Annotated in this window: 44 protein-coding genes, 1 tRNA gene and 1 pseudogene (1 of these 46 only partly in view); 26 read left to right on the top strand and 20 right to left on the bottom strand. The window is 42.9% G+C overall.

Annotated features, from left to right (window positions below; all coding sequences use genetic code 11):
* From F6J99_RS08835 to F6J99_RS08855, 5 genes are all read right to left on the bottom strand, one after another.
* Positions 1-2,585, bottom strand: a 2,585-nt coding sequence (locus F6J99_RS08835; RefSeq protein ID WP_293112602.1) for a hypothetical protein, incomplete at its 3' end; no start/stop codon positions are given.
* Positions 2,542-2,703 (bottom strand): hypothetical protein, encoded by a 162-nt coding sequence (locus F6J99_RS08840; RefSeq protein ID WP_293112603.1) that lies wholly within the window; start codon positions 2,701-2,703, stop codon positions 2,542-2,544. The genes F6J99_RS08840 and F6J99_RS08835, both read right to left, overlap by 44 nt.
* 5 nt (positions 2,704-2,708) lie before the next feature.
* Complete coding sequence (locus tag F6J99_RS08845; protein WP_293112604.1) at positions 2,709-3,050, bottom strand: hypothetical protein; 342 nt, start codon at positions 3,048-3,050, stop codon at positions 2,709-2,711.
* Between the two features lie 380 nt (positions 3,051-3,430).
* Positions 3,431-3,937, bottom strand: a complete 507-nt coding sequence (locus F6J99_RS08850) for a hypothetical protein (protein WP_293112605.1) — start codon at positions 3,935-3,937, stop codon at positions 3,431-3,433.
* A 248-nt stretch (positions 3,938-4,185) separates the two neighbouring features.
* Positions 4,186-5,286 carry a DUF2586 family protein gene (locus F6J99_RS08855; RefSeq protein ID WP_293112606.1) on the bottom strand — a complete coding sequence of 367 codons (1,101 nt, stop codon included), beginning with the start codon at positions 5,284-5,286 and terminating at the stop codon, positions 4,186-4,188.
* Positions 5,287-5,741: 455 nt separating this feature from the next.
* On the opposite strand from F6J99_RS08855, the gene rlmN reads away from it, so the two are divergent.
* On the top strand, positions 5,742-6,797 hold the full coding sequence (gene rlmN, locus F6J99_RS08860; RefSeq protein ID WP_293112639.1) for a 23S rRNA (adenine(2503)-C(2))-methyltransferase RlmN: 1,056 nt from the start codon (positions 5,742-5,744) through the stop codon (positions 6,795-6,797).
* Between the two features lie 292 nt (positions 6,798-7,089).
* Here rlmN and F6J99_RS08865 read toward each other — a convergent pair whose 3' ends face one another.
* From F6J99_RS08865 to F6J99_RS08875, 3 genes are all read right to left on the bottom strand, one after another.
* Positions 7,090-7,272, bottom strand: coding sequence for a replication restart DNA helicase PriA (locus tag F6J99_RS08865; RefSeq protein ID WP_075899919.1), 183 nt, complete (start codon positions 7,270-7,272; stop codon positions 7,090-7,092).
* A gap of 21 nt (positions 7,273-7,293) precedes the next feature.
* Entirely contained in the window at positions 7,294-7,431 is a 138-nt protein-coding gene (locus F6J99_RS08870) for a hypothetical protein (protein WP_293112607.1), read from the bottom strand.
* An 818-nt stretch (positions 7,432-8,249) separates the two neighbouring features.
* On the bottom strand, positions 8,250-9,548 hold the full coding sequence (locus F6J99_RS08875) for a transposase (RefSeq protein ID WP_293112608.1): 1,299 nt from the start codon (positions 9,546-9,548) through the stop codon (positions 8,250-8,252).
* Positions 9,549-9,610: 62 nt separating this feature from the next.
* On the opposite strand from F6J99_RS08875, the gene F6J99_RS08880 reads away from it, so the two are divergent.
* The 6 genes from F6J99_RS08880 to F6J99_RS08905 all read left to right on the top strand — a co-directional run bounded on the left by F6J99_RS08880 (position 9,611) and on the right by F6J99_RS08905 (position 16,094).
* Complete coding sequence (locus F6J99_RS08880) at positions 9,611-9,793, top strand: hypothetical protein (protein ID WP_083305168.1); 183 nt, start codon at positions 9,611-9,613, stop codon at positions 9,791-9,793.
* A gap of 403 nt (positions 9,794-10,196) precedes the next feature.
* On the top strand, positions 10,197-11,396 hold the full coding sequence (locus F6J99_RS08885) for a glycosyltransferase (RefSeq protein ID WP_293112609.1): 1,200 nt from the start codon (positions 10,197-10,199) through the stop codon (positions 11,394-11,396).
* A gap of 570 nt (positions 11,397-11,966) precedes the next feature.
* A complete protein-coding gene (locus F6J99_RS08890) occupies positions 11,967-12,872 on the top strand; it encodes a sulfotransferase (protein ID WP_293112610.1) in 906 nt (301 codons plus the stop codon).
* Positions 12,873-13,171: 299 nt separating this feature from the next.
* On the top strand, positions 13,172-14,149 hold the full coding sequence (locus F6J99_RS08895; protein ID WP_293112640.1) for a glycosyltransferase family 10: 978 nt from the start codon (positions 13,172-13,174) through the stop codon (positions 14,147-14,149).
* A gap of 6 nt (positions 14,150-14,155) precedes the next feature.
* The gene (locus tag F6J99_RS08900; RefSeq protein WP_293112611.1) at positions 14,156-15,163 is read left to right on the top strand and encodes an Npun_R2821/Npun_R2822 family protein; all 1,008 of its coding nucleotides are present in this window, start codon (positions 14,156-14,158) and stop codon (positions 15,161-15,163) included.
* A 10-nt stretch (positions 15,164-15,173) separates the two neighbouring features.
* Positions 15,174-16,094, top strand: a complete 921-nt coding sequence (locus F6J99_RS08905; protein WP_293112612.1) for an Npun_R2821/Npun_R2822 family protein — start codon at positions 15,174-15,176, stop codon at positions 16,092-16,094.
* A gap of 55 nt (positions 16,095-16,149) precedes the next feature.
* On the opposite strand, the gene F6J99_RS08910 is transcribed toward F6J99_RS08905, so the two are convergent.
* From F6J99_RS08910 to F6J99_RS08920, 3 genes are all read right to left on the bottom strand, one after another.
* On the bottom strand, positions 16,150-16,326 hold the full coding sequence (locus F6J99_RS08910; RefSeq protein ID WP_158069591.1) for a hypothetical protein: 177 nt from the start codon (positions 16,324-16,326) through the stop codon (positions 16,150-16,152).
* Positions 16,327-16,821: 495 nt separating this feature from the next.
* Complete coding sequence (locus F6J99_RS08915) at positions 16,822-17,100, bottom strand: hypothetical protein (RefSeq protein WP_293112641.1); 279 nt, start codon at positions 17,098-17,100, stop codon at positions 16,822-16,824.
* Positions 16,988-17,473, bottom strand: a complete 486-nt coding sequence (locus F6J99_RS08920; protein WP_293112642.1) for a hypothetical protein — start codon at positions 17,471-17,473, stop codon at positions 16,988-16,990. The genes F6J99_RS08915 and F6J99_RS08920 overlap by 113 nt, the downstream gene beginning before the upstream one ends.
* Here F6J99_RS08920 and F6J99_RS08925 point away from each other — a divergent pair.
* Both F6J99_RS08925 and F6J99_RS08930 read left to right on the top strand, forming a co-directional pair.
* Entirely contained in the window at positions 17,460-17,618 is a 159-nt protein-coding gene (locus F6J99_RS08925) for a hypothetical protein (RefSeq protein WP_293054651.1), read from the top strand. The two genes, F6J99_RS08920 and F6J99_RS08925, sit on opposite strands and share 14 nt — an antisense overlap.
* Positions 17,619-17,624: 6 nt before the next feature.
* On the top strand, positions 17,625-18,311 hold the full coding sequence (locus tag F6J99_RS08930; RefSeq protein WP_293112613.1) for an FAD-dependent oxidoreductase: 687 nt from the start codon (positions 17,625-17,627) through the stop codon (positions 18,309-18,311).
* A gap of 54 nt (positions 18,312-18,365) precedes the next feature.
* Here the strand turns inward: F6J99_RS08930 and F6J99_RS08935 are convergent.
* Positions 18,366-18,437: transfer RNA gene (locus F6J99_RS08935), tRNA-Asn, on the bottom strand.
* Positions 18,438-18,668: 231 nt separating this feature from the next.
* Entirely contained in the window at positions 18,669-20,846 is a 2,178-nt protein-coding gene (locus F6J99_RS08940) for a serine/threonine-protein kinase (RefSeq protein WP_293112614.1), read from the bottom strand.
* 417 nt (positions 20,847-21,263) lie between these two features.
* Between F6J99_RS08940 and F6J99_RS08945 the strand changes: the two genes are divergently transcribed.
* Positions 21,264-22,532: a serine/threonine-protein kinase gene (locus F6J99_RS08945; RefSeq protein ID WP_293112615.1), complete on the top strand. Its 1,269-nt coding sequence runs from the start codon at positions 21,264-21,266 to the stop codon at positions 22,530-22,532.
* 795 nt (positions 22,533-23,327) lie between these two features.
* Positions 23,328-24,653, top strand: coding sequence for a transposase (locus F6J99_RS08950; protein WP_293112616.1), 1,326 nt, complete (start codon positions 23,328-23,330; stop codon positions 24,651-24,653).
* 74 nt (positions 24,654-24,727) lie between these two features.
* On the opposite strand, the gene F6J99_RS08955 is transcribed toward F6J99_RS08950, so the two are convergent.
* Complete coding sequence (locus F6J99_RS08955; RefSeq protein ID WP_293112617.1) at positions 24,728-26,065, bottom strand: endoribonuclease; 1,338 nt, start codon at positions 26,063-26,065, stop codon at positions 24,728-24,730.
* A 646-nt stretch (positions 26,066-26,711) separates the two neighbouring features.
* On the opposite strand from F6J99_RS08955, the gene F6J99_RS08960 reads away from it, so the two are divergent.
* The 3 genes from F6J99_RS08960 to F6J99_RS08970 all read left to right on the top strand — a co-directional run bounded on the left by F6J99_RS08960 (position 26,712) and on the right by F6J99_RS08970 (position 27,757).
* Positions 26,712-26,861: a hypothetical protein gene (locus F6J99_RS08960; protein ID WP_293112618.1), complete on the top strand. Its 150-nt coding sequence runs from the start codon at positions 26,712-26,714 to the stop codon at positions 26,859-26,861.
* Between the two features lie 127 nt (positions 26,862-26,988).
* On the top strand, positions 26,989-27,405 hold the full coding sequence (locus tag F6J99_RS08965; protein ID WP_070393243.1) for a helix-turn-helix domain-containing protein: 417 nt from the start codon (positions 26,989-26,991) through the stop codon (positions 27,403-27,405).
* Between the two features lie 166 nt (positions 27,406-27,571).
* Positions 27,572-27,757, top strand: a complete 186-nt coding sequence (locus tag F6J99_RS08970) for a hypothetical protein (protein ID WP_293112619.1) — start codon at positions 27,572-27,574, stop codon at positions 27,755-27,757.
* On the opposite strand, the gene F6J99_RS08975 is transcribed toward F6J99_RS08970, so the two are convergent.
* Positions 27,754-28,029: an HNH endonuclease gene (locus tag F6J99_RS08975; RefSeq protein WP_293112620.1), complete on the bottom strand. Its 276-nt coding sequence runs from the start codon at positions 28,027-28,029 to the stop codon at positions 27,754-27,756. The two genes, F6J99_RS08970 and F6J99_RS08975, sit on opposite strands and share 4 nt — an antisense overlap.
* Before the next feature lie 173 nt (positions 28,030-28,202).
* On the opposite strand from F6J99_RS08975, the gene F6J99_RS08980 reads away from it, so the two are divergent.
* Positions 28,203-29,108, top strand: coding sequence for a sialate O-acetylesterase (locus F6J99_RS08980; RefSeq protein WP_293112621.1), 906 nt, complete (start codon positions 28,203-28,205; stop codon positions 29,106-29,108).
* Between the two features lie 74 nt (positions 29,109-29,182).
* Entirely contained in the window at positions 29,183-30,907 is a 1,725-nt protein-coding gene (locus tag F6J99_RS08985; protein ID WP_293112622.1) for a trypsin-like peptidase domain-containing protein, read from the top strand.
* Between the two features lie 17 nt (positions 30,908-30,924).
* On the opposite strand, the gene F6J99_RS08990 is transcribed toward F6J99_RS08985, so the two are convergent.
* Together F6J99_RS08990 and F6J99_RS08995 are read right to left on the bottom strand one after the other, a co-directional pair.
* Positions 30,925-31,065, bottom strand: coding sequence for a hypothetical protein (locus tag F6J99_RS08990; protein ID WP_293112623.1), 141 nt, complete (start codon positions 31,063-31,065; stop codon positions 30,925-30,927).
* A gap of 88 nt (positions 31,066-31,153) precedes the next feature.
* Entirely contained in the window at positions 31,154-32,716 is a 1,563-nt protein-coding gene (locus tag F6J99_RS08995; RefSeq protein ID WP_293112624.1) for a pentapeptide repeat-containing protein, read from the bottom strand.
* 58 nt (positions 32,717-32,774) lie between these two features.
* Between F6J99_RS08995 and F6J99_RS09000 the strand changes: the two genes are divergently transcribed.
* The 9 genes from F6J99_RS09000 to F6J99_RS09040 all read left to right on the top strand — a co-directional run bounded on the left by F6J99_RS09000 (position 32,775) and on the right by F6J99_RS09040 (position 53,997).
* Complete coding sequence (locus tag F6J99_RS09000; RefSeq protein ID WP_293112625.1) at positions 32,775-33,614, top strand: prephenate/arogenate dehydrogenase; 840 nt, start codon at positions 32,775-32,777, stop codon at positions 33,612-33,614.
* A 393-nt stretch (positions 33,615-34,007) separates the two neighbouring features.
* Positions 34,008-42,545 (top strand): non-ribosomal peptide synthetase, encoded by an 8,538-nt coding sequence (locus F6J99_RS09005; protein ID WP_293112626.1) that lies wholly within the window; start codon positions 34,008-34,010, stop codon positions 42,543-42,545.
* 192 nt (positions 42,546-42,737) lie between these two features.
* Positions 42,738-43,571: a hypothetical protein gene (locus F6J99_RS09010; RefSeq protein WP_070393236.1), complete on the top strand. Its 834-nt coding sequence runs from the start codon at positions 42,738-42,740 to the stop codon at positions 43,569-43,571.
* 141 nt (positions 43,572-43,712) lie between these two features.
* Complete coding sequence (locus F6J99_RS09015) at positions 43,713-45,965, top strand: Rieske 2Fe-2S domain-containing protein (protein ID WP_293112627.1); 2,253 nt, start codon at positions 43,713-43,715, stop codon at positions 45,963-45,965.
* Positions 45,966-46,062: 97 nt separating this feature from the next.
* Positions 46,063-46,653, top strand: coding sequence for a hypothetical protein (locus F6J99_RS09020; protein ID WP_293112628.1), 591 nt, complete (start codon positions 46,063-46,065; stop codon positions 46,651-46,653).
* A 72-nt stretch (positions 46,654-46,725) separates the two neighbouring features.
* Positions 46,726-47,376, top strand: a complete 651-nt coding sequence (locus F6J99_RS09025; RefSeq protein WP_293112629.1) for a cupin domain-containing protein — start codon at positions 46,726-46,728, stop codon at positions 47,374-47,376.
* A 15-nt stretch (positions 47,377-47,391) separates the two neighbouring features.
* Positions 47,392-48,186 carry an SDR family oxidoreductase gene (locus F6J99_RS09030; RefSeq protein WP_293112630.1) on the top strand — a complete coding sequence of 265 codons (795 nt, stop codon included), beginning with the start codon at positions 47,392-47,394 and terminating at the stop codon, positions 48,184-48,186.
* Between the two features lie 24 nt (positions 48,187-48,210).
* Positions 48,211-53,085: a non-ribosomal peptide synthetase gene (locus F6J99_RS09035; RefSeq protein ID WP_293112631.1), complete on the top strand. Its 4,875-nt coding sequence runs from the start codon at positions 48,211-48,213 to the stop codon at positions 53,083-53,085.
* Between the two features lie 408 nt (positions 53,086-53,493).
* Positions 53,494-53,997 carry a hypothetical protein gene (locus tag F6J99_RS09040; protein WP_293112632.1) on the top strand — a complete coding sequence of 168 codons (504 nt, stop codon included), beginning with the start codon at positions 53,494-53,496 and terminating at the stop codon, positions 53,995-53,997.
* 433 nt (positions 53,998-54,430) lie between these two features.
* Here the strand turns inward: F6J99_RS09040 and F6J99_RS09045 are convergent, their stop codons facing one another.
* From F6J99_RS09045 to F6J99_RS09055, 3 genes and pseudogenes are all read right to left on the bottom strand, one after another.
* A complete protein-coding gene (locus tag F6J99_RS09045) occupies positions 54,431-54,886 on the bottom strand; it encodes a hypothetical protein (RefSeq protein WP_293112633.1) in 456 nt (151 codons plus the stop codon).
* Between the two features lie 504 nt (positions 54,887-55,390).
* Positions 55,391-55,636, bottom strand: a complete 246-nt coding sequence (locus tag F6J99_RS09050) for a DUF5798 family protein (RefSeq protein WP_293112634.1) — start codon at positions 55,634-55,636, stop codon at positions 55,391-55,393.
* Positions 55,637-55,884: 248 nt separating this feature from the next.
* Positions 55,885-56,869 (bottom strand): annotated as a pseudogene (locus F6J99_RS09055) (IS4 family transposase).
* 134 nt (positions 56,870-57,003) lie between these two features.
* Between F6J99_RS09055 and F6J99_RS09060 the strand changes: the two are divergent.
* Positions 57,004-57,671, top strand: the start of a protein-coding gene (locus tag F6J99_RS09060) for an ABC transporter substrate-binding protein (RefSeq protein ID WP_293112635.1). Its footprint extends 1,129 nt past the window's final position; only the first 668 of its 1,797 coding nucleotides appear in the window; its start codon is at positions 57,004-57,006; its stop codon lies beyond the right edge, outside the window.

The following is a 57,671-nucleotide window of genomic DNA, read 5'->3' on the forward strand; positions in this document are numbered from 1 at the left end:
TCCAAGTCCTCCCGATCTACTAGGTTTGAGTGCAACATGGGATCAGAGGCACTAACCAGATTAGGGTTTGCTAAATCTAGCTGTTCCTGGGAAGCTAATAATTCGGCCAGTTCCTTTAAACCCTGAACATTACTTGAATGTTTTGGTAAGAGTGCTTCATTCCTGTCCAGAGTCGGTTTTTTAGATAGAGGTTGGGTTGACGGAGCTTTGGAGGCAGGAGGTGATGCAATATCAGTATCCGCACCCAAGGGAAACCTCTGCAAGGTTTCGGGACTCGGATCATTGATTTCCTCACCACTCCCATAGCCATCAATCAGTTGATCGGGAGTTGCATGTGTAAATAGTACTTGATCTCCCGTGTGCTCCAAGTCCTCCCGATCTACTAGGTTTGAGTGCAACATGGGATCAGAGGCACTAACCAGATTAGGGTTTGCTAAATCTAGCTGTTCCTGGGAAGCTAATAATTCGGCCAGTTCCTTTAAACCCTGAACATTACTTGAATGTTTTGGTAAGAGTGCTTCATTCCTGTCCAGAGTCGGTTTTTTAGATAGAGGTTGGGTTGACGGAGCTTTGGAGGCAGGAGGTGGTGTAACATCAGTATCCGCACCCAAGGGAAACCTCTGCAAGCTTTCGGGACTCGCACCACTAATTTCCTGGGGTTGCTTAATCATGGCATGATTTGAAGAGTGAGGTGGAATGGGCATCTTGCCTTGTGGAATGGGCATCTTGCCTTGTGGAATGGGCATCTTGCCTTGTGGAATGGGCATCTTGCCTTGTGGAATGGGCATCTTGCCCGTTTCCTGCCTGGGGCTGGCAGGATGCCCACCCCACTGATATTCATCCGAAGATTCAGCCATGCCGATTTCCTCACCACTCCCATCGGAATCAATCAGTTGATCGGGAGTTGCGTTCGTAAATAGTACTTGATCTCCGTTGTCCTGCTTGTCCTCAGGTACTACTAGGTTTGAGTGCAACTTCGGATCAGAGGCACTAACCAGATTAGGGTTTGCTAAATCTAGCTGTTCTTGGGAAGGTAATAATTCGGCCAGTTCTTTTAAACCCTGAATATTACTCGAATGCTTTGGTAAGACTACTTCATTCCTCTCCAGAGTCGGTTGTTTAGATAGAGGTTGGATTGAGGGAGCTTTGGAGGCAGGAGGTGATGCAATATCAGTATCCGCACCCAAGGGAAACCTCTGCAAGGTTTCGGGACTCGGATCACTGATTTCCTCACCACTCCCATAGTCATCAATCAGTTGATCGGGAGTTGCGTTCGTAAATAGTACTTGATCTCCGTTGTCCTGCTTGTCCTCCGGTACTACTAGGTTTGAGTGCAACTTCGGATCAGAGGCACTAACCAGATTAGGGTTTGCTAAATCTAGCTGTTCCTGGGAAGCTAATAATTCGGCCAGTTCTTTCAAACCCTGAACATTACTCGAATGCTTTGGTAAGACTGCTTCATTCCTCTCCAGAGTCGGTTGTTTAGATAGAGGTTGGGTTGAGGGAGCTTTGGAGGCAGGAGGTGATGTAACATCAGTATCCGCACCCAAGGGAAACCTCTGCAAGGTTTCGGGACTCGGATCACTGATTTCCTTACCACTCCCATAGTCATCAATCAGTTGATCGGGAGTTGCATTTGTAAATAGTACTTGATCTCCGTTGTCCTGCTTGTCCTCCGGATCTACTACGTTTGAGTGCAACTTCGGATCAGAGGCACTAACCAGATTAGGGTTTGCTAAATCTAGCTGTTCTTGGGAAGGTAATAATTCGGCAAGTTCTTTTAAACCCTGAATATTACTCGAATGCTTTGGTAATACTGCTTCATTCCTCTCCAGAGTCGGTTGTTTAGATAGAGGTTGGGTTGAGGGAGCTTTGGAGGAAGAAGGGGAGAGTTTTTCATCTAGGGTCAGCTCCTGGGCAGGAGTAGTTGTGGGCAGCTTCTGCCCTGTGCCCTCTGGCTTCTGCCTTCTTGTAGCCCCTGATTCCACCCTAGACAATTGTACATCCCCTGAATTAACGAAAACGTCGCTATTATTTTCCTTGCTTACCTGATCTCTACCGACTGGTGTTGACCAACTATCCTCCATACTTGGATTAGGAGTTGGGTGTTGCTCAATTGAAGTATGAATGGGCGATGGTCTGGTTTTGGAAAAGCCCCCATTATCCCCCGAGCGAGCAATCCCTCGCTCGGGGGACTTTGAGTATGGCTCCCCCCTTATTAAGGGGGGCTGGGGGGGATCATAATCTTGCAGAAAACTTTGAAAACACGCCCTAGGGGGGGCGCAATCATACCCAGAATCAGCATCAAAAGGAGTTGCTAAACCTTTTGGGATAAACCCTGAAGTCAGCCAGGTCTCCAAAGCTGTGAATTCCTCACCTAGCTGTCCAACCTGAGATACAACTTTCTCTAAACAGCGGAGTTCCGAGCAATCCTCACTGGTCAAATAATTCCCAGCTAATCCCCCTGCGGTGTATTCACCAATCAAGGCTTGAAACTCACTACGTAGGGCTTCCCCAAGAGCCACGAGAGCCTGATTGATATTAGGAGAGCTTTCCCCAGGAATCGCCATCACTAATTTCCTCATCTAACATTTGTAAGTAGATCGAGACTTGCCCCATGGTCATTGCTTGCACTTGTTGGGGAGTCCAGCCAAATGCACGGGCTAAACGGTAGCTGGCTTTTACCAATGGGGAAGCACTCAAGCCATTTAGGTTTTTTTTTCGGTCAGCCCACTGATTTGTCTAATTTGAGCGATCAAAAAGTTAACCAACCCCAGATGCATCTTTTTGACTTGTTCTAAGGAAAGCGCTGGCTTTACCAGTGATTCTTTTATCATCAACAAGGGAATTAAGCTTGGATCATTTTTCCCTGCTTTCATAATTAGCCCAAACGTACCAATAGTCAAAGGACGTAGCTGCACAACCACATCAGCCTCTGACTGCTCATTGCTTTGAGTAGGTTGCAAGATATGTGGAGGCACTACAACATTAAAGATAACGGTAGAACCAGCTAGGAGTTCTTCTGGTGTTGGTTCCATTTGAGCATTCATTAGTTATAGCAGTTCTCATACTCATGAGGACAAAGTTTATCCCTTTAAGGCAAAAGGCAAAAGGCAAAAGGCAATATTAAATAGGGTTTTCAGGTAATCACTGTTAAACAATATTGTACCTCATATATGCGATAAAAGCTATATTTTTCATTAGTTATTTGTCATTGGGAGCAAGTCTATGTTGCAGAACAAAAGTACTATGTACCATATGAGCAAGCAAATACCCATGAGGGGGCTATAGATAATGTACAAATATTCGGCAAAAGTGACATGCTCCCCCTATTACCTATTACCTATTACCTATTACCTATTACCTATTACCCATTACCTATTACCCAGATAAGGTACAAATGTTCTGCATAAGTGACATGCTCCCATTGTCAACCCTTTTCCTCTGCACTAATTCGTAAAGCCCTAAAACTAACTCCTTCCATCACAAAATCATCTTCAGGTAAGTCAAAACTCCAGCTTTCAAACTTAACACCAAACACAGTAAGGGTACTACTTTTGTCAGGAAAGGCTGGATTTTTCAGCGCAATAACGATATTAAAGGAAGGTTGAGGAATTGCGGCAACTGGTGGAGGACTTGTTGCTCCATCACCCAGCAGCAGCCGAATTAAAGCCCCATTAACATGAGCTCGTTGCACGAAGCCAGAAACATTGATATTTCCTGGACGCAACTCCGTTGGGAAACGCTTACCAATTTCGTGGTAAGGTCGTAACTCATTTTCTACCTTGACCGTTACGTTCTGTAAGCGTCCAACTATACTCGAAAAATCGTACTCACCAATTAAACTATCCGCAAGTTTACCTTCTACTGACTCACTGTCATCGACAGCTAGAACTAACGAGGCATCAGAACCGCGAAAGACATTAACATTGGGCATACTAGTCTCCTAACTATTTCCGAAATTTAAGGATTTTCATCCTACTTTGTGAGGGCAGCTGATGGTGCGTGACCCCTTTGGGGAATTAAAAATTAAAAATTAAAAATTAAAAATTTAACAAATTTTGCAATTTTTTAATTCCGGGTACAAGCCCCCACTGATTGTCATTTTGAATTAATAATTTTGAATTTTGAATTGGAGCGTTCGCGTAGCGTGACCTGCATGTCAAGCGACTTGACTGTCTTTTTTTATTCGAGATACATCGTCACCTGGATAAAGTCGATGCTAAAGGTTGGCATCAGAGTCATGGTAACCATCACCTTCCCTTCTTTTTCTTGAGCGGGGGTTGCTGATACATCAAGTTGATAACTTACCAAGGCTTCATTATCTACCATGCGCGTCAAGAAAGCATTCAGGGTAGCTTTCATAGCTCCCCGCACTCGTTCATTATTCAACTTACCTATGTAGGGATTGCAACTGCTACGAACTCCGTAGATGGCATAGTCTACAATCCGTCTGGTAGTGATTTGCTTCCAGGCTCCATTATCACTGGTTATTCCCTTAACGATGCGAAATCCATCCCGTTTTTCTACTGTTAAAACACGGTTTGTGACCAGTTTTTCCAGTTGTGTACTGTTAAATTCCGTAGTTAGACCTTCAATTGTTAGGGTTTTGTTAGTGGGACTGGTTTGTACAGGCAACGAAGAAAGCATCCCAGCCACAGCAGCAGCTAGGTAACTACCGGGTAGCTTGTTTTGCTTTCCTTGAGATGAAACCAAAATTCCCGGTGCTGTAAAAATGATGCGGTCATTTTTGACGGTGTGGTTAGAAATATCGTCTAAGCTATCTTTACCATCGGTAAAGCCACTACCAATGATGCCAATCCGCTCTCGCTTGATTCCTGCTGTCGTCTTCAGGTGTCCCTCTAGAGCGGTTAACATCCCTGTTTTGGTAACATCTTGCCCAGCTAGTAACACAATGTTAACGATTTCGTTTTCTAGGAGAGCTAAACTTCTTGTGTAATCGTCACTGCTGGCCTCAGGAAGATATTTGTCTGCGTCAATCTTAGCTGTCCGCACGGCATAAACTGTTTGCCCTCCATTTTGATAAATCAGCTCTAGAGCACGAATTAATGTAAGTTCATTTTTAGTATCGTCTTGCCACTCGTCACTTTTACCAAAAATTTCCTTAGCTTCAGACAAGCTACCGAGCAATTGCACCTCGTCTACAGGTCCTTTTTCCGCTGTGCCGACAATTCCAATGTTGCCTGTAACTACGCCGCCAGGACTAATCAAGCCCTCATCACGCACCTCAATATAAGTGCCTGGTAAAACCATCGTCTGAGTCATGAAAACCTCCACAGGAATTGAACCATCATACCAATTCTCCTGCGCACTTTAAAATTTTACTAGTGCATCACTACCATCGGATTCCAGAAGATAATTCCCCTGAAAACTTAGTTGAACTTTGTACTGGGTCTGACCTAGCCTATCATCAGGGGGTTTTATCCAGGGCAAACCCATCTAATTTTTTTGGACAAATGACCAAAATTATGTACTGATAATTTAACAGGAGGATCGCTGTCTAAATAAGTAGCGATCGCCAACTTGCTTATTTAGTTACAATAATTAAATAAAGTTAATAAAAATTAAAAATAAGTGAGAAAAATTTTTAACAAAACTCTTTGTTAAAATCATTGACTCTGATTAGATCCTTATATCCTATTTCCCCTAAAGCCCTTATGTGCCCAGATGTTTCTATCCCTCAACCAGACCTCAGTAGCAATGGTTCAAACTCCCAAACCATGACTAATGTGAGTGGGTCAGTCTCACCACTGGTAAACTCAATTCCGCCATTGTTAGGAGGTTCTTTAATAGAGTTAACCAGCTGGATACAACAACAGGGACAACCGGCTTATCGAGGGCGTCAGTTACATGGATGGATTTATGAAAAAGGAGTGCGATCGCTTTCTGAAATTTCTGTCTTTCCTAAACAGTGGCGTAACACCGTAGCCGATGTCTCCATTGGTCGCTCAACCTTACACTACCGCTTAGAAGCAAAGGATGGTACGGTAAAATACCTGCTCCAGTTATCAGATGGTCAAATTATTGAAACTGTAGGTATTCCCACACCAAAGCGTCTGACCGTGTGTGTGTCTTCCCAGGTCGGTTGTCCCATGGCTTGTGACTTCTGTGCTACCGGTAAAGGCGGATTCACTCGCAATCTGGCTCGCCATGAAATTGTCGATCAGGTGTTAACAGTGAGGGAAGATTTTCAACAACGAGTCAGCAATGTGGTGTTTATGGGTATGGGAGAGCCCTTGCTGAATACCGAAGCTGTGGTAGGTGCAGTCAAGTCTCTTAATCAAGACCTGGGGATTGGAGCGCGATCGCTTACAATCTCAACAGTTGGTATTCCCGGTCGTATCCGCCAACTCGCTCAGCATCAACTGCAAGTCACCCTTGCTGTCAGTCTACACGCCTCAAATCAGCAGCTACGGGAGCAACTGATTCCTAGTGCCAAGCACTATCCACTCAAAGCACTACTAGATGAATGTCGAGACTATGTAAACTTAACAAGTCGCCGAGTCACCTTTGAATATATCCTTTTGGGTGGACTGAATGACTCTCAAAAACATGCTGTTGAGTTAGCTAAGAACCTGAGGGGGTTTCAGAGTCATGTCAATTTGATTCCCTACAATCCCATTAGTGAAGTAGATTACCAGCGTCCTAATTACCGCAGGATTCAAGGCTTTGTTGAAGCTCTTAAGCAGCAACACATTGCTGTCAGTGTACGCCATTCCCGTGGTCTTGACAAAGATGCCGCTTGTGGACAACTTAGAGCATCTAGGAGTACTTAGAGGTAATGTTTTGTGGAAGTGAAAAAAAAACACAAGGGATGTTTTCCTGACCCTTGTGTTAAAAACCTACCCTTGTGAGTTCGGCGTTGCTGAATCTTCGAATGAATAGGAGTAGAGTGGGCATCCTGCCTGCCTTCGAATGAATAGGAGTAGAGTGGGCATCCTGCCCGCCCGAAAATATATTGAAACTGGCAAGATGCCAGTTCCACGCAAGATGCCCATTCTACAAAACTCTTAAAATCATTCCCTTATTAAGCAATGCCGTGAGTTCGCCCCCTCACCCCCTCATTGTTTAAGCACTAGGAGCATAGATGCCAGGGGCATAAGCCTCAACCACCCTGCCAGTGCGAGTGCAGTTAATCATTAAATAATCACAGACGGGGCATTGAGTCTGGGTTAGGTGAGTGTTTTGATAATAAATCCTTTGAGCACTACTGCCACAATTAGGACAGTAAACTTTCTGTGTTATCTGCATGTTAAACCTTGTTTTATTCAGTCAGTTATTAAAAAGCGATGCAGAGGTGCGACCCGTGGCGAATTTAATTCGCCAACGGAAAGCGCACCTAAGCGGTCTTGGGGAGGCAGCGCGGTCTTGGGGGTCTCCCCCATGAGCGACTGCCGTGGTTTCCCCCATGAGCGACTGCATCAAGAAATGACTGCCTCTAACAAGCACCGACCCTGGTTCAACCATCTACTAGTAGCGCACCGCAAGCTGATGATGTAAGCTTTTCGTTGGTTTTGAATGGTAGCTTTACTTTATTTGTGCCGTCTTGTACTAGTTAGATATGAGCATTCAACTGATTAATCTGGAGGCAGCAATCGTTAATCTTTCCTTAACTATTGTATTTAAGTCTTAGTTTTTTGGAAATTAATTTAACAATACTTAGCAATATTGTTTGCATTTTTTAATATTCTCAAGATATTGGCACTCCAAGACTAGGTTTTTTGATTAAAAATAAGCTTCTATCCTATGGGTTTATAATTGATCCCTAATTGATCCCTGATTGATTACTGATGAAGTTATGTTATTTTTTATACAATCGAATTATAATATTGGCCGTAGACAAAACTAGTTTTCTGACAACAGATGTTAAATATGATACGGTATTCGTTTAATTACTTATCCTATCGAAGATCAGGTAATTGGATCGGGTAATTGGTAATTGGTAATTGACGATTCTCGATTCATATGTTAAGTGGGTTAACCAATCCCTTGCCCAATCTTCAATTATGTGTAGCGAGCTTGAACCTCCCCACCCTGTAGAGGGATGGGGATTCCCAGGCACAACAACGTTCGTTGCTGTTATTTCCATGGGCGTGACTTTCCCCCGCACCGGAGGTAGCTGAGTTTAAAGTTACCGTAAGAACAAGGCAGCCTTTATAGTTAAAGGGTTATGCGTAAAAGGTTCTAGGTTGTTGTAATAAGGCTGCCTTGTTCTAAGGCGCGCGTCTCTAGGGGTCAATTCCCAGTTTTTTGAGACCCCTAAGTTTTATATTTACTGCCCCATTAATGTCAGCATCATCGTAATGACCACAGTTAGTACAGACAAACTTTTCCTTTTTTCTGTTTTCTTTACTAGTGTGATGACATTTTGGGCATTTTTGAGACGTGTGCTTGGGATTTATTTTTACGACCGGAACGCCTGACTTTGCGGCCACGACTTCGATCTTTTTGACCAGTTCCCCCCAAGCTGCATTAGAAATTGAGCGATTTAAACCTCTTTTTGCTGACTGTCCATTGCGGTCATAACCACCATTTTCATTGGGTCTAGGTTTGCAACGAGATTTCATTGCCTTAATATTCAAGTTCTCGAACACCAAGGCATCTGTCCCATCAACTAATTGATTGGCAACATCCCAGTGATAAGCACTACGCTTATTTGTGATACGTTCATGGAGTGAAGCTACTCTGGCGTAAGATTTCCCTCTATTCTTAGACCCTTTTCTTTTTCGACTAGCTGCTTTTTGCCTCAGTTTTAAGCGTCTTTCTCTACGCCTAAAAGATTTTTGTTTGGCTGGATTGGCTATTGTTCTCCCATTAGAAAGACTTATTAATTTGTTGATACCTAAATCACAGCCTTTAACCCTCTGAGGCTTAATCTCGCTTTTGTCTTTTACTGGAGTAGCTGGCACTGACTTATCTTCAACTTGAAGACTTACAAACCATCCGCGAGCTTTTCTGCGAACAGTAACAGATTTTAGAGCGAATCCTCCAGGAATAGGGCGAGAGTTATAAAAGCTCATCCAGCCAATTCCTGGAAAGTATATTCTGTCACCGTTTAATTTAACTTGACCAGGTGCATATTTAAAGCTTCTAAACCGCGACCTTCTCTTAGGCTTTGGGTACCCAGTTTCTCCTTTAAAAAATTTAGAGAAAGCAACATCTAACTGCCTCAGAGTTTGCTGTAAAACAGTTGAATGGATTGCCTTATACCAGGGTCTTTGCTTCTTGAGAGTGGGCAAACTTGAACTTTGTGCTTCGTAAGCACTTCTCCTTGGATTCCTTTGGCTATTCTTCCAGGGATAACCCACAGAGTAGTTTTTGCTTACAGAACAGGTCAACGGACACGCCTCTCCACCACTCCTTAAATCACAATACCTACCTAGCTTTGGAGCTTTTGCTTGGTCGTAAGAGTCGTTTCTATCTTTTAGTAAGTAATTGTACTGTGATCGCAACATGTCAAGCCACTTATTCATAGTGACTTCTTGTTGTCGGTTTGGTTTTAGTTTGTAGACGTATCCTAGTTGCATCTGTTCGACCTTGTTTCTGTGCTTTTTTAATTATAAACCCCTTAAATTAAAGTGTCAAGTAAATGTCCAAGCAAATTAGAAGAAAAGTGGGAAGACCCAGGCTCCACGATGAGGCAAAGAAGAGCTACAGTATTAAGGCTACCGAAACTGGCTGGCAGGGATTAAAATGCTTAGCTGCCTGTTCAGGATTGAGTCTGTCTGAATATTTAGAATTTCTGGGAAGGACTGGTACTCTGCCTAATTGAGGGAAAATTCATCCCCGACCTAAGAGGACGGGGTATTCTTTTCCCTCAAACTCCCTTACTGATAAATCAGGGAAATTACTGAAGCAATAGTATAGGGATTAGGCAAGACAATATAGTTGATGCAACTACCATCAACAATCAACCATTAACCATAAACCATCAGTGACTTCCGTAAATCAAAAGTGATTAACCAGACTTGATATTAAACCGCAGACACTAGCAATCGCCCTATTGCTCGAAATTAGAGATGTCCTGACGAAATGGTTTTATCAAAATCAAGAGTGTTATAAGGGGATAGCTTGGTCAAATTTGGGAAGTATGGTGGTAGAGAGCTCAGCAAATACACTAGTTAAGTATTAATGGCAAACAGAAGATCTGATCAATTAACAATTCTAAACTAACAATGAATAAACACTATATCTTTTTTACCAGAAATACTTTACCTCAACCCAATGCTGCCCACTTAGTTCATGATGTAAATTCCGCCAATGCTGCTGCTAACCTTGGTTATTCTACTGTTTTAGTCTATCTTCACCCCCCAGAGAAATCCCTGAATCCCTTAGACTGGGTTTATCCATTTCGGCTCCAACAGCCACCGGAAAACCTGACCAAGTTTTACAGTATTCAGGATCAGCTCAAGGTGGCTCCCCTAGCTATGCCTTGGCCCATTGGTCACATCAAAGGCAAACTAACTAGCCCCAGCACAATCGTTTGTCGTTACTATTTTCCAATTCATATTTTTCCCCATACTCAAATCTTACACACCTTGGATTGGAATTTAGTAAAAACAGCCATCAAGCATGGTATTCCAGTCATTTATGAGCGGGAACATTATAAAAAAAGTGACTATGATCAATCGATTGTCCAAAACCCACTTTTTAAAGTTGCAGTCACCGTAGCTGATAATATTCGGGACGATATGATTCGTAGGGGTATGCCCCCAGAAAAGATTATCAAACTCCATAGTGGCTTCAATCAGTCTTTTTTAGTAAGACAACCAGAACCAGCCTCTGAATGGCGCAAAAAACTTTTGGTGGATAACCGCCAAAGGTTAGTGGTCTATTCAGGAGGACTCTATCGCTTCAAAGGGGTCAACTTATTAGTTGATGTTGCTAAAGAATTACCACAGATTCAATTTGTCTTTGCTGGTGGCAACGAATCTCAAGTACAGTCTTATCAGCAGCTAGCTCGGGAAAAGCAAGCTAACAATGTTACCTTCTTAGGTTATATTCCCCACCAGCAGCTTCCCAGCTTACTCCAAGCTGCTGATGTGTTGGCTCATCCTCACTGTTCTGGTGAGGCCGCTAGCTTTACGTCTCCTCTCAAGCTCTTTGAGTATATGGCTTCAGGAACTCCGATTGTGGCAACAGAAATTCCTCCGTTGATGGAATTTAAATCATCGAGTGCTATTGCTGGCTGGTGTGAACCCGATAACCCAGCTCAATTGACTCGTTGCCTCCAGCAGGTATTAGAAACCTATCCCAGAAACGTGAATGGTTATGCTGCTCAAATTGAGTGGGGGCGTCAGTTTTCTTGGGAAAATAGAATGGCCAAAATTCTGAGCAATGTAGCAGAATCTATACATCCTATAATATCTGATTAATAGGGTTACGCTTAGGGTTAAAGTAATCATTGAGCTATCAGCTATCAGTTATCAGTTATAGCGCTACGCGCCAGGCATGCTAGCAATAGGCAATAGGCAATAGTGAAGAAAAAAGCTTACTAATCAAGGGATTGAGCGATTTTAATTTTTCTTCACTTGTCAAACACCATAGTGCGTAGTGCTATATCAGCTTAAGCGCTACTTGAGGTGCTGCGCGAACAGCTTTTGAATCAGCGATGCCTCAGGTGCGACCCGTGGCCAATTTAATTACGGGTCAAACGCACCATTACGGTCTTGGGGAGGCAGCGCCGACCTGCGGGGGTTTCCCCCACTCGCGCTTTGCATCAAAAACTGATCTCAATTTCGGTTATGCTTACTACAAATACTTGCCGATATCGAGAGCTCGATATCGGGTGATGAGGTGATGGGGAGATCAGGTCAAAAATAGGAAATAAGAAGACATGATCACATGACAATGTCAGCCCCCCTCTCCTGATCATTTCATGTCTAGTCTAAAGACTTGATTAAACACTTTTCACTTTCTCAAGGATCAGTTAACTAGATAGACTCATGACAATGCCCAACTTTTTAATCCTAGGTGCAGCTAAGGCTGGAACTACCTCAATTTATCGATATCTAAAGCAGCATCCGCAAATCTACATGAGTCCTTCCAAGGAACCTAGGTTTTTTGCTTTTGAAGGGGAAACTTTAGATTTCCGTGGTTTGGGAGATGAAAAAGAAGCTGATTTCATTGTTACTAATATTGACGTCTATCGTAAACTTTTTAAAAAGGTAACTAATCAAGTAGCTATTGGTGAAGCATCTACAAGTTATCTCTACATTGCGAAATCTGTTGAACGCATAAACTACTACATTCCTAAGGCGAAACTGATCGCAATTCTTCGAGATCCAGCAGAAAGAGCCTATTCAAACTATTTACATTTACTCAAGCAAGAGCGCGAGCCACTAACGGATTTTGCTGAGGCTCTTGCCCAAGAAGAGAAGCGCATTCAAAATAACTGGTGGTCCTTCTGGCACTATAAACACCAGGGACTTTACTATGTCCAAATGAAGCGTTATTATGAGGCGTTTGAAAAAAGCCAGATTAAGGTTTATCTATACGAAGATTTGACTAATAATCCTATAGGTATGCTGAAAGATATGTTTGGTTTTTTGCAGATAGACGATACCTTTACCCCAGATATATCTGAAAAAGTTAGGCAAGCTCCTCGCCTTCCCAAAAACAAAGCCTTGGAATCATTTTTGAACCAACCGCACCCAGTTAAATCCATTCTCAGTCCATTACTTCCTACTAGCCTAAGGGATAAACTAGTTAATAAGATTAGATATTTAAATCGTGGGAAACCTAAGTTATCACCAGCAGTGCGGAAGCAATTGATTGAATTCTATCGTGAGGATATCCTCCAGCTTCAAGATTTGATTGGTCGGGATCTTTCCCAATGGCTAAAGTGTTGAACATTAAGTGAACAAGTAAGTTGACAATTATAAGTTGACAATTAAGTTAAGTAAGTTAAGCTGTAAGCATTCAGAAGTCAGCCGTCAGCCGTGAGCTAAAAGCTCACGCTGCGCGAACAGCTTATTTTATTCAAAAGCACCGATTGCGCTACTTAAGGTGCTGCGCGAATAGTAGTACCTCAAGTAGCGCATAGGCTGATAGCTGATAGCTGAATGCTTACGTTAAGCTTAAACTAAGCTGATCAAATTATTATCAACTTAAACTTGATGAGTTAGGGAATTAAGCTATGTCCAAAACTATGGACAAAAAAGTTATCGGTATGATAAGTAGCTATAAGGCACTGAAACCCAGTCCTGTTGATTGGCTATGGAAGCAAACCCCTCGTCCTTTGGGGGTTTGGAAAAATATTCAAATGATAGCTACTGCACCTCAACCGGATTTTTTACTGCTATACAACTTTAACGAATTTTCTGACATCGAACCACGATTACCCAAATTTGGCAACTTTTTTGGGCTAGCTCACAAGCCCCCTGAGCCGAAAGTCCCAGATCTCAAGACTCTCTTGCGGGGAGTGCCAAAAGAACGGATTATTTCTTTGGTGCGGGAACCTCCATTCCCAGAACGGGAAGAGATCCGAATTAATGAATATAAACAAGCTCAGGAATACTGTGGCTATGTATGTGGTCCTGATGATTTTGCGCCCATTCCTGACTATATGCCTGCTATTTCATACCACAACAATTCGTTTCGTGAATTGAATGAAATGGGACCACCTGAAAAAACTCGTTCTTGTTGTTGGATTACCTCCGGTATTGCTCGTACGGCTAATCATCGTCAGCGTTTGGCGTTTTTGAAGCTGTTGAGGGACAGTGATCTAGAATTTGACGTGTATGGACGGGATTTGCCAGACTGGGTAAACGGATATGGAAAAGTAGGGAATAAGTGGAATGCGATGGCTCCTTATTACTACAACCTGGCGATTGAAAACTATGCTGGTAATGATTGGTATGTGAGTGAAAAGTTGTGGGATGCTTTATTAGCCTGGTGTTTACCCATCTACTATGGTGGTTCTGGTGCTGATAAATTATTGCCTCCAGGAAGCTTTTTGAGACTGCCAAGTGAGGATGAAAAGGGCTTAGCTTACATTCAGGAAGTGACCGCTACACTGGATGCATGGCATGAGGCTCTAGATGCGATCGCAGAAGCACGTCAAATCATTTTACATGAGTTGAATTTACTCAACTTCTTGTCTAAGGTAGTGGAAAAACTGGGGTAAGTCTAGATGAGCACAGGAATTTATACATTAGCTAATGATGTGGTTTACGACCAACTGGTAGCACTGCTCAATAGTATAGAAGTTAATGCTGGCAAAGAGACTCCAGTTTGTGTGATTGCCTACAATGATCAGTTAGACAAGGTCCGTCAAGACATTGCCACCCGAGATAATGTAATCTTGCTGGATAATCCAGAACTATTTGTCCGTTGGGAAGAGTTTTCCTACCGTGTCTGGAAAACTCACCCCTCAGCCTTACAAGAATGGCAGGCACAAGGCATGAAGACGAAATTCTATCGGGTTGGTGAAAATCATCGTTACTGTGCCTTTGATCCAGAGAGTCCATTTGAAAAATTTATCTATCTCGATGCTGACACTCTGCTGATGAATTCGTTAGATTTCGTCTTTAAGCAGTTAGATGAGAGTGATTTTGTGGTTTATGACTTTCAGTATAAAGACCCAGCACATATTTTTAACGTAGGCTCACCGAAGTTACTAGAAGTATTCGATGAATCCCAGATTAATTCAGAAATTTTCTGTTCCGGATTTTATGGGGCTAAGCGAGGATTATTTCCTGAAGAGCAGCGAGAATGGTTAGTTTCTCAATTAGCTAATGGGGAAGCAGAGGTTCTGTATAAGCGAGCCCCTAACCAATCTGTACTCAACTACATGAGGATGAGGTCTGGGTTATCAATCCATAATTTTGCTGTGAGTTTGCCTAAAGATAAAAGAGCAGGCAATTCCGTAACATCTCCTCACTTTGAGGTTCGGGATAATCTACTTTATGATCATGGGAATCGCCTGACTTATCTCCATTACATTGGAATCAAATCAAAAGTTTTCAATAAACTGTGTGCTGGGGAGAATATCGACTTTCCCTACCGGGATATTTTCTTACATTACCGATATTATCATCAACCCGAAAAACGTCCTCAGTTTACTACTAAGGCTAAACCTTACAACCAGCCTCCTAGTTTAACCACTAAAGTCTTCAAAAAGTTAGGATTGAGTCGTTGAGGCAGATTTTATGAATCGTGGAATTTACATCACTGCTAATGACCGGGTGATTGAGCAGTCTATTGCATTACTAAATAGTATCCGCTCTTATGATAGTGATACCCCAATTGTTTTGATTCCCTATGATGACAATTATCAAAAGGTGGCTCAAATTCTGAAAGAGTCCTATGGGGTAGAGATTTATCCAGATTTGGCATTTATCGAACGCCTGTCTACTAAGCTACACGAAATTTTCGGGGAAGGATTTTTTGCTAGACCGAATCAGTTCCGCAAACAGGCTTGCTGGTTTGGAACCTTTGATGAATTTATTTATATCGATACCGATATCGTTGTTTTTGAGAAGATAGCAGATACTCTTGACTACCTGGCTGACTATGATTTTATTTGCTGTGATTACCAGCATGTCGGGGGAATCACTAATGTTTTCACCCCTAAAGTTATTGAAGATAATATTTTTAGTGAAGCGGAACTGAAGGATATCTTTAATGGGGGGTTTTGGGGAGCCAAGAAAAATAAGATTAGTGAAGAAACTTTATATGAAACCTTTGCTGAGTGTGCGGCTCATCCCGAGTATTTTGACTTTTCCCAGAAAACCTCCGATCAGCCGATTATCAACTATATGATATTGAAGCAGATGCACCACCGATTTAATATTGTGTGTAGACCAGGGGGAGCTCCAGGAAATTGGGCAGGTAGTAAACAATTTCAAACCCAAGGAGTACGACTTATTGATCCAAATTTGAATCAACCCCTACAATATCTACACTGGGCTGGTATTCGTATTCAGCCTGGTTGTCCTTATTGGGATATCTGGAAACATTACCGCTATTTGAATGAACCTATGCCAGAGGATGAGTCTTTGCAGCCTAAAACTCAGAAGAGCTTATGGGAACAAATTACCAACAAATTACACAAATCACTGAAAAAGTAAAGCGGATTTAGTCCTAAAAAGGTGACAAAAAGGGTTAATGAAGTAGTCTCAGATGTCAGTTTGATGGTAAGTTACTCACAACTTCTTCTGTAAAGTCCGATGCCGGAGGAGCAGAAGAAGTTGAGTCGGTGCTCATTAAACCGAAATCTGACGATAAATAAAGTACTAAGGTGAAGGTGATAGCTAAGATAAGTTTTTCCAACATTTTACACTCCTCTAGTCGCAACGTCATCTAGTAGTAACGTTATTAAGTAGTTACCCCTATCTTCAGTATCCTGAATTTTTCGTGGATCGTAGGTGATCCTGTGGTAATAGGGGTTGTGACAATTGTCATAACTTTAGGTGACGTAAATCATCGACAAAAAGTTTCTTTTGTGCCAATAAAAATAGGTAGAGAGTTGGTTCACTCACAGATGGGGTGATGGGGTGATAGGGGGATGGGTGATGGGGTGAAGTTAATTCAAGTTAATTCAAGTACGGCGAAGGATTTGGGTGATCTAATGATTTTGCTGCCAGTATAGTTGTGTCAAAATATTTTCTCCTAGTCATACTTTCTCAAGTTTGTGAGAAATCTCAGGATTACTAGTTAAGTTTTTGAGCCTCTAGCGGCAGCACTGACCCAATCGACTAAAAAAGTCAAAATCACGAAACATGCGCAGCGTTACCACTACACTGCTATAGTCAAAGCTGCTCAATTGTTCGGTCAGCAACAGACCTAACCCTCCAGCTACGACTTACCGACCATGACAGTCTCCCGGATGCAGACTTCCCAGCGATAGAGGATATAAGCTAGGAAACGGGGCAAGTTAATCGGTAGTATCCCATAGAGAAATAGCAGGGTTCCTGGAGTTCCCTGGGCTTTCAAGGCTTCTTTAGGAGGCTTTTCCAGGTTTTCATTGGTTTCTCTGATTAATCTGCCTAGAATACCGAGGTTGTTTAATCCCAGTGCGATCGCACCGGGTAAAATTCCAGGAAACAGGACAAACAGCGCTACTATTGCCCAAATCGGTGGCGGAATGGCTCGGCAAAAGAGTAGGACTATCCGAGGCACGCACCAGTATTGTCCAACCTTGTACCGACGCAATAGTTAATGCCTTGGGATTGGGATTGAGCAATCCACCGGGAAGGATAAAATTATGGGCTGCTGGAAAAGACAGAACATAGAAAAATGTCCACAGTTGCTCGTAACGCAGGGACTGTAAACTCAGAAACATCTGATAACCTAATCCTCCAGCACCAATAATCCCCAGTACTGTTGCTGAGCGAATGGCACAATCAAAGCGATAGACAGTGTAGGAAAGAAGATTTAAAAAGGCTTGGGGAATCAGACTGTACAGAAGTGCAGTTAAGGGGGATACGCCACTATTGAGCAAAGCCATTAAGGGTTCCCGTGGCGTTTCATCCAGAATTTTTGATTACTTGTCGATTGATATTGGCAGTACGCCAGCAACAATGTTAACGCCAGGAGCGGACAAGTATGCGATCGCTGCTAAACCCGTCCCTAAGTTTTTGGCAGCTTGGTAGAAAATCGTGGCAGGAGTCACACAGAACCCAAAGCAACCTCTGAGCCTTGGTATCGTTGGTGGTGGGGCAGGGGGAGTAGAATTGGCACTGAATGTACAAGGGAAATTACATAAACTATTGCATCAACGATTGACTAATGATTCCCACCCCAGTAAGAATTTACAAATTCACCTGTTCCATCGAGGCACTAAACTGTTACCCCATCACAATTCTTGGGTCAGCAACCACTTAAAAAAAATTTTATTACAGCGGGAAATTCAGCTTCATTTACTCGAACGTGTCAGCCAAATATCTCCCCATTTCGATCAGAATCAACTGAATCAATCGATAGCAAACAATAATAGTGACAGTGCTCATTTAGACCCCCAATTACTACCCCAATTACTAACGGTAATCTGTGACTCTGGATTAAAGGTAGAATGCCATCATGTCTTTTGGGTCACTCAAGCTTCGGCTCCGAGTTGGATTAAAGCCTCAGGATTAACCACAGATGAGCGAGGATTTATTCTCGTGGCTGATACCCTCCAATCAATTTCCCACCCTCATATCTTTGCAGCCGGTGATATTGCTACTATGCAAAATTACCAACGTCCCAAAGCGGGGGTATTTGCCGTTCGTCAGGGCAAGCCGTTATTTAAAAACCTGCAACGAATTGTATTAGGAAAAAAACTTATCCCCTCTCCATCCCTATAGTAAGACGAGTGGGGAGTCCCGCTAACAGCGCGTTAATTCAACGTATTAATTAAACTCCCCAGGCAAGATTCGAACTTGCGACCAATCGGTTAACAGCCGACCGCTCTACCGCTGAGCTACTGAGGATTGCCAAACAATTGCTCTTCACATCTACTTATTATAATCATACAGTACAAAGTCTGGCAAGTACTTTCGCAAATTTTTTTGAAATCACTGTGGTGTCGGGAGTTTTGAGTACAAGGGAAAGTAAACAATAAAGAGTTAACACTAAGCAGTCAAGTAAATATAAGCCAGTCAGTAGTCATCAGTCAGTAGTCACCAGTCAGTAGTCACCAGTCAGTAGTCAACAATACTATCCTAATCGTTGACTTCTTGCCACTGTAGCCCATGCTTGAGTGGGGAACGGCTTGATTCAACGTTGACCTTGAGCAACGGTTTTTGGTTAACCCCTGATTGCCTTTGTTTTTCTAACACTGCTTTGGCTAATGCAGCTTGTCGTTCCACTTCTTCCTTTAAATGCTGCTTACGGGAATACTCAGCTATCTTGATTCTCGCTTTCTGGTAGGTGGGGGTTTCTTTAGGGATTTGAGACAAATACACTAGCGCTTGAATAAAGTTACCCTGTCCTCCTTGTTCATAGGCTTCTTGTAACAAGTACTCTGCTCGAATCTGTTGCTTTTGCTGATATTCCTTCAGCTTTGGTTGGACTTTAGCACCGGTGGGGGTTTCTGGATGGATTTGTTCGAGTAGTGCGATCGCATTGCTAAAGTCTTGGGCTAATGCTTGTTTGTAGGCTTGCTTTAATAACCCTTGGGCTTCTGCCTCAAGGCGAGGTTTTGCCTTCTTGACTAAGGGCTCCATCTTCTTTTGCCAAAAGCCAATTGAGGGCATTTTATCGTATCCCTCAAGCACATCTGACCATCGTTCTTGATAAAAGGCTTGCTCTGTAGCCTTAAATAGAGCTTCAGCACCTTGCCATTGTTGCTGCCACTGTTGAACCGTATTTAGGGATTGTTCATAGATCAGACTATCGCTAGGAATCGATTCTGCTAGTGCGATCGCTTCCTCCAAATCACCGGCTTGATAGTGTTTGATTGCCTTTTGTAGAATATCAAATTCAGAACGAGACGCAGAAGCATTCAGTAGAGCATAAAGTCCGATTAAAATCGCTATACCATTGGAGCTTGCTGCTCCGACTCCGATTCTTTTCAGTAAAGGTGGCAATTTTGGCCAGCTATATAGGGCGAATTCACGGACATACACTTTCCAATGTAATTCCGGCTCATCATTGCTAAGTGCTGAGTCGTTATTACTAGTTTTTGAGTCTTGAGTGCTGAGTGTTTCCTGCTCAGTTTTGACTCCTGAGTCAGACAATGGCGCTGCCTGTTTTAATTCTTGTGAGCTAGACTCCCTAGTCAGTGCTGAGTCTTCAATGGTAACCCTTGAGTCAGACTGAGTATCCAGAACCTTGAATTCAAGAGTGTCATTGTCACTAAACTCGATACTGAGTGCTGAGTGCTCGGTTATCAGTTCTGAGTCAGACTGAGTATCCAGAACGTGGAATTCAAGAGTGTCATTGTCACTAAACTTGATACTGAGTGCTGAGTGCTCGGTTATCAGTTCTGAGTCAGACTTAGCAATAGATACTTTTAACTCAGGACTTTGAGTAGACATGAGTGTTTTAAGTACGATTAATGCATCATTTGCTGACTGATAACGCAATTTGCTGTTGTAAGAGACCATATGGTTGAGTACAAACGCCATTTTATCGCTAACCGATACATGGTTTCGCCAATGAATCTCACCAGTCTCAGGGTCAGCCAATTGCATTGGGGTCATGCCTGTGAGGGCGTGAATCGCAATCATTCCTAGGGAATAAATGTCACTGTTAGGAAAGGATTGACCAGCAAGTTGCTCTGGGGGTATGTAGGCGAAGGGACGAATTGTGCTGGATGCATCAGACCGTGGATACTCGGTCAGATGGGCTTTGATTGGCTTTGAATTAATCAGCTCAGCAGCACCAAAGTCAATCAAAACTAGCCTACGGTCTGACCCTCGTCTGATTAGGTTATTGGGTTTGAGGTCTCTATGAATTATCCCTTGGCGGTGAATAAATTCTAGAATGCCTAGAACATCTTCTAATAGTTCAATGCACTGGTTTTCGCTAAAGCGTTTATTACTGTTTTGGCTGATTGGCAGTTCAGTACTAAGAGTTTCTCCGACAATTAAGTTTTGAACTAAGTAAAATCCCTGGTTATCTTCAAAATAATCAAGTAGACGGGGAATTTGGTTATGGCTGCCCAGTTTGATCAAGGTTTGAGCTTCATTGAGCCAGAGACGCTTAAGAAATTGCCATTTTTGAGGATCATCGCTTTTGGGCTGAAGATACTTAATCACATAGCGGGGATTGCCCTGTTGTCGGGTATCCTCTGCGATATAGGTTTTGCCAAATGCCCCAGCACTTAAAGATTCAATGATTTTATAACGCCCGTTGAGGAGCTTTCCCCATAAGGAATGATTTGGATTAATTTTCAAAGAATTTTTTCCTACCAGAATCACTTCTATTTAGTTTTTTTCAAGAAACCAACAGTGTTTCCGGAATTAGTGGTTGATAGAAGTAATTGGATTTGCGGTAGCGTCACCCGGTAGGAAATGGGATGTAAGCAATCAGCTATATTAAATCAGCTATATTAAATAAGATATATTAAATCACCTATCAGTGATCAGTAATTTTAATCATGGGCGTTACTCCCGTTGCAGGATGATATGACAATTGTTGACAACCCCAAAGCTTCCACTCTTCACCCTTCTTCCCTCTCCGGATGTTGTCCTCATTTGCTACAACAGAAAGCAACTGGGTATAAAAACTATATGCCAGGATAGAGATTAGATGTGTGTTCTTCGGTGGTCATCATATCCGCTTCTTAAACATGGAAAGTTGAAATTAGCACTATGAGCAAGGATCTAGACTTTAGCCCCCAGGGCTATGAAATTAAACAAGAGTTAGGACAAAATCACGCTGGGGGTAGAGTCACCTACCTGGCGACACAACTGGAGACTCAGCAACCGGTTGTGATTAAGCAGTTGCAGTTTTCCCAATTAGGTACTAGCTGGGCAGAATACGACACTTATGAACGAGAAATTAAACTCCTGCAGCAGCTAAATCATCCTAGCATTCCTCGCTATATCGATTCTTTTGACACTCCCACTGGATTTTGCTTAGTCCAAGAATATAAACCAGCACCTTCCCTCGCGGAAGATTACCACTGGACACCAGAAGAAGTTAAGCAAATTGCGATCGCGGTCTTGGAAGTCTTGGTTTACTTGCAACGGCGGCAACCTCCTGTGATTCATCGAGATATTAAACCAGAAAATATTTTGGTTGATAGACAGGGCAACTTGAAGGTGTATCTAGTAGATTTCGGTTTTGCCCGGATAGCAGGTGGGGATGTGACCCTCAGTAGCGTTGTTAAAGGTAGTGTAGGGTTTATGCCACCAGAGCAGATGTTTAATCGGCAATTGACCAAAGCATCTGATCTGTATAGCTTAGGAATAACCCTGATTTGCTTGCTGACAGGGACAAAATCTAGCGATATCAACACCTTAGTTGATGAGAATTATCGGATTAATTTTAAACCACTGTTGCCCAAGCTAAATCCCCAGTTTATTCATTGGCTCCACAAAATGGTGGCACCTAACCTCAAACATCGCTATCCCGATGCAGCAACTGCCCTCAAAGCCCTGAAGCCGATTGATGTGGTGAATGATGTCACTCCTCTAAAAACACTGTTGCAGGCTATACAACCAACAAAAGCAGTAGTAAAACTTGCCACCCTCAGTCTTGTGGCTGCTTCTTCATCGGCTATAACCTATGCCTGGATCACCAGTCCAGCCAGACAGTTGCTAACCAGTGGAGAATGCCAAGGCTGCAATCTCCCAAATATCAACCTACAGGATAAGAACCTCAATAAAGCTAAGCTGCAGGGGGCTAATCTGAGTGGTGCCGACCTAGAGGGGACTAACCTGTGGAAAGCTAACCTCAAGGGGGCTAACCTGTCGGGAGCTAACCTCGAGGGGGCTAACCTAAACGGTGCTCTCTTGCATGGTGCTAACCTGGGCGGAGCTAACCTCAAGGGCGCTAACTTAGACATCAAGAGGGCTAAGCGCTGGCGTATTAACCTCAAGGGCGCAACTATGCCTGATGGCTCTGTACATAAGTAAGCTGTTATGCATGAAAAATGCCGGAAGCATTCAGCGGTCAGCCGTCAGCCGTCAGCTTAAAAGAAACCTTAGCACCTCAATTAGGGTGCCCATAGCCCATAGCCCATAGCCCATAAGCTGATAACTGATAACTGATAACTGATAACTGATAACTGATAACTGATAGCTGATAGCTGATAGCTGATAACTGATAGCTGATAGCACCTCAAGAAGCGTGGGCGTAGCGCATTAGCTGATAGCTTACAAAATGCCTAACAGCAAGGCAGAAGGCAAAAGGCAGAAGGCAGAAGGGACAAGAGTTTCAGCTTTTTTTCCTGATCTAAGCAAAGGTCGTTTCAATGGGCGATAGCTTAGTCCGATCCTGTCTGGTTGAATACTTATCATTCTGGGTTTTTCGTCAATTGAAAATCGATAATTGAAAATTAACAATTAACAATTAATAATTAACAATTAACGATTGATTAACCGTAAGCATTCAGCCGTCAGCCGTTAGCCGTTGGCCGTTAGCCGTTGGCCACGCAACTTGAGGTCCCAAAAGCCAACGTAACTCAGCATTATTCCAATGCTTACCTGTTGTCTTGATGCAGTCGCTCATGGGGGAAACCCCCTGTTCCCTTGCTGCATCGCTTATTCAAAAGCTGAACGCCCACGGGTGGGCGTAGCGCTAATCGCTGTTCGCTGATAGCTGAATACTTACAGAAAAGCGAAGGTGAAAGCCCCTGTCTTTTAAGCAGGGGATGAAACCGAGCGAGCCGTTCAGGCGCTTTCACATTTATGTGTCCTGTTTATGGTAAAATGGCTAATGCAAGGGAGGTGATAAAAGTGTACGGCTGTCAGCAGGTTTTATTAAGTCCAGATCTAGACTTGTCGGCAATTCTCAACTTTTTATGTATACAATCCCATAGATTGACAAATATGGGCATCTACTTTGCTCGTCAAATCTACTTTAAAGCCAATCGCTACATCAGCAAGTTTGAGCTAGAAAAAGAATACAAGCAAAATCGTCACTATCAGGCACTTCACTCCCAAGCAGCACAACAAATACTGCGTTCGGTTTACGAGTCCTTTAAATCCTACAAAGAATTGATTAAAGCATACCAAAAGGGGAAGATTGAGCATAGACCAAGACTGCCCAAGTATAGAAAAAAAGGAGGTTTGGCATTGGTCAGTTATCCCAAGCAAGCCTTAAGATTAATAGATGGAAACATAAGAATACCATTGGGCAGACAAGTAAAATGCTGGTTTGGCATTGATAGTTTTAGATTGCCTATTCCTAGCACTATTGAATTTGATGACATTAGAGAATTAAGAATACTGCCAAGAAATAGATGTTTCTATGTTGAGTTTGTTTATAAAAAAGAAATAGAAAAGCCAAGTGGTGAACCCGATAATGTACTTGGTATTGATCCGGGATTGGATAACTGGCTAACCTGTGTTTCTAATGTAGGGACGAGCTTTATTATTGATGGAAAGCACATCAAATCGATGAATCGTTGGTATAACAAACAGATATCAACAATCAAACAAGGCAAAGCACAAGGGTTTTGGTCTAATAAATTAGCTACGATCACCGAAAAACGTAATCGTCAGATGCGCGATGGAATTAACAAAGCCGCAAGACTAGTTATCAATCATTGCTTAGAAAATCAAATCGGTCGGGTCGTTGTTGGTTGGAATAAAGGAAACAAAAACTTGATAGAGTTAGGAAAAAAAACTAACTCCGAGTTTGTGCCAATACCTACAGCTAGACTGAAAGAGAGAATAGCCGGGCTTTGTGAACAGTATGGAATCGAGTTCATAGAAACAGAAGAAAGCTATACCAGTAAAGCATCGTTCTTAGATGGTGACTATCTGCCAAAATATGGTGAAAAACCCAAAGATTGGAAACCGTCAGGGAGAAGAACGAAGCGCGGTTTATACCGAACTGCAATGAATTGGTATGTCAATGCGGATTGTAATGGTGCTGCCAATATAATACGCAAAGTAACCAGAACGCTAGGTATGAGCCTAGACGGACTGGCTAGGGGCGTTTTGACTTCCACAGGGTTTTTCTGTGGTCAGTTAATAAGAAAACAGCGTGGAGTGACGTGGATTAATCCCGTCACGAAACATCCTTATTAGAATCCCCCGTCATTTATGCGGGGGAGTAGTCAAGATTAACCTAAATACCAAGTGATTAACCTGATTCGAGATGACTAGTTAAATTGAAAGATGTTACCAGAACGAGCACGAGAGTATTTAACTGTTGCTATCTGGTTAGAGGAGCGATCGCGTACTGTGATCAATCCTGATTTATTGCTCAACTGCATAGAGGATTGAGTTAAACGGGTGATGGGGAAGCGCTTAACTTCTAAGGGCTGAAGAATCCCACTCAGGAGTTGGGGACGACCTAGTTTATCTGCCATCTCCCAGCCAGTGAGGTCAATGGCTTCACTGGTCACATTCTTCAACTCAACCCACTCCCTTCCCCCTTCATCGGAGCCTTCAGGATTAGGTAATGCCGCTACGACTACCACAGGACCATCATTCTTGATGATACCCTCTACTCGCACAACTTTTGTACCATCCTCTTCTTTTGTGCCATCCTTGCTCAGGAAGATGGGAAAGAAGGAACGAATAAACTCGCCACGGCTACCATTGGGATTGGTACTGCGGTAGAGGACTAAATCGTAAGTGGCATCATTGATAGTAATTCGAGCCTTGTCACGAATTTTGCCGTAGACACTTTCATAATAGGCAACGGTTGCGAGCGCGATTTCACATTCAGGGCTTGGTCCAACAAAAAATCCCCCTTTCTCCTTGAACAATTTAGCAATAACATTGCCTCGAATATCAGTCACATTTTGGGTCATTTGTAACGTGACAACGTTGGGATTATTCGGTCCTTGATTACCTCGTAAGTCATACTTGTAGCCGAGAAAATTAACTCTATGATTTTGTTCATCAAGGTAGAATTTTACCCATGAGTGATAACCAGAAATGCTGCCAAGGGTTTCTCGTTGATCTCCAGAGCGGATATTGTATTTTCCTTCCCCAACAAATACATGCTCAAAGCCAGAAGCAAAGTGAGTTGATTTGCCCCTGAAGTAATTGGTGTAGAGTTCAAACCAGATGCGCTGTAGCTTGAGTCTAAATTGCTGCTCCGAAAGAGTTTCACCTAACTCTTCGTTAATATAGTTTCGGGCAAGCTGTATCGGTTTTGTAGACATAATCAGAGAAATAAAATCTAACTGCTCATGTTCTTCTTCTTCAGGAGTAACTTCTGGGTCAACAGAGCGGATAGCGTAGTTATCTAAAAGTTTAATGAAACTAGCATAGGTGCGGGTTTCATCGAATAATTTGTCTTCATTGACTTTATAGAATAAGGGTCGGGTGGCTAAGTCGATTTCCCGTTGACCACTAGCTTTGACCTGCTCATCTAATAGAATGTCAGCAGTTTCGTCTTCCCATTCTCCGGAGCTAGTGCGAGTGCTAACCGAGAATTGGTTTTCGTCACTTTCCCAAATTTGTTTATAAATATTGGTTTCGCTCATTTCTCTATTTTATAAGTCCAATAATGTAAAGGTTGTTGAGGATATCTATGCCAAGTTGAATGATATACGGTCAACGGTCAACGGTCAATAAATTTATTCTAGGCTAAGGATTTTCAGGAAACAGCACCCTTGAGGGTACTTTTTTATTGCTCCTGAACCAGGGTATAATCTCAAATTTGATTTGTAGTTATACTCAAATCTTGCACCATTCTCAATAAGCTTGGTTCATGTAGGGTGGGCAGTGCACCAGACAGATAATGAAGCTTGCAAAGGGCTTTGGTAGGCACTGCCCACCCTACGATTAATGACTGAAGCAGGGGGTAGTTTCAAATCTGATTTGTAGTTATACCAATTCTGTAAATTATGGCTACACATCAATTTCGTCTCCCCATTTACCCCATCTCCCCGCGCCCGATACTCCTTAAGATGGCGACAATGCAATAGTTTTACAGCACCTACACCACCTATTAAACTCGCTTAACCCACTACACCCACTGCCACTACTTCGTGGCGACAATGCAATAGTTTTATAACACCCACTAAACCCATTGCTACTATTTCATTTACTAATCCTATTGCTACCACTCCACCCATCCGACCCCCGATACTCCTTAAAATTGCAACAATGTCTTGATGCAAAGCGCGAGTGGGGGAAACCACGCCAGTTGCTGGGGGAACGGCAGTCGCTCATGGGGGAAACCCCCAAGACCGCGCTGCCTCCCCAAGACCGCACTGGCTCCCCAAGACCGCGCTGCATCGCTGCAATAGTTTTAAAGCGCCCACAGCACCTATTTAGCTCACTTAACCTACTCCACCCACTCCAGCTATTCCATGACGATAATGCAATAGTTTTTCTAACCCCTTGCATTTTCTTTAAAATCTGGTTATACTAATAGTATCGTAAAAGCAATGGTTTTGCCGCCATGATGATTTCTACCGCACAAGCCGCTGATTTACTGGGTGTTTCCGCCACTCGCGTCCGTTACCTTCTGGGCAAGGGCAGAGTCAAAGGAGCGTATAAGGTCGGTAGAACTTGGGTGATTCCTTTGTTTGATGGCATGCCAGTGGTCACCCCTGGCACTCGTGGACCAAAGCGGAATTGGTCAAAGCGTACAAATTACACGAAGGCTGTAATCCACGTTAATCAGAAAGTCATTCGCCAAAATCACAACACCGGGGAACGCAATCCAGTGATTACGGTAAAACGAGGATCTAAAAACATTTACGGTCATACTGTCGAAGTCAATGGACCTTGCCGGGTGATGTATCGCCCTGATAATCCGCTACATTGTGGCGCAAGGGTCTGGATTGAGACTATCTCGGATTTTAAAGTTATCTGAGCCAGGACTATCACGGGGTAACAAGCAGCTTGAAAGCATGAAGCAGCAAGCTTTAAATCACATTGACATATCCTTTTCACGAAAAGGACAGGTATAGCATTTTTGCTGATATCTAAACCTAAGAGGTATTTTTTTATCCAATAAAACTCCGTATATCTTTCCCCTCTTGCCTTTTGCCTCTTGCCTTTTGCCTCTTGCCTTTTGCCTCTTGCCTTTTGCCTTTTTATCGAATACGTGTGTTGACAACCCAGATACAAACGCGCTTATGCGATTGACCTTGGCCTTTTGGCCTTTTGGCCACGCTACGCGAACGGCCACGCTACGCGAATGGTCACGCTACGCGATCGCTTAAGAACGATAAACCCTCACCCGCTTATCAGGCTTTTGCTTTCTGACCCATGCTAAAAACTTCTGCATCTGAGGATCATTTTTTAATGCTTCACAGGTATTCAATTCCAGAGCTAAACGAGCATTTGGGAATAACGCATGTATTTGTCGGTGACAAGCAGGACAAATATTAATGATTGGACCAGGTTTCATCTTTTTTCGCTTAGTGTTTTGTCGCGGTATTAGGTGATGAACTGTCAATCTCTCTACATCTCTTCCGCAAAGTTCACAAGTCATTGATAATGATAGAAATTATTATTTATTTAGGGACAAATTATTAGGGAGTAGGGAGTAAGGAGTAGGGAGTAGGGAGTAGGGAACTTCGAAGTTGGAAAAAATCCTGTAGACTTCATTACTACGATAACCGTAAAATCCTAAGTGTTGAACATCTCAACTAAACATGCTATATCATGAAAAATTGGTCAATAATTTCCTATATAGTTATCGGTATACTTATCGGTGCTTTTTTAGGTATTATACTACAAAAGTCTGCTCAAGTAGACCAGTTGTTCAGACGCTACGGTATCCTCAGCACTTCCACCACTAAGCATGATCAAAGCAAACCAGTTCCTGCCAATTTTCAAGGCAAGATGTCCCTGTTTATTTTGGCAGGACAGTCGAATATGTCAGGAAGTGGTAAGGTAACACCAGCCAGTGCTGTTACTCACCCGAGAGTTTTTGTTTTTGGAAACGATTACCGCTGGCATCTAGGCCAAGAACCGATTGATTCACCAACTGGACAAGTTGATCACGTCTCGGAAGATAAGTTAGCTGGAGTCAGTCCAGGGATAGCATTTGCTACTGAATTGCTCAAATACGATCCTGAGCTGATTATTGGTTTAATTCCCTGTGCTAAATGGGGTTCTAGTATTCAAGAGTGGCAAAAAAATCTCAGTGAAGATACGTTGTATGGCTCTTGCTTAAAGCGAGCCTATGCAGCTTCACCAATGGGAGAAATTAAAGGTTTACTATTCTTTCAGGGAGAAAGTGATGCCCTTAATCCTCAAGCCTACCCAAGTCGAAGATTCTTCCCTAATCAGTGGGCTGATAAATTTGTTAGGTTAGTAAAAGATTTCCGTCAAGACTTAGGTAAACCTGAGTTACCAGTAGTTTTTGCTCAAATTGGTACCACTACTGATCCAGAAAAGCTCCCGAACTGGGAAACCGTGAAAGCGCAACAGGAAACAGTCCAGTTACCAGCTACTGGGATGATTACTACAGATGACTTGGGTTTGCAAGACCATGTTCACTTGACAACGGAAAGTTATTTGATTGTTGGAAAACGATTTGCTAAAACATTTTGGACTCAAAGATAATAGTCAAAGATTATAGGGTGCATCAAGACAGGGAAAACTAGAGGAAACGTCGCCATTGATTCTGGTCAAGCTTGATGAACATCTTATCTAAAACAGTTCTTGATGCAATAGCGAGTGGGGGAAACCCCCAAGACCGCGCTGCATCGCTTCCAGCGCTTTTAGTTCCAGGGTTTTTTTTAATTGGAAGCATCGCCATCATTCCAGCAATTCCCACAGTGGTGATATCAACACCAGCGGCTAAAACTATTGCCCAACAGGTTACTGTGCGGATTGATGGTCCAAAACAGGGTGGCAGTGGGATAATTGTTGAACGCCAAGGAAATATATATTATATCCTGACTAGTGCTCATGTGCTACAAAAAGCTGGCATCTACAGGATTCAAACCCCTGATGGTAATCGTTATCCTGTAGACTCCCGCTACATCAGACGGATGCCAGGGGTAGATTTAGCGATCTTACCTTTCATTAGCACCTCTAACTACCCAGTGGCTAGGTTAGGGCATTCCCAACAAATCAGTGCAGGTCAAAGGGTTTATGTTGCTGGATGGCCCCGTTCTGGAGGTGCTTCTCAACAACGGCGGTTTGTTAATACTGAAGGATTGCTCACCGATGCTAGTTCTAAACTTCCTAGGGGATATGCTCTGAGTTATACCAATTTGGTGAGAATTGGGATGAGTGGTGGACCGGTATTAGACCATCAGGGGCGGGTAATTGGCATTAATGGTATGGTCAGATTAGTGGGCGATTCTGACACAATTGTGGCATCTGGCATTGACATTGACACCTATTTAACCTGGCGCTCTCAGCTGAAACTGCCAACTCCTGTACATACTCCTCAAGTCGGTGTCTCTCCTACAGCTGCGTCTGCCAAGACCGGAACAGTTTTCTACAAGTTGGCCAATACCCTTAAAGTAGGGACTGGCTCAGTGAGTTCTGTGGCGATTGGCACCGTTGCTCAAGGGAGATCAGTACAGGGATTGATGGCCGCTAGTGGTCATAGTGATGGCACTATCTCCCTGTGGAATCTGTCAACTGGTCAATTAATTCGTACCTGGCGAGGTCACGGTGGCGCAGTGAATACTGTGGTGATTAGTCCGGATGGTCAAACCTTAGTCAGTGGCGGTGATGACCGTATGATCAAGATCTGGAATCTTAACACGGGTAAACCCTTAGTTACCCTGACTGGACATCAAGATACAGTGGCGACTTTAGCCTTTAGTGCCGATAGCAAAACCTTAGTTAGTGGTAGCTGGGACAACACTATTAAGATTTGGCAGCTGCCTAAAGGTAAACTCTTGCATACCCTTAACGGACATTTAGGTTCAGTGAATTCTGTTGAAATCTCTCCTGATGGCAAAACCTTAGTCAGTGGTTCTCAAGATACAACTATTCGGCTGTGGAATTTAGCTACAGGTAAGTTAGTGCGTATCTTCAAGGGACATTCTCGATCGGTATCGTCTGTAGCGATTAGTCTGGATGGGAAAACCTTAGCCAGTGGTGGAGGGGACGGCACGATTCGCTTGTGGAATGTTAACACTGGTAAACTGACTAGAACCTTGACGGGTCACACAGATGGGGTGTGGTCAGTAACCATGACTAGAGATGGAAGCACCCTGATTAGCGGTAGTTGGGATAAGACCATTAAGTTGTGGGATATGAGGAGCGCTCAGTTGAAAAGCACCTTAAATGGTCATTCGGGCTATGTTGTGGCTGTTGCTTTGAGCCAGGATGGTCAAACCCTAGTTAGTGGTGGTTGGGATCAGCAGATTAGAATTTGGAGAAAGCAAATCTCTAATTAACTTGAATTAACTTGAGTTCAAGATAAGCGATTCGGCAAAGCCGACGCTTCGCGAACGCACTCATAAGCTAAAACGCATTTAAAATTGGCTTTAGCAAGGCAAAAGGCAAAAGGCAAAAGGCAAAAGGCAAAAGGCAAAAGGCAAAAGGCAAAAGGCAAAAGGCAAAAGGATAAGCAAAGTCGCTCAAACGTTGCTGAGAATTGCTATAAGAAATTGCTATAATAGATTTAGGTCTTGTCTACACCATCAACCGCTCAAATAATCCCAGGCTTTAATAAATGCAACAATTTGGCTCACTGGAGGCAGGGTTGATACTGGTCTTGATGGTGTTGTAGTGTCTTCAGATTGCTCGCTCCAGCTTGATTGATTCATCAGATACTTCCCAAAATCTTGATTAGAATAAATACTTAATGAGTAGTCTCTAGAGTTAGTAATAATTGTCTTAGTCGGAGCCATAAAAAAGTTAGCCGATGATTTTATTTCTGGTGCTAACTTAAGGGTTTTAATTGGTTTAAGCAGCTCAATAGCTTGGCCAATATTTGTAAGTAATTTATTTATTTGCTTTTTGTCTTGATTACTTAAAGTGTATATTGATCGTGAGGGTAGGCTATTTAATAAGGTCACAATATTGCGATGAGTTTGACCTCCATCTTTGAAGGGGACAATTGCCAAGTAAGCGATAATGAATAAGTCAGCGTTGTTGCTTGTAAAGGTAATGGTTGTTCTGCGGACACTCACCTCAATGCTGGGTGGTTGATTGAGCACTTCAGAAACATTGGCTATCTGATTATAAATCGAGGCTAAAGCCAAATTCGCTTTGAGGTCTAACGGGGTATCAACGATAATCTTTACCGTTGGCAGGGTCTCGTTGAAAAAGGTTTTGGCAGCTTCGGAAGACAAACGGATAATTTGACTTTGATCGCCATCAGGACTCAAGTCAACCCATTCACAGATCAGTCCTTCAGTTTTAAGACCAAACCGGGAAACGGCATATAGTTTTGCCCCAGTCAGGGTAGCACCAGTCAAATCTGCTCCAATCCAATTGGCTTTAATCAGCCTTGTCTTACTAAGATCAGCGTGTACTAAACTGGTATTAACTAAATTGGCATTGCTCAAATCAGCCCCAACTAACGTAGCTCCACTTAATTTAGCATTGCTCAGATCAGCCCAACTGAGGTTTGCTCCACTTAAATCAGCCCAGCGTAGATTTGCCCCACTGAGATCGGCTCCCCTAAAATTGGCACAGGTGAGATTTCCTTGTCTGATTTCAACCCCTTTAAGATTGCTACCGCTGAAATCGGCTTTGTACAGATTTGTTCCATTTAAGTGGGCTCCCTTCAAATTTGCTTGACTAAGGGTTGCCCCGGCTAAATTGGCTTCATTGAAGGTAGCGCGGCTGAGATTAGCTTGTCTGAGGGTGGCTTCTCGTAAATCAGCACCAGAGAGGTTTGCTGCGGTTAGATTTGCTCCACTTAGGGAACCACGAACCATCTCAGCACGAATCAGTGATGCCTGAATCAGTTGGGCACCTCTTAAATCAGCCCGAATCAAATTTGCTACATTGAGCTGTGCTTGTGTTAACTTGGCTTTAGAGAGATTGGCACCACTGAGTCTAGCAACGTTTAAGTTGGCTCTGCTGAGGTTTGTGCCGCTCAAGTTAGCACCACTTAAGTTAGTTACCCTCAGGTTAGCTTCACTCAAGTCGGCACCACTAAGAGTAGCGCTGCTTAGGTTAAGTTCAGTAAGATCCGCAGCTGTAAAATCTCTTACCCCTGCTGCATATTGTTGGATAATTTCCCTGACATTCATTACAATCTAACAAAAATTAATATTTATCATGGCATAGGCTGAATCCGGGTGAGAGACAATGAAAATTGGTATTGTAGGACTGGGATTGATGGGTGGGTCCCTGGGATTGGACTTGAGAGCACAAGGTCACCAGGTCTTGGGAGTCTCTCGTCAACCAAAAACCTGTCAATTCGCACTTGATCACGGCATTGTTGATAATGCCAGTATTGAATTAAGTATCCTAGCCACAGCAGAGGTTGTGTTTATCTGCACCCCAATAGCCGCGATCGCCTCTACTGTCAAGCATTTAGTTAACTATCTTAACAAGGATACCGTAATCACTGATATTGGTTCGGTCAAAATGCCAGTGGTTAGAGACATTGCTCCCCTGTGGGAAAATTTTGTAGGTGGTCATCCGATGTCAGGAAGGGAATACAGTGGTGTGGAAGCTGCGGTGTCGAATCTATTTGTAGGAAACCCTTACGTACTGACGCCGATTGAGACAACACCACCACCAGCACTTCAGAAGGTGGAGGAAATTGTGCGATCGCTTAAGTCATTGATTTACATCACAAGTCCAGAAAACCATGACCAAGCGGTAGCATGGATTTCTCATCTACCGGCGATGGTGAGTGGGAGTTTGATTAATGCTTGTATGCAGGAGACTGACCCAGTGGTTTTGAGGTTAGCCCAACAGTTAGCTAGTTCTGGTTTTCGTGATACTAGCCGTGTCGGAGGTGGTAATCCAGAACTGCGAGTAATGATGGCTCGTTACAATCAGGAGTCGATAATGCGTACGCTTTTAGGCTATCGCGATCGCCTTGACCAGATAATTGAGGTGATTGAACAAGAAGATTGGTCGAGTCTGGAACAAATCTTTGAAACGACTCACGTAGCGCGGAAAAAATTTGTTTCGTGAGTTTGTTGAGTTTGTTATTGAGCTAATTAGTAAGCCACCACAGAAGATCCCACCAAGCAGTGTTTATTTTAAGCTGACCGCTGAACGCTGACCGCTGAACGCGCACGCGTGCGCGTAGCGCATATGCTTACCTACTTACAGTTTTTCAAATGTAAGCAGGGACACAAAATTAATTACAAATTTTCAAAAACTGAAACTCTTTTAATTCAAGGGTTACAGAGAATTCTACTAGGTAATTAATTCGGCGCGCGGTACTTACTATGATACAGTAAGAAATTACTCTCTAATCACCTGATACTGCGTTTCTAAAAAAAATAAAGTTTTGTAAAAAAATTTTTTTCCTGTAGAATGACTTGGTATATACTGTAAAGTTGGATATCCTAAATTGGATGTATGGACAAAAAGATAATGCAGTCCAGTAACTTTATGAAGTTAGCCCTAGCGGCTACGTTTACGAGCGAACCCATAGAAGAATCTCTATATTTTTGGAGTAAAAAATTAGATTGGCGACTACAAATTCAGTTTGCTCCATACAACCAAGTTTTCCAAGAACTGCTGAACCCAAGTAGTCTCTTAAGCACCAACCAAGACGGAATCAATATCATTCTGCTCAGGTTAGAGGATTGGCAAAATAATCAAAATACATTGATAGCGACCGTAGAAGGCTCAGAAAAAGAAGCAATACTTGATTCATTCCCTTGCCATAGACTTCCAAATAACATAGAAATTGCTCACTTAAATCGCTACGAAACTGAGTATCTATATCAAGAAATTTTTATTGACAAAGCCTATTTAAAACATGGCATTAACCTAAATGATGATGCTTGTGTGATTGACATCGGGGCGAACATCGGATTGTTTACCTTATTTGTCCAACATCACTGTTACCAAGCCAAGATTTATAGCTTTGAACCGGCCATTCATGCCTTTGAAAGATTACAAGCGAACGCAAAATTATATTGTAAAGACGCAACGGTTTTCAACTGTGGATTAGGCAATCAAAATCAAGAAGAAACCTTCACATTTTATCCTAATTCGTCGGTATTTTCCAGTTTTGACGCCGATACAAAGCAAGATGAAAAAGCCCTGAGGGCAATTATTCTAAATATGTTGCGGCGATACAATTCTCTAGACGAAGTAGCACTTAATCAAGTCGCCGATGAATTTCTCGCGGGAAGACTGGAACAGCAAACCTATAAGGCTCAGTTACGCACCCTTTCTAGTATTATTGATGACTATAATATTGAGCAAATTGATTTACTCAAACTGGATGCTGAAAAAAGTGAATTAAGCATTCTCGAAGGCATTGAAGCACAACACTGGTCGAGAATTCAACAAATTGTGATGGAAGTACACGACCAAGGCGGAAATACCCTCGGTTGTGTGACTCAATTGCTGAAGGATAAAGGGTTTGAATTTGTTGTTGAAGAAGAAACCTTGCTAGAAGGGTCTGGCTTATACAATATTTATGCGACTCGTCCAGGTCAGCAATCTTCCCCACCAAGGACATTGAGCAAAAATGAAACTCAGATGGAACAGAACGTCCGGGAACTGGGAGAAGCCCTGAAAACCGCCGTTGAACGTTCCACAACTCCCCACTTGGTTTGTCTGTGTCCAACCCCTAACCGCAACGATGCGGAACTTTCCTTCTATCGGAGACTCGAACAACAATTAATCTCAGAATTAAAAGGAATTAGCAGCTTACATTGGTTGACCGCTTCAGAATTAGCCAAAACCTATCCAGTTGCCGATTATGCAGCACCTGATGGCAACGGTCATATCCCTTATACCCGGACTTTTTTTGCCGCCCTGGGTACAGGAATTGTCCGCAAGCTACAGGCGATTATTAGTAATCCCTACAAGGTGATTGTTCTCGACTGTGATCATACCCTGTGGAAAGGGGTTTGTGGAGAAGATGGGGCGACAGGGGTAGAAATTGATCAATCTCGTCAGGCATTGCAGTCATTCATTGTTAGCCAGCAGCAAGCCGGAAAACTGATCTGTCTTTGTAGCAAAAATAATGAAGAAGATGTCTTCGCAGTTTTCAATCATCATGATCAGATGCCGCTGCAACGCCATCACCTCGTTTCTTGGCGGATTAACTGGCAAGCCAAATCCCAAAACCTCAAAGCCTTAGCTGCCGAACTCAATTTAGGTCTTGATAGCTTTATCTTTATTGACGATAACCCCGTGGAATGTATGGAGGTCAGGGCAAACTGTCCGCAAGTCTTGACGTTGCAACTGCCTCCAGAAGATGATCACATTCCTTCATTCTTGCAGCATATTTGGGCGTTTGACCAACTGCAAGTGACTCAAGCCGATCAGCAACGGACTAAATTGTATCAACAAAATGTTCAACGGCAGCGTTTTCAGGAAAAATCCCTAACTTTTAAGGATTTCTTAGCTGGACTCCAGTTAGACGTTGACATTTCTCCCATGAAACCCCAGCAACTCCCAAGGGTTGCACAACTAACTCAACGCACAAATCAATTTAATTTAACCACAATCCGACGTTCAGAAGCAGAGATTCAACAATTATGTAACGCCAAGGGTTTAGAAGCTAGGGTGGTACAGGTTAAAGACCGCTTTGGGGATTATGGTCTGGTAGGGCTACTGCTGTTTGAAACCCAGTCAGATGCGATCGCATCTGATAGTTTTTTACTCAGTTGTCGAGTGCTCGGTCGTGGTGTCGAACATCAAATGTTAGCCCAATTGGGTAAAATTGCCCAACAACGGGGATTAAATTGGGTGGAAGTGAATTATCAACTCACTGCCAAAAATCAACCAGCCCTAGATTTTTTGGAGAGTGTGGCGGCATCATTTAAGCAGGAAAAGGCTGGAAAAATACGGTTTAAATTGCCGACTGCAGTAGCAACAACTATCACCTTTAATTCCCATCAGATTCCGTCGAAGCCCGTAGCAACAGAATCGATTAAAACTACTAATCACAACCCTCAAAATATAGTCCCCAATATTACCTTTGAAGAAATTGCTAATACCCTGTACAATCCCGAACAGATTATCAAGCAAATTCAAGCTAATTTTTCTCGTCCCCGTCCACAGATTGAGACTCCATTTATTGCGCCCAGTACTGCCTTAGAACAATGGTTATCTAAACTATTTGCTGAAGTGCTAAACATAAACCAGGTGGGAGTTGAAGATAACTTTTTGGAACTGGGTGGAGACTCAATTCGCGGTGCAATTTTAATCAATCAGCTCCAGAATAAACTGAATGAAATTATTCAGTTTGTGGTTTTGCTTGAGCAGAAAACGGTAGCTAAACTAACTGCTTATCTAGAACAGCATTATCCCCAAGCTCTTACCAAACTATTGGGAGAAAATGCCTCTGTCAAGACGGCAATTAAACCTGTGCTTAGGCAAAAAATCAATGGTGAGCATATTGCTGATTTCCAGAATCGGGTTAGGGCTAAACTGCAACGGGGGAAAAATTATCCCACAGGCCACACTGAAAAAAACCCTCAAGCGATTTTTATTCTGTCTCCCTATCGCAGTGGTTCAACCCTATTGCGGGTCATCTTAGGGGGACATCCCCAGTTATTTGCACCGCCCGAATTAGAACTATTAGCCTTCGATACCCTACAGCAAAGAAAAGCTGCTTTTTCAGAACGGTATCGTTTTTGGCTTGAAGGCACAGTTAGGGCGTTAATGCAAATTAAAGGGTGTGGGGCTTCTGAAGCCATGGGAATAATGGAAAACTTAGAAGCTTCGGGAACAACCACCCAACAGTTCTATCATCTATTGCAAAATAAAATATTGCAAAATCAAAGTGATGGTATTCTGGTTGACAAAACCCCCTCCTATGCCCTAGATATCGAAACATTAGAACGGGCAGAACGAGATTTTGAAAATCCCCTTTACATTCACTTGCAACGTCACCCTTATGGTGTGATTCGCTCTTGCGAAGAGATTAAACTAGAACAGGTATTTTTTGTTGAAGACCATCCTTTCTCTGGGCGAGAACTAGCCGAAGTTGTTTGGCAGCTTGCTCATCAAAATATTCTAGCCTTCTTACAGCAAATTACCCCAGCGCGTCAGTACCAGATTAAATTTGAAGATTTGGTTCGTCAACCCCAAAGTAGTGTAGAAAACCTCTGTCAATTCTTGGGTTTAGAATTCCATCCAGAAATGCTAGAACTCTACACAGACAAACAACAACGCATGACCGATGGAGTTACTGATGCCTCTCGGATGGTAGGAGATGTTAAATTTCACCAACACCAAGGAATTAATCCTGAAGTTGCCGAAAGTTGGCAGCAAGACTATGTTTTTGACTTCCTCGGGGAACAAACCTGGCAACTGGCAAATTCCCTAGGATACAGCAGTCCGACTAAGGCTATTCCCTTATTACAAGAAATACAAGGACAGACATCCTTTCCTCTATCCTTCCCTCAGCAACGGTTGTGGTTTTTGGTTCAACTAGAACCAAACAGTCCGTTTTACAATATGTTTGAAGCCGTCACTCTTGAAGGTCAGTTGAATGTGACGGTCTTAGAACGAAGTCTCAATGAAATTATTCGCCGCCACGAAGTGCTGCGAACGACCTTCACAACCGTTAATGGTGTACCTCGGCAGGTGATCGCACCAAAGTTAACGCTGAAGCTGTCAGTGATAGACTTGCAGAATGTTACCGAACAGTCGGCCATAGTCGAACAGAAAGTCCGGGAAGAGCAACTCCAAGCCTTTGACTTAGAACAAAGTCCGTTGCTGCGGGCAACTTTGCTAAAGTTAGGCTCACAATCTCACATCCTGCTGCTGGCAATGCACCACATTATTGCCGATGGTTGGTCTCTAGGTGTGTTGATTGAAGAGTTGTCTAAGCTTTATCCAGCTTTGTTAACAGACTCCCCTTCGACCTTGCCAGAGCTACCAATCCAATATGCGGATTTTACCATTTGGCAGCGGCAATGGTTAAAAGGCGATCGCTTTGAGCAACAACTCAATTACTGGAAACAACAGTTAGCTGATGCACCGCCGTTCTTAGAATTGCCGACAGACAGACCTCGCCCGCCGGTACAAACTTTCCGAGGTCGGAGTATTTCCTTTGAACTCAACTCAGACTTAACAGCAAAACTGAAAACCCTCAGCCAACAGTCGGGGGCGACATTGTTTATGACATTGTTGGCGGCTTTGACAACATTACTCTACCGTTACAGTGGTCAAGAGGATGTTTTGGTGGGAACCCCCATCGCCAACCGAAATCACCAGGAACTTGAACCATTAATTGGTTTCTTTGTCAATACCCTAGTGATGCGCACGCGACTAGAGTCAAATCCCACGTTTACTGAACTGTTGACTCAAGTGCGACAAGTAGCCTTATCTGCTTATGCTAATCAGGACGTGCCGTTTGAGCAATTAGTAGATGAGTTACAAATTGAACGGAGTTTAAGCCATTCGCCCCTGTTTCAGGTGATGTTTGCCCTCCAAAACGCCCCGATGAAGCCGTTGTCAATGCCAGGATTGACCATCGCCCCCTTCCCAGTGGAAAATCTACGAGCCAAATTTGACCTTACCCTGATGCTGTGGGAAGTTGAAACACCCCAGGGCATCTCACTTCAAGGGTTCTGGCAATATAATAGCGACTTGTTTGACAGCGATCGCATTACCCGGATGGTGGGACATTTCCAGACCTTGTTAGGGGGAATTGTCTCTGACCCAGAACAAAGAATTGGTGAGTTACCGTTGTTGACGGGAGCAGAACGGCATCAGTTATTAGTGGAATGGAACGATACAAAGGGTCCCTATCCAGACGACCAATGTATTCACCAGTTATTTGAGGTGCAAGTCGATAAAACCCCTAATGCGATCGCTGTTGTTTACGAAGCCCAAACCCTAACTTACCAAGAATTAAACGAGCGGGCAAATCAATTAGCTCATTATCTCCAAAGCTTGGGAGTCACAACAGAAACTTTAGTCGGGATTTGTATCGAGCGATCGCTGGATATGATAGTGGGACTGCTAGGCATTCTCAAAGCTGGCTGTGCTTACGTTCCCCTAGACCCAGCTTATCCGTCGGAACGCAAGGCGTTCATGTTAGAAGACTCTAATGTTACTGTACTTCTGACGCAGTCAACACTCGTAGATGGGCTACCTAACTCCTTGTTGCAGGTTATCTGCTTAGATCGAGACTGGTCGGTCATTTCACAGCATCCTCAGCAAAACCCCGGCAGTGATGTTAGCTCTAACAACTTGGTCTATATCATCTATACTTCTGGGTCTACAGGAATCCCCAAAGGAGTCGCGATCGAACATCGAGGGTTGCTCAATCTAATCGCTTGGCATCAACGAGCCTTCTCAGTTACATCGGTAGATCGTGCAACCCAACTGGCAGGTCCAGCCTTTGATGCTTCAGCTTGGGAGGTGTGGCCTTATCTGACAGTAGGAGCTAGTCTTTATATTGTTGATGAAGAAACCCGCCTATGGCCAGAGAAGCTTCGAGATTGGTTAGTGGCTAATGCTATTACTATTGCGTTTATCCCAACACCACTGTTGGAAACGATGTTGGGGCTAGATTGGTCTGGTGCTCTAGCACTACGAACAATACTGACGGGAGGGGACAAACTCCACCACTATCCAACACCCTCAATTCCATTTGAGTTGGTGAATAATTATGGTCCTACGGAGAATACAGTTGTCACGACGTCTGGCGTTGTTCCAGTCCGAGAACAAAATAACCATCCTCACATCGGTCGTCCAATTGACAACTGTTGCGTCTATATTTTAGATCGTCATCTCCAACCTTTACCAATTGGGGTTTGGGGCGAGCTGTATGTGGGAGGCTCTAGCTTAGCAAGGGGGTATTGGAATCGTCCCGATCTAACCCTTGAACGCTTCATTCACCATCCTTTGATCCATGCTGGGCGGCTATACAAAACTGGAGACTTAGTTCGTTATTTACCTGAAGGTAATATTGAGTTTGCCAATCGATTTGACACCCAGGTCAAAATTCGCGGCTTCCGCATTGAACTATCAGAAATCGAAGTCGTTATAACTCAACATCCTCTGGTTCGTGATGTGGTGGTGCTGCTAAGAGAGGATCGACCCGGTGTCAAATATTTAGCTGCCTATGTAGTTCCCAAACAAGACTATCCCAAACCAGAGGATTTACAACAGTTTATCAAAGAAAAGCTTCCCAGCTACATGGTGCCAGCTTCCTTCACTATTTTAGAAGCGTTTCCGATTACGCCCAACGGTAAAGTAGATCGTAAAGCCTTACCCTTACCAGCTCTAGAGTCGAATAGTGCTTCTAGCGAACCTAGGACAGCAAATGAAGCGATTTTAGTAAAAATTTGGCAAGATGTATTGGGACTGCGTCAAGTCGGTATTTATGACAATTTCTTTGCTCTAGGTGGAGAGTCGATTATTGCTATGCAGATTATCACCAGGGCAAATCAGGCCGGACTCAAACTTACACCCAAACAACTATTTGGACATCAAACCATTGCCGAACTGGCTGCGATCGCAGTCACCACAACTGTAACTCAAGCCGAACAAGGAGTCGTGACTGGGGCGGTTCCCCTGACGCCCATTCAACATTGGTTCTTTGAACAGGATTCACCGGAACCCCATCACTTCAATCAAGCGGTTTTGTTGGAAGTCCCCGCTGAAATCCAACCCGAATTCTTAAAACAGGCGGTTCAGCAAGTATTCCTCCATCATGATGCCTTGCGGCTACAGTATGTGCAGCAAGATGGAGAATGGCAGCAGCGTCATGGTGATATTGATGCAACGGTACCTTTCCAAGTCGTTGATTTATCGAATCATGCTGCTACCGAACAGCAAAAGGCGATCGCAGACCATGGCAATGCTGAACAACGGGCGATTGATCTGTGTCGAGGCGTGTTAATGCGGGTGATGCTGTTCCCATTGGGAAACCATAACCCTGGACGTTTACTCGTGGTTATTCATCACCTCGCCGTGGATGGTGTTTCTTGGCGAATCTTGCTAGAAGACCTATCGATGGCTTATCAACAGTTAGAACACCGAAAAGCGATCGCACTACCCCCTAAAACAACGTCCTTCAAAGAGTGGGCAATTCGTTTACAAGAATATGCCCAAGATTCACAACTCTATTCTGAGTTGGACTATTGGTTGCGTCCTGCAGCACCCATTGTGTCCTTGCCAGTGGATTATCCAGTCGTTGCTGGTGCAAATACTGTAGCCTCCCGTGCCACCGTGTCTCGTACCTTAACCGTAGAACAAACTCGTGCTTTATTACAGGATGTGCCCTCAGCTTACAATACTCAAATTAATGATGTGCTGTTAACAGCGCTCGTACAGAGTTTTGCTCAGTGGACTGGCAGTTCAGTATTCTGGGTGCATCTGGAGGGGCATGGACGAGAGGATTTGTTTACAAGCACTAACTTATCTCGCACAGTTGGCTGGTTTACAAGTCTGTTTCCGGTCTTATTAAATCTCACCGGAATCGATCATCCTGGAGAGGCTCTCAAGTTCATCAAGGAACAACTGCGACAAATTCCACAGCGGGGTATTGGCTATGGTATTCTACGCTATCTCAGTTGCGATGGAGAGGTGCCCAAAAAATTGCGATCGCTTCGAGTTCCAGAAGTCAGCTTTAACTATCTAGGACAGTTTGACCCCACTCAGTTAGCAGCCGGATGGCAATATACTCAAGAGTATAGCGGTGATCTTCACAGTCCTCTTGGGCAACGTAGCCATCTATTGAATGTTAACGGATTAGTCGCAGAAGGTCGATTAAAGCTGGAATGGAACTATAGCCAAAACATTCATCAAAAAAGAACAATTGAAGATCTCGCCAATGCTTACATGACAGCTTTAGATGGACTAATTACCCACTGCCTATCCCCAGAAGCAGATGGCTATACCCCTTCTGATTTTCCAGAACTGAATATGAATCAAGCCGAATTAGATGAAATTATTTCAGAATTATAATTATAGGAGATATTAGAGTTTATAAGCCAATAAAATATTAGAGTAAAACCTAATATTATCCTGATTTCGACGGAGTTAAAAGCTACATTGACCGAGACTTAAAATAATTACGAAGTTGAGGTATGATTAGAGTGAAACAAACAATAAACGTTTTAATTTACATAAACATCTGAATAGAGAGGAACCTCAGTTGTGTCATCCTTAACACAATCATCAGAATCAGTTGTTGATTTATTTAATCCAAGTCGGCAAAATCAACAACAAGCTGCCAAAATATCTTGCATTTCCTATCAAAGTATGTATAGGTCATGTCGAGTGTTGCGGGAGTTTGTCCTTTACTATTTTCCCTTGTATAATCTCTCCATAAACGATTTCTTTAAGTTTTCGCCCATCCTGAGTTTTATTGAAGCTCTAGTGTACGAAATTGATGAAGAAGTGGAGAGAATTCAAAAAAGCGGTTACAACTCCAATCAAGCTTCCCCTTGGAAAGCTAAGGAAAAAATAATTTTGTCGGTGTTAGATGAACATAATCTGCGGCACTTTAAGGTAGAATACTACTTGAATAAGTTAGGGGAATACTTTGAATTAGAAAGCCAATTATTGATGACGAGTCATGTCACTCATACTTTGATTACCCAGGCCGCTGAGTTACGCTCGTCTGACTATCGCGTCCTCCATTGTACCCTACTGAAAATGTTGGGGTTAAATTACAGCCAAGAAGAGTTAAACGAAGAGTTAAGCTTGATGTGGCCCTTGGAAGTCCTGAATGACATTGAAGACGATTTGATGTCATACAAAGAGGATGTAGAGGCTAAACACTACAACACATACCGCATGTTTGTTAAGGTGTATGGAGAAACAGCACCATACTATTTAAAGCAAGATTTGTACTATTACGAACACCTATTTCATCAGCAACTAGAAAAACTTTCGGACGTGAGGAAATCACGATTTGGAAAAGCGTGGGAAGCTTATCGTCTGGATCATCCCGTTCCAGTTGTACCGGAACCTATTCTTGAAAATTAGAATATATAAGGTCAAGCCAAAGGTCAAGCCAAACGTTTTTTAAATAAGGATTTGCGGATGTGTATTTCTTTGAAAATGGCAAGATAAAAAAACGCAAAAGCTACTTTGTAAGACCTGCTGTGTAATCGTAAAAGACACCAGATGAATCACCAGAATCCCATAGAAGTAAGTCAGCAATTTGTTGAAATTGGACAACAGCTTTATACCCTGGTGACGAAGGGTAGCACCATCGCTCGCCAGTCCCAGCAAGGCTGGTATGAATTTGTTGCCCGTTTGTTGACGGATGGGACAGCCTTTGAGGGGGTGCAGCGCCCGTTAACAGAAGCTGTAGCACTATACAATCAACACCAAAGTCCAAGGGTTACTCTAGAAACCGTTCAATATTATCTAGTGGCTAAAGTGGTTCGCGCAGTTAAACTAGAACCCGAAGCACTGGCAAATCAGTGGTACTTTATTTGTCATGGGACAGAAATCCCCAACCCCGGTGATTTTATAACCGTTCAGATGTTTCAAGAACCTGTGGTTGCAATCCGTCAAGGGGATGGTTCGATCCAAGTGTTTTTGAATGTTTGTCCCCATCGCCAATGTCTGGTGTTTGAAAGAAACGGTTGCATCAAAGGGGGTAAATCAGAGTTGTGTCCCTATCATGGTTGGGCTTTTAGTGAAGATGGGCACTGCACCAATGCACCAGGGGCAAACCGAGGAGAATTCGGGGAAGATTTTGACCTAAAAGATTACAGTTTACGGTCATTTGAAACTCGCATCGATAGCAACCAAGGGGTATTTGCCAGGTTAATCGCAAATGGAGATGGAGACGAACCCATCACAACCATGCCGCCAGCAGATATCCAGGTCAATGGACAAAATATAGGAGTAGCGATCGCAAACCTTTTACAAGATGTCAGTCCAGGCTATACCGAGGGAATCATCCCATGCCTGCCTGAACCTATTCGCCTCTGGATTAAGATTGGCTATCTCGGGGAGCAACTGAAACATGTGGTTGCTGGTATTGCTCAACGGCAGGGTCTGACTCCTGAAGCCGTTTTGTCATCTGTGAACTTAGACTTGAACACAGAACCTGACCGCAATCGCGACCTCTTGCTAGAGTCGGTGATGCGGGAACTCAGACAAGCACTTTTGATGGTAGAAGCTGAAACGATATCCTTGAAGCTAGAAGACATTCTCGAGGAAGTCAAACACACTCAGATTTCAGATTTGTGTTTTGGAGTAGAAGCTGATGGATCCTCGTTATCTTCTTCTGAGGCAACTACAGATGAACCCGAGCAAAATAGAAGAATCGCTTTACCCATTTGGACTTATGGGGATTGGGATCTGTTTGCTTTGGAAATAAAGCATTTAATTGCACCGACTTGGCAATTTGTCTGCCACGTTAACGAAATTCCCCAACCCCATCAATATACTTGGCTTGATATTGTGGGCGAACGGGCTTATGTGATTCGGACCGCCAACGGGGATCTGTTTGCCGGTAAACTGAAGCATATTGATGGGCGACAACAGGGGCCTGACTTTGAGGGCGCTAGAGACTATGGTCTAGACCCCATTGATATTGAGGTATTTTATGGCTTTGTCTTTATCCGGTTGCTGCGACAAGGTCCAAGCCTCAAAGAAATTTGGCATCAACCTGGTTTACTCGACCCCTATAAACTCGAAGAAATGCAACCCATTGGTGGATCGGGTCAGTATGATATTTCCGTGGAAGTGGACTACAAGCTGCTGTGGGAGAACTTCTTAGAAGATTACCACTTCCCGATGATGCACAAAGGATTGACCTTAAGGTTTGGGGTATCGAGTGATTGTGAAGGGATTAATGGCATGATTATCCCCATGCGAGACCCCGCTTCGCCCAAGTTAAACCCAGTTGAACGGAAATATTATGACTGTGCCAAGACCTTAGCACGACATGACTGGGAACGGGAGAAAGAACTCCAGCGGTTCGCCGCAGAACACCAGTTTTTACCAGAAACCTTGTGTTATTCTGCCTTTTGCTCAATGGCCGCCCAAGAAGAAATGCCCATGCCCTTTTCCTTGAGCGTTTTCCCTGAACACGTCCAAACCTTTTCCATCGTGCCTGGGGGACCCCGTGAATCTCGTTTTCATGTTCGCAGTTATGGTCATCGGATGCCACCAAACCCTGCGGAAGCGGACGTGATTAAAGGGGCACAACTGGCAAACATTCAACTCTTAGCAGAATCGTTACAAGAGGATATTCGAGTCAACTACATTACTCAGGATAGTGTATCATCTCAGTTGTTTGAAAAACTGGGGGTTTTCAGTATTGCTGAGTGGGATGTAGCGAAGTTTCAGGAAGCCGTTCAAATGAATATTCCAGTGACTTCTTCACCCCGTAAACCCCCTAAACTTTTGAACTTATGAATATTTCAACATTTTGCACAGGTAACTCAAATTTAGCATCTCTCAAAAGTTCTGGGATGCTACAACCAACTAACCTTTAGCTTTTCTTACTCAAATCATGCTGAAGTTCGCCATTGAATTTAATTATTCTCTACCGACTTCTAAAACGTTAGTTGTCGGGACTTTAGGGCCAGCCGGAACGAGTAGTGAAGAGGCACTTGAATATGTCGTTGAGCAATTGCAATTAGAAGGACTTTCAATTACCACAAAGTTATTTGATAACTTTAGCCAATTAAAAGAGGCTTTGGTGTCAGAAGACGTCAATCTTGCTCTTGTTCCTCATGCTTACCATAACATTAATGACTTTTATATGGAGCCGAGTTTTGAACTGAGCTTCATTTTTATTTATCCAACACCTAGTTATGGATTAGCTAAGAAGCCAATCAACCAATTTGACATAAATAATTGTACGATTTTAACTCATCCAGCTCCCTTACCATTGCTCTCTTATTTATTGCCAGATTATGAGCAGCAAAAATCCATTAAAGTTAAGTTAGTAGATTCCACTAGTGTAGCGGCAAAAGAGGTCAGTGAAGGATTAGCAGAACTGGCAATTACGAATGAAAAAGCGGCTGAAAAATACGGCTTAGAGTTTATCAAAACCTATGGTAAAATTAAAATGAGTTGGTCGATTTTTCAAAAAATATAACTACTTAGTCTTGGATTAATAAAACTATCATGACTAGAAGAAAATAAGTATAACAAATAATTCAAAAAAATTATGTCAGTATTTTTCCCAATCGGTAAACCGATAAAAGTAAAATCATCTGTAGAGTTATTAGCATTTCAATGTCAGGATACCGTTGTGCAACTGGCTGAGATTTGTCCAGGTGCGACCTTCGATTTACACCACCATCAGGAAAGTCAGATGGGTATGGTATTTAATCAAGGTTTGGAAATGAATATAAATGGGGAAAAAGCAATATTGACTCCCTTGCAGGATGTTTATGTGGCGGATGCGAATGTTCCCCATGGTTCGGTTAATACGACCTCAGAAACGGTTCGATGTTTTGATGTCAAGCGTCTAATTCCTGAGGGAAACAAACAGATAGACGATAATGACAACTTTGAGAATAAAATTTTTAAACTTGTATCTACTAAAGATGAAGAAACGGGGTTTGATTGTCAGTGGGGAACCGGTTCGTGGTTTGATATCAAAATTACTCAAATTCCCCCAGATGGAAAACTACCTGTCAACCAATCAGTTCGTGATAAAATGGGGATTATTCTCAATGGTAAACTGGTGATGACTGTCGGAGAAGAAGAGCAAACTTTAGAATACGGAAAAATTTATTACGCACCCACTAAAATTACCTATCGTGGATACAATAAATCTAACCAAGACGTTTGTTTAATTGAAATTGGGATCTAAATTGGAATTTAATTAATGGATTTAGGATTAACTGGAAAAGTTGCTTTAGTAACAGGTGCGAGTGCAGGGATTGGTTATGCTGTCGCTGATAGACTCGCTGGGGAAGGATGCAAGTTAATTATTTGTGGTCGAAATCGCGATCGCCTAAAACAAGCTGAACAAGTTTTCCAAACTGCGGGAATAGAAATGCTTAGCATTTGTGCAGATGTTCAACAACCTAATGATTCTAAAAAGTTAGTGTATTCAGCACTAAGTAAATTTGGAAAAATTGATATATTGGTGAACAATTCAGCCGGGGCTAATTTTGCTAAAAATGAGGTAGAAGAACTGTATGATCAAGATTGGAGGACTGTTTTTGAAGGGAAGTTACTGGGCTATATTAGAATGACAAATTTGGTGTTACCGACCATGAAAACTCAGAAATGGGGGCGAATTATTAATATTGTCGGTACATCCGGAAAAGAGCCTTCTGGTACCCTGATTAAATCAGGAGTTGCTAATGCAGGATTAGTCAACTTTACCAAAGCAGTGGCTAACCAAGTAGCGGGATATAATATTCTCGTGAATTGTGTAAACCCTGGCATCATTGATACACCAAGACATCAAGACTATTTAGAACTATTTTCTAAACTTGGTAATAAAACTGCCGATGAAATTAAAGCAGGAATGGATAATAAAATTCCCTTGGGTCGTAGAGGTGAGGCGATGGAAGTTGGTAGTTTAGTGGCATTTCTAGCTTCAGAATGTGCTAGCTATATCACCGGAATTTCAATAGCAGTTGATGGGGGCTTATCTGTCACTGCTTTTTAATATAAAACTATTTAATATAATAAAATGGTTGTTGCGCAAAATAAAATTAAAGATATTGAAGCAATGTATCCCCTTTCATCAACGCAAAAAGGGATATTATTTCAGACACTGTATCACCCTGAATATCGGTTATATTTCGATCAATTTAAGTTGACAATTCACGGCAATCTGAATCCGAAGGTCTTTGAACAGGCTTGGGTGAGACTTGTAGAACGACACCCAGTTTTGCGAACATTATTTGTTTGGAAAAACCGTAAGCAGCCTGTTCAAGTTGTACGTAAAACAGTCAAGCTAACCTGGAGTTATCATGACTGGCAAACCCTATCTCCTGAAGCCCAAAAAGCCAGGATGGATGCTTTTCTAGACAGTGATCGACAACAAGGGGCTGAACTTGGGAAAGCACCCTTAATGCGATGTGCTCTGATGCAGGTAGCCGAAGAAAAGTACGAATTTGTATGGAGTTTTCATCACATTATTTTAGATGGTTGGAGTTGGCCAACTTTACTGAAGGATGTCTGGGCATTTTATGATTCGATTAAGAACAATTCCCCCTTATTATTAACTCCATCTCGCCCCTATCGGGATTATATTACTTGGTTACAGCAACAAGACCTGTCTGAAGCTGAGACATTTTGGCGAAAAATCCTGGAAGGGTTAACCGCATCAACTCCTTTAGTAGTTGATAATTACAGCAAAGATCAACGGTTACAGACCCAAACCTGTTTAATGGGGCTTCGTGATCTCTCAACAGAAGCAACCGCGCGTTTAAAGTCTTTTGCCCAACAAAATCATCTCACCCTTTCCACTTTAGTGCAAGCAGCTTGGGCTTTGCTACTAAGTCGCTATAGTCGGGAGTCAGATGTGGTTTTTGGGGTGACCGTATCGGGTCGTCCTGCTGAATTAGCGGGTGTAGAATCAATGGTGGGGTTATTCATTAATACTCTGCCTGCACGGATAACAATTCCCGACACAACCGATACCCAGTCTTGGCTTGAGGACTTACAACAACAGCATATCGAACGGGAACAGTATTCCTATACCCCCTTGGTGGATATTCAAAGTTGGAGTGATATTCCTGCGGGACAACAACTGTTTGACAGTATTGTTGTGTTTGAAAACTATCCTACTACGGAGCGAAAACTACCGGATAATTTGTACATCACCGATCTTCAAGATATCGGACTGACAAACTATCCCCTCACAATTGTAGCAATTCCAGGGGAACAGCTGAGTTTAAGAATTAAATACAATGGCGATCGCTTTGATGCAGACACCATTGACCGAATGTTGGGACATCTAGAAACGTTGCTGGTGGGAATGGTGACCTATCCAGCAGTCAACCCGACAGAATTACCGATTCTGACTGAATCTGAGCAACAATTGCTCTTAGTGCAGTGGAATCAAACCGAGAGTCCACAACCAATTACAGGCTGCATTCATCAGCTATTCCAGCAACAGGCAGAACACAATCCCCATGCCACTGCTGTCGTTTATGCAGATCAATACTTCACTTATCAACAATTAAACCAAAAAGCCAATCAGTTAGCCCATTATCTGCAAGATTTGGGGGTGAAACCGGATGTCCCTGTTGGCATTTGCTGCGAACGTTCTCTAGAAGTGGCAATTGCCATCCTGGCTGTCCTGAAAGCTGGGGGGACTTGCGTTCCCCTCGATCCTAACTATCCCCCAGAACGTTTGGCTTTGATGCTAGCCGATAGTCAACCCCCTGTGGTGTTAACCCAGTCAACGGTTAATTTTCAGGCAAATTACCCCTGTCATCTGCTCACCTTAGATCAGGAATGGGACAAAATTGGATCACAATCTGATCTTAATCCTGATAGTAGAGTCAAACCCGAAGATTTAGCCTATATTATCTACACCTCTGGCTCAACGGGAACCCCGAAAGGTGTTGCGGTTCCTCATCGCTCCTTGATCAACTTAATTGAACACCATCAAGGGGAAATGGCAACAGCTGTTGGGGTTTTGCAGTTCGCTTCCCTCAGTTTTGATGTAAGTTATCACGAAATTGTTGCAGCTTGGGCGTTTGGGGGAACGCTCTATCTTTCCTCAGAAGCCGAACGCAAAGATATTGATAAACTCATTCAGCTTTTAGCAAATCATCCCATCGCAAAGGTTATTCTTCCGGTTGTATTGTGGCAACAAATTGCCGAAATATACGGCACACAAACCCATCTATTTGCTAATCTTCGAGAAGCAATTGCTTGCGGGGAACAGTTGCAAATTACTCAACCGATGGTCGAAATGTTCAAGGGTTTGCCCCATTGTACCCTCTACAACTTTTATGGCCCTTCGGAAGCGGATTTGGTGACAGCCTATCGGTTTAGCGATCGCCCAGAAAGCTGGCCAGTCTATCCCCCCATAGGCAAAGCAGCTGTTAACGTCAACGTTTACATATTAGATAGCAAACTGCAACCCGTTCCCATTGGTATTCCCGGAGAACTTTACGTTAGTGGCGGCGGTTTGGCGAGAGGTTATTTCAACCGTCCCGAAATCACAGCCGAGAAGTTTATTGCTAATCCTTTCAGTGTGGATGCCAACTCTCGCCTTTATAAAACAGGAGATTTAGCCCGTTATTTACCTGATGGTAACATTGAGTTTTTAGGACGAATTGATTCCCTAGTTAAAGTTCGAGGTTTTCGGGTTGAACTCGGAGAAGTCGAAGCGGTTTTGAGTAAACATCCTCAAGTCAGTCAAGCTGTGGCTCAGGTTTTTGGAGAAAGTGCCAGAGAAAAGTATTTGGTCGCTTACTTTATTCCTCAACAAAAACAAACGGTAACGGTAGAAGAGTTACGGCGGTTTCTGCAAGCCCAGTTACCTGATTATATGATGCCATCAGTCTTTGTGGAGATGGAGTCTTTTGAGCTGACACCGAATGGTAAGGTTAACCGTCGTGCCTTGAGGGAACCCACCACAATGCGACCTTCACTGGGACAAGCCTTTGTGGCACCGCGCACCCCCACTGAAGAGATTTTAGCAGGGATCTGGCAGGATGTACTCGGTTTAGAACGGGTTGGGATTGACGACAACTTCTTTGACTTGGGAGGACATTCCTTGCGGGCAATGGAGGCGATCGCTCTCAGTCGGAAAGCACTCCAAGGGGAATTATCAATACAGGATTTCTTTGGAGCACCAACCATTGCGGAAATTGCCCAACACCTAGAAACAGCAAGTCATCACTCACTCCATCAAGATAAACCCCCGCTGCAACCTAGACCTGTACAATCAGGCAGGGAGCCAATTTCTTATACACAGCAAGAATTTTGGTTTTTTGAGCAGTTATATCCAGGTAATCCACTTTACCATCTGCACTTAGTCTATCATCTCACCGGAAGACTCAATGTCACAGCCTTGGAGCAAAGTCTACGAGAAATTGTCCGGCGGCATGAAACCTTGCGGAGTACCTTTGCCTGTGTGAATGGGGAAGTAATCTATGCGATCGCACCAGAGCCAGTCTATAGTTTCTCAGTTGTCGATTTGCGAGAATTACCGCTACAGGAGCGGGAACCTGAAGCCAAACAACAAGCTAATGCCGCCATTCAACACCCCTTTGATTTTACCCAAGGGCCTTTTCTGCGGAGTCAACTCTGGCAACTGGATGAAACAGAGTATGTATTTTTAATTGCGACCCATCATATTGTCGCTGATGGCTGGTCATTTGGTATCTTGCTGCAAGAGTTGTCTACTCTCTATACTGTTTTCTGTGAAGGTCAGTCTTCGACCTTATCAGAGTTACCCTTACAGTATGCTGATTTTGCAGCTTGGCAGCGACAATGGCTACAAGGGCAAGGGTTGGCAGATCAACTGACTTTTTGGAAACAGCATCTTGGTGTGACACCACCAGTGATCCAACTACCCACAGACTATCCTCGTCCGCCTCGTCGCACATTCACCGGAAGTGGGGAAACGGTGAAGTTTTCATCAGCTTTGGTCACTAAGCTCAAGGGACTCTGTCAAACCGAAGGCATTACCTTGTACATGGCTGTATTGGCAGCTTTCAAAAGCCTACTATTTTTCTATACAGGTCAGGAAGATATTATTGTTAGTAGTCCCATTGCTAACCGGACGCAATCCGAAATTAGGGAAGCGATTGGTTTTTTCGTTCACTTGTTACCCTTGCGAACGCATTTTAAGGGAAACCCCAGTTTCCGAACGTTGCTGCGTCAAGTGCGTTCGGGAGTTCTCGACGTCTACGCCCATCAGGAGATGCCCTTTATTAAGCTGGTGGAAGGACTCCAACCTGTTCGTGATCGTCACTATACCCTACTGACTCAAGTCATGTTTGTCTTGCTCAATTTACCAGAAGAAGAGTTAAGTTTAGCCGATATAACGGTTCAACCTTTAGAGCTGGAAAAAAGTGATGGGCGAGATATTGCAGAATTTGATTTGAATCTATATCTGACAGAAACGTCGGCAGGAATTGAAGGCAGTTTATTCTATCGAACAGATTTGTTTGCCGCTACAACCATTACCAAAATGGTTAAGCAATTCCAGGTGTTGTTAGAATCTGTCGTGACTGATCCCGACCGGACTTTGGTACAACTGCGCTCCTTGATAGAACAAACAACTGAACCCATACCCCAGTCTAAAGTTGCTACTGAAGAATCCCTGGAATCTAAACCTTGGGGAGAGCCGACAAATCCCACAGAAGTTACCTTACTCAAGATATGGCAAGCCGTATTAGGACTGGAAAAAATTAGTACCAACGACAACTTCTTTGAGTTGGGAGGATATTCAACCCAACTCCTACAAGTGGTGGCAAAAATTCAAGACATCTATTCAGTAGAGATTCCAATTGCCACACTATTTGAGTATCCCACGATTGCTGAGATAGCCACTGTAATCAGTGTCAGTGGGGGGGCTCTTAAGAAAGAATTTTAGATTTTAGATTTTAGTCTTAAGAAACGCATTCAGTCGCAAGGGGGTCGGGCGTTTGCGCAGCATGGTGCGAAGCAGCATAGCATTTGGATTGAGACATTTGGGTCTGGAGTGCTTAAATTATCGCCCAAATGCTTCGCCCCTACTCCAATCTTGCGCTTTGTTGGGTATTATCTATAATATCAAGTTGGCTACCAGCGTAAACGGGGACAAAATTCCGACCAAGAATAGCTCAACTGTCCAAAGGCTGAAGCCTTTGCTATATAAAGTGTCCCGCCTTAAGTTAGTAGCCCTCGCGCTATTGACAAAGTGTTGGTTTGGTGAAATAGATAGAGTAGATCGCTCGCACCCGTGCGCTGCCGCTTAACACAGTTTTTGATTGACGAGTACCTGTATTTGGAGAATGTACCAATGTTTCGTAAATTTTTTGCTCTGCTGACTGTATTTGTGGTAGGGTTCTGTACCTTTTCGCCTCCTTCTTATGCTTATTCGAATAAGGTAGCAGTATTTACGACGAATAGGGATCAACAGACTAAAAATTATGGTTCAAGTTTGTATTTGGTAAAGAAAGATTGGGTGCTTCGGTGTTCGGGAAATACTAATGGCCGGGATGCTGAGACCTTTGCCAGAAAGCGCGCCATTACTTACACAAAACCAGGAGCTACTTTCGACTTTCCTGCTTTAGGCTTGACGCCTGTAGAGGGAGGACACACGGGCAACCCTATTACTGCTGTATTAAATGATACCGGTAAAATTCCTCAAGATCCTCCGCCTAATTGGAATGCTAAGAATGGAGTCTCATGGGAAACGGCTGCAATTGAAGTTCTTGCAGCGGAGGCGGCAACCACTACGGAAGTAGCACAGAGTGGTCGATTTAGTCGCAAAGTTGGAGAATTAGTCTTTAAGCCAGACTAGTAATATCAAGTTCGGTTGAATACTTACACTTCGGTGGCAATAAGGCAGAAGGCAGGAGGCAGGAGGCTCCGAGGGAAGAAAGAAGGTTGCAAGGTGGAAGGGAATTATAACTGTTTATCCGAACTTGATATAAGATGGCTTTAGGCAATGAGCCCAAGCCACAGCTCGCGATAAGCTGAAGCCTTTCAGAGCTGGGTAGAGTCGTGCTATAGCAGTCGTCAGGGTCATTTGGTGACAAGTTAAGCAAAAGAGCAATTAGTCAAGCCCTTTCCACCATTTCTCGTTCAACCGGGGCGGGTTTACAAGATTGATTTGTCACTTGGCGAAATGCTTGGTGAACCCGCCCCTACAGGATCTTAGAATGACGAATTATATGCACATTTTTTATCACTTTCACCCGTTCACAGCAGAGATCAGATGTTAATCAATCATTCTAAAATTCGATTTCTTGCCAATCGTCATTATTATTGTAATTATAGCTAATCTTTCCATTCTTGTTCCATCGAACTTTTATATTACCATCATTTAAAGGAACCCAAGTATCAATTTCTAACGTCTGCATAAGATTTATAAAAAACCCTGCTAGCTGCCGATTATCATCGTTGTTCCACACCGCTGTTTGCCCAATGCAGGCTCTCATAGATTCGGCTTGCGACATGATATTCTCCACTTGTCCTTTGACTCCTGATGCTTGATCATAGACAGGCGTTCCATCTTTATCTACTACAGAAAGATGTATAGCTCTTATTTGATTCTCACCGTTCCTTCTTCCTATTATTCCTATACAACTTGTCATTGCACCAAAGTTTATCTCCACCGAATCTCCCCACTTTCGCTCACCCACAGTTAATTTCGATCCACCTGTTACTTTTTCCAACGTGTATGCCATCTTTCCTCCTGTTTTTCTTACTATTCCGAACTCCGAGATAATTGAATTGGAGAGCGGTAGGGGCGCACGTCGGTGCGCCCAGCAGCCCTCTAATTTGTACATTGCGTAACTGGAGCGGTAATTACATGCCAATAATATTGTACATCCTCAACGCCTGTCTTGTCTATCCGAAAAATTACGTAATTTTGCATGTTTGCATTATGCAAGAGTTGTTGTCACAAATTGCTGACATAACAGCCAACCCTTTAAAGTTTTTTACGATTGATCCCACATAGTGTGAAAGTGCTTGATAAAGAAAGATGCAGAATGACCCTACCGACTGGGTAAAATCGGACTATTCGGAGAAGATGAACATAGCACCCTTTACCCTACTTATAAAATGATAATCATTTTATAAAAATCCGAAGCGATCGCCTGACTTGAAAGTAGGCAAGAGGAAACTTCGGAAGAATCTACTTTCATCACCTAGTGGTGAAAAAAACTTTTCATCGGGACTGCCCTTGATTAATTTTCACGATTCACAATATTTTCCAGATAGCGGAGAATTCGTTGATTTTCTAGCATTAATTCTCTGATATCAGCAGTCGTATCATCAATATGTCTTTTCGTCTCTACAGAATCTCTTTGCATATTGTTGATTTGACGTTGCATTTCATCAATTCGAGGAATAACTTCATTGGCTAAGTTGGTTAAAGCAGAGATGGCTTTAGCATTAGAGGTAATTAATTGTCTGAGTTGTTCTTCTGACATTGAGGTGACGCGATCGCGATCGCAACTTCAGTTGTTGTGTTACCAAAATTATAGCGAAAGGCAGAGGGCAGAGGGCAGAGGGCAGAAGGGAAAAGATTGACAGGTAAAGGTTTCAGCCATTTTCACCAAACCCATAAATGTTGAATCCCGAGAGTTATGTACCTAAAATTAGATACACTACACCTATAACACGCCAGATAACTTCACGAAAACACTATCTTATCAAACCAATGAACATAGCTAATATTTTAACACATAAAAGCTTGCAAATATCTGAGCTTATCTAATAGTTTTTTGCCGAAGTATTTCGGGATAACAACTAATTGTAATAAAACATAAGCGATGAGACAGCTATAGATTTTAATCTCAATTCCATTGACATTATTTGTTATTAATCTGTCGAGTTTTAAATGCATCTTCAAAAACTTCCAAAACAACTCTATTTGCCACCGTAAACGATAAAAATCCCCAATCTCTTCATTACTTACTTCATTACTTATTCTTGGTTCGCCTGTTTCTGGTAGGTTAGTGACTAGTCTAAATTCAGTGTGAGTTGTGAGGTCACAAAAGTTGACTACTCTCGCTATTACTTGATATTTTTTTGTTCCGATTATGTACTGCCCATCCTCCAACATTTCTACCTTGACATTGTTCTTAATTCTTAAGACAAAATAACGATTATATTTGGTCTTTATATTTTGGATTCTAGGCAGGCTTGCAAATCCCCTATCCATTACAATGACTCCGTTTTGTGGAGTTGATTCTATTGTATTATCGCCATGTTTACTATCGTGACCTTGACCAAAATTAATCATTATTCCTCCTGGCTCTGCTGTTAATAAATTTAAGCCACTGAAGAGTTTTACTTGATTAAATCCTTGACTCCATAACAACTTGCTTGTCAAGGTAACTATTGTTGAATCTATCGGAAACAAGGCTAACTTATTTTTATCTATTTTTTGGCTTTTTTTAAGATTTTTTTTTCAAGTCAACGAACAAATTATAAAACACCATTGTATTTCTCACTTTGCTCGCCTTAGAGAAGGTTGATATGTCTAGGTCTATACCACGTACATTCAGGCGCTTAAATAAACTCCTCATGCTACTTTGACTCTGATATAGCACAAAGTCTAACCAGGTTAATACAAATAGAAAAGTATTGAGGACTGGATAATCATCAGTAGGTAATTTTCCTAGGTATCTTTTGACTATTTGTGGAAAATTTGATATCATTGAATCAACATTGTTAGATTTTTATTTAGCCTCTAATTTATCAAATTAGAGGCTATTTGTCTAGGTTTTTAACTATCATTCAACATTTCTGCACCAAACCCAATACCCAAACCCAACACCCAACACCCATTCTGATGATGAAAAGATTAATTGCCCTAACTCAACGCAGGTATCGTCGATATAGGATATTCATCTGTTTTATCCTCGCAATTGCCCTGGTTAGTTGTCTTCAACCACGGTGGCTTCACAAACCAGCACTAAGGTCTCAAATCATTGTTAGTAGTTCTGTAGAACCTAATACCTTTAATCCTCAGCTCATGGAAGAAGGAGCGGGAATTTTAACTTACTTGTACGAAGGATTGGTACGAGAAAATGAGCGGGGTGATATTGAACCAGCACTGGCTGAATCCTGGGAATTTTATAGGGATCGACGGAAAATTATGTTTACCCTCCGAAAAGGACTAAAGTGGTCAGATGGCAAACCACTCACAGCAAATGATGTCGTATTTACCTATGAGGATATTTACAAAAATCCTGAAATTAATGCCTATGCTAGGGATTTTTTAAAAATTGGTAAAAATCGGGAATTTCCCACCGTTAAGAAGCTGGATGATTGGCGTGTTGAGTTTACCCTACCTGAACCCTTTTCTCCCTTTTTGCGGATCACTCGCATGGAAATATTACCTGCCCACGTATTGCAATCATTGATTCACAAAAAAGACGCTGGGGGTAGGCTTTTATTTCTCTCTGCCTGGAGTACAGATACACCCCCAGAACAAATTATTAGTAACGGTCCTTATCA

It is taken from the genome of Moorena sp. SIO4G3, assembly GCF_010692305.1.
Classification (GTDB): Bacteria; Cyanobacteriota; Cyanobacteriia; order Cyanobacteriales; family Coleofasciculaceae; genus Moorena; species Moorena producens_A.

Bases quoted from the DNA above. Each gene is read 5' to 3' on its own strand.
- F6J99_RS08845 (WP_293112604.1), bottom strand. From the start codon at position 3,050: ATGAATGCTCAAATGGAACCAACACCAGAAGAACTCCTAGCTGGTTCT.
- F6J99_RS08850 (WP_293112605.1), bottom strand. From the start codon at position 3,937: ATGCCCAATGTTAATGTCTTTCGCGGTTCTGATGCCTCGTTAGTTCTA.
- F6J99_RS08855 (WP_293112606.1), bottom strand. From the start codon at position 5,286: ATGACTCAGACGATGGTTTTACCAGGCACTTATATTGAGGTGCGTGAT.
- rlmN (WP_293112639.1), top strand. From the start codon at position 5,742: ATGACTAATGTGAGTGGGTCAGTCTCACCACTGGTAAACTCAATTCCG.
- F6J99_RS08865 (WP_075899919.1), bottom strand. From the start codon at position 7,272: ATGCAGATAACACAGAAAGTTTACTGTCCTAATTGTGGCAGTAGTGCT.
- F6J99_RS08870 (WP_293112607.1), bottom strand. From the start codon at position 7,431: ATGGGGGAAACCACGGCAGTCGCTCATGGGGGAGACCCCCAAGACCGC.
- F6J99_RS08875 (WP_293112608.1), bottom strand. From the start codon at position 9,548: ATGCAACTAGGATACGTCTACAAACTAAAACCAAACCGACAACAAGAA.
- F6J99_RS08880 (WP_083305168.1), top strand. From the start codon at position 9,611: ATGTCCAAGCAAATTAGAAGAAAAGTGGGAAGACCCAGGCTCCACGAT.
- F6J99_RS08885 (WP_293112609.1), top strand. From the start codon at position 10,197: ATGAATAAACACTATATCTTTTTTACCAGAAATACTTTACCTCAACCC.
- F6J99_RS08890 (WP_293112610.1), top strand. From the start codon at position 11,967: ATGACAATGCCCAACTTTTTAATCCTAGGTGCAGCTAAGGCTGGAACT.
- F6J99_RS08895 (WP_293112640.1), top strand. From the start codon at position 13,172: ATGGACAAAAAAGTTATCGGTATGATAAGTAGCTATAAGGCACTGAAA.
- F6J99_RS08900 (WP_293112611.1), top strand. From the start codon at position 14,156: ATGAGCACAGGAATTTATACATTAGCTAATGATGTGGTTTACGACCAA.
- F6J99_RS08905 (WP_293112612.1), top strand. From the start codon at position 15,174: ATGAATCGTGGAATTTACATCACTGCTAATGACCGGGTGATTGAGCAG.
- F6J99_RS08910 (WP_158069591.1), bottom strand. From the start codon at position 16,326: ATGACGTTGCGACTAGAGGAGTGTAAAATGTTGGAAAAACTTATCTTA.
- F6J99_RS08920 (WP_293112642.1), bottom strand. From the start codon at position 17,473: ATGGCTTTGCTCAATAGTGGCGTATCCCCCTTAACTGCACTTCTGTAC.
- F6J99_RS08945 (WP_293112615.1), top strand. From the start codon at position 21,264: ATGAGCAAGGATCTAGACTTTAGCCCCCAGGGCTATGAAATTAAACAA.
- F6J99_RS08950 (WP_293112616.1), top strand. From the start codon at position 23,328: ATGGCTAATGCAAGGGAGGTGATAAAAGTGTACGGCTGTCAGCAGGTT.
- F6J99_RS08955 (WP_293112617.1), bottom strand. From the start codon at position 26,065: ATGAGCGAAACCAATATTTATAAACAAATTTGGGAAAGTGACGAAAAC.
- F6J99_RS08965 (WP_070393243.1), top strand. From the start codon at position 26,989: ATGATGATTTCTACCGCACAAGCCGCTGATTTACTGGGTGTTTCCGCC.
- F6J99_RS08975 (WP_293112620.1), bottom strand. From the start codon at position 28,029: ATGACTTGTGAACTTTGCGGAAGAGATGTAGAGAGATTGACAGTTCAT.
- F6J99_RS08980 (WP_293112621.1), top strand. From the start codon at position 28,203: ATGAAAAATTGGTCAATAATTTCCTATATAGTTATCGGTATACTTATC.
- F6J99_RS08985 (WP_293112622.1), top strand. From the start codon at position 29,183: ATGAACATCTTATCTAAAACAGTTCTTGATGCAATAGCGAGTGGGGGA.
- F6J99_RS08995 (WP_293112624.1), bottom strand. From the start codon at position 32,716: ATGAATGTCAGGGAAATTATCCAACAATATGCAGCAGGGGTAAGAGAT.
- F6J99_RS09000 (WP_293112625.1), top strand. From the start codon at position 32,775: ATGAAAATTGGTATTGTAGGACTGGGATTGATGGGTGGGTCCCTGGGA.
- F6J99_RS09005 (WP_293112626.1), top strand. From the start codon at position 34,008: ATGGACAAAAAGATAATGCAGTCCAGTAACTTTATGAAGTTAGCCCTA.
- F6J99_RS09015 (WP_293112627.1), top strand. From the start codon at position 43,713: ATGAATCACCAGAATCCCATAGAAGTAAGTCAGCAATTTGTTGAAATT.
- F6J99_RS09020 (WP_293112628.1), top strand. From the start codon at position 46,063: ATGCTGAAGTTCGCCATTGAATTTAATTATTCTCTACCGACTTCTAAA.
- F6J99_RS09025 (WP_293112629.1), top strand. From the start codon at position 46,726: ATGTCAGTATTTTTCCCAATCGGTAAACCGATAAAAGTAAAATCATCT.
- F6J99_RS09030 (WP_293112630.1), top strand. From the start codon at position 47,392: ATGGATTTAGGATTAACTGGAAAAGTTGCTTTAGTAACAGGTGCGAGT.
- F6J99_RS09035 (WP_293112631.1), top strand. From the start codon at position 48,211: ATGGTTGTTGCGCAAAATAAAATTAAAGATATTGAAGCAATGTATCCC.
- F6J99_RS09040 (WP_293112632.1), top strand. From the start codon at position 53,494: ATGTTTCGTAAATTTTTTGCTCTGCTGACTGTATTTGTGGTAGGGTTC.
- F6J99_RS09045 (WP_293112633.1), bottom strand. From the start codon at position 54,886: ATGGCATACACGTTGGAAAAAGTAACAGGTGGATCGAAATTAACTGTG.
- F6J99_RS09050 (WP_293112634.1), bottom strand. From the start codon at position 55,636: ATGTCAGAAGAACAACTCAGACAATTAATTACCTCTAATGCTAAAGCC.